This window comes from Arthrospiribacter ruber (assembly GCF_019343195.1).
GTDB lineage: Bacteria > Bacteroidota > Bacteroidia > Cytophagales > Cyclobacteriaceae > Arthrospiribacter > Arthrospiribacter ruber.
Genome location: NZ_RPHB01000006.1, coordinates 288,358 through 346,028 on the forward strand (window position 1 = coordinate 288,358; position 57,671 = coordinate 346,028).

General features: G+C 41.8%; 52 protein-coding genes and 1 tRNA gene (2 of these 53 only partly in view). 28 read left to right on the forward strand and 25 right to left on the reverse strand.

Annotation, left to right across the window (positions count from 1 at the left end; genetic code table 11):
* Both EGN73_RS14165 and rpsA read right to left on the reverse strand, forming a co-directional pair.
* On the reverse strand, positions 1–235 hold the beginning of the coding sequence (locus EGN73_RS14165) for a hypothetical protein (RefSeq protein ID WP_219291080.1). The gene continues 899 nt to the left of window position 1, outside the view; 235 of the gene's 1,134 nt are visible here — the first part of the coding sequence; it begins with the start codon at positions 233–235; the stop codon falls past the left edge of the window.
* Positions 236–459: 224 nt separating this feature from the next.
* Positions 460–2,223 (reverse strand): 30S ribosomal protein S1, encoded by a 1,764-nt coding sequence (gene rpsA / locus EGN73_RS14170; RefSeq protein WP_219291083.1) that lies wholly within the window; start codon positions 2,221–2,223, stop codon positions 460–462.
* A gap of 243 nt (positions 2,224–2,466) precedes the next feature.
* Between rpsA and EGN73_RS14175 the strand changes: the two genes are divergently transcribed.
* The 3 genes from EGN73_RS14175 (at position 2,467) to EGN73_RS14185 (ending at position 7,248) form a co-directional block, all read left to right on the forward strand.
* Complete coding sequence (locus EGN73_RS14175) at positions 2,467–3,177, forward strand: hypothetical protein (protein ID WP_219291086.1); 711 nt, start codon at positions 2,467–2,469, stop codon at positions 3,175–3,177.
* 176 nt (positions 3,178–3,353) lie between these two features.
* Positions 3,354–4,886 (forward strand): serine hydrolase, encoded by a 1,533-nt coding sequence (locus EGN73_RS14180; protein WP_219291089.1) that lies wholly within the window; start codon positions 3,354–3,356, stop codon positions 4,884–4,886.
* A 367-nt stretch (positions 4,887–5,253) separates the two neighbouring features.
* Positions 5,254–7,248 (forward strand): transglutaminase-like domain-containing protein, encoded by a 1,995-nt coding sequence (locus EGN73_RS14185; RefSeq protein ID WP_219291092.1) that lies wholly within the window; start codon positions 5,254–5,256, stop codon positions 7,246–7,248.
* A 146-nt stretch (positions 7,249–7,394) separates the two neighbouring features.
* Here EGN73_RS14185 and EGN73_RS14190 read toward each other — a convergent pair whose 3' ends face one another.
* The gene (locus EGN73_RS14190) at positions 7,395–8,522 is read right to left on the reverse strand and encodes a sugar phosphate isomerase/epimerase family protein (RefSeq protein ID WP_219291095.1); all 1,128 of its coding nucleotides are present in this window, start codon (positions 8,520–8,522) and stop codon (positions 7,395–7,397) included.
* A gap of 146 nt (positions 8,523–8,668) precedes the next feature.
* On the opposite strand from EGN73_RS14190, the gene EGN73_RS14195 reads away from it, so the two are divergent.
* Positions 8,669–9,832 carry a PQQ-dependent sugar dehydrogenase gene (locus tag EGN73_RS14195; RefSeq protein ID WP_219291098.1) on the forward strand — a complete coding sequence of 388 codons (1,164 nt, stop codon included), beginning with the start codon at positions 8,669–8,671 and terminating at the stop codon, positions 9,830–9,832.
* 173 nt (positions 9,833–10,005) lie between these two features.
* On the opposite strand, the gene porT is transcribed toward EGN73_RS14195, so the two are convergent.
* A complete protein-coding gene (gene porT, locus EGN73_RS14200) occupies positions 10,006–10,827 on the reverse strand; it encodes a type IX secretion/gliding motility protein PorT/SprT (protein WP_219291101.1) in 822 nt (273 codons plus the stop codon).
* Positions 10,776–11,498, reverse strand: a complete 723-nt coding sequence (gene ubiE / locus EGN73_RS14205) for a bifunctional demethylmenaquinone methyltransferase/2-methoxy-6-polyprenyl-1,4-benzoquinol methylase UbiE (protein WP_219291104.1) — start codon at positions 11,496–11,498, stop codon at positions 10,776–10,778. The genes porT and ubiE overlap by 52 nt, the downstream gene beginning before the upstream one ends.
* A 159-nt stretch (positions 11,499–11,657) precedes the next feature.
* On the opposite strand from ubiE, the gene yihA reads away from it, so the two are divergent.
* From yihA to EGN73_RS14220, 3 genes are all read left to right on the forward strand, one after another.
* Positions 11,658–12,266 (forward strand): ribosome biogenesis GTP-binding protein YihA/YsxC, encoded by a 609-nt coding sequence (yihA, locus tag EGN73_RS14210; protein ID WP_219291107.1) that lies wholly within the window; start codon positions 11,658–11,660, stop codon positions 12,264–12,266.
* Between the two features lie 55 nt (positions 12,267–12,321).
* On the forward strand, positions 12,322–12,765 hold the full coding sequence (locus EGN73_RS14215) for a DUF5606 family protein (RefSeq protein ID WP_219291110.1): 444 nt from the start codon (positions 12,322–12,324) through the stop codon (positions 12,763–12,765).
* A gap of 67 nt (positions 12,766–12,832) precedes the next feature.
* Complete coding sequence (locus EGN73_RS14220) at positions 12,833–13,126, forward strand: hypothetical protein (RefSeq protein ID WP_219291113.1); 294 nt, start codon at positions 12,833–12,835, stop codon at positions 13,124–13,126.
* Positions 13,127–13,176: 50 nt separating this feature from the next.
* Here EGN73_RS14220 and fbp read toward each other — a convergent pair whose 3' ends face one another.
* Positions 13,177–14,214 carry a class 1 fructose-bisphosphatase gene (gene fbp / locus EGN73_RS14225; RefSeq protein ID WP_219291116.1) on the reverse strand — a complete coding sequence of 346 codons (1,038 nt, stop codon included), beginning with the start codon at positions 14,212–14,214 and terminating at the stop codon, positions 13,177–13,179.
* A gap of 59 nt (positions 14,215–14,273) precedes the next feature.
* Between fbp and EGN73_RS14230 the strand changes: the two genes are divergently transcribed.
* Positions 14,274–15,548 carry an aspartate kinase gene (locus EGN73_RS14230; protein ID WP_219291119.1) on the forward strand — a complete coding sequence of 425 codons (1,275 nt, stop codon included), beginning with the start codon at positions 14,274–14,276 and terminating at the stop codon, positions 15,546–15,548.
* Here the strand turns inward: EGN73_RS14230 and EGN73_RS14235 are convergent.
* Both EGN73_RS14235 and EGN73_RS14240 read right to left on the reverse strand, forming a co-directional pair.
* A complete protein-coding gene (locus EGN73_RS14235) occupies positions 15,537–16,412 on the reverse strand; it encodes a fructosamine kinase family protein (RefSeq protein ID WP_219291123.1) in 876 nt (291 codons plus the stop codon). The two genes, EGN73_RS14230 and EGN73_RS14235, sit on opposite strands and share 12 nt — an antisense overlap.
* A complete protein-coding gene (locus EGN73_RS14240; RefSeq protein ID WP_219291126.1) occupies positions 16,405–16,890 on the reverse strand; it encodes a low molecular weight protein-tyrosine-phosphatase in 486 nt (161 codons plus the stop codon). The genes EGN73_RS14235 and EGN73_RS14240 overlap by 8 nt, the downstream gene beginning before the upstream one ends.
* Positions 16,891–17,198: 308 nt before the next feature.
* Here EGN73_RS14240 and EGN73_RS14245 point away from each other — a divergent pair, with 308 nt between their 5' ends.
* Positions 17,199–17,612: a Fur family transcriptional regulator gene (locus EGN73_RS14245; RefSeq protein ID WP_219291129.1), complete on the forward strand. Its 414-nt coding sequence runs from the start codon at positions 17,199–17,201 to the stop codon at positions 17,610–17,612.
* Between the two features lie 32 nt (positions 17,613–17,644).
* The gene (locus EGN73_RS14250) at positions 17,645–18,274 is read left to right on the forward strand and encodes a peroxiredoxin (RefSeq protein ID WP_219291132.1); all 630 of its coding nucleotides are present in this window, start codon (positions 17,645–17,647) and stop codon (positions 18,272–18,274) included.
* Positions 18,275–18,417: 143 nt separating this feature from the next.
* Here EGN73_RS14250 and EGN73_RS14255 read toward each other — a convergent pair whose 3' ends face one another.
* Positions 18,418–19,266, reverse strand: coding sequence for a glycosyltransferase family 2 protein (locus EGN73_RS14255; RefSeq protein WP_219291135.1), 849 nt, complete (start codon positions 19,264–19,266; stop codon positions 18,418–18,420).
* Positions 19,267–19,399: 133 nt separating this feature from the next.
* On the opposite strand from EGN73_RS14255, the gene EGN73_RS14260 reads away from it, so the two are divergent.
* The 6 genes from EGN73_RS14260 to EGN73_RS14285 all read left to right on the forward strand — a co-directional run bounded on the left by EGN73_RS14260 (position 19,400) and on the right by EGN73_RS14285 (position 25,447).
* Positions 19,400–20,422: a Stealth CR1 domain-containing protein gene (locus tag EGN73_RS14260; RefSeq protein WP_219291137.1), complete on the forward strand. Its 1,023-nt coding sequence runs from the start codon at positions 19,400–19,402 to the stop codon at positions 20,420–20,422.
* Positions 20,412–21,335, forward strand: coding sequence for a ribosome small subunit-dependent GTPase A (rsgA, locus tag EGN73_RS14265; protein ID WP_219291365.1), 924 nt, complete (start codon positions 20,412–20,414; stop codon positions 21,333–21,335). The genes EGN73_RS14260 and rsgA overlap by 11 nt, the downstream gene beginning before the upstream one ends.
* An 86-nt stretch (positions 21,336–21,421) precedes the next feature.
* Positions 21,422–21,925 carry a phosphoribosyltransferase family protein gene (locus EGN73_RS14270; RefSeq protein ID WP_219291140.1) on the forward strand — a complete coding sequence of 168 codons (504 nt, stop codon included), beginning with the start codon at positions 21,422–21,424 and terminating at the stop codon, positions 21,923–21,925.
* A 6-nt stretch (positions 21,926–21,931) separates the two neighbouring features.
* Positions 21,932–22,753: a 3-methyl-2-oxobutanoate hydroxymethyltransferase gene (gene panB, locus EGN73_RS14275; RefSeq protein WP_009032845.1), complete on the forward strand. Its 822-nt coding sequence runs from the start codon at positions 21,932–21,934 to the stop codon at positions 22,751–22,753.
* A 107-nt stretch (positions 22,754–22,860) separates the two neighbouring features.
* Positions 22,861–24,750: a sensor histidine kinase gene (locus tag EGN73_RS14280; protein WP_219291143.1), complete on the forward strand. Its 1,890-nt coding sequence runs from the start codon at positions 22,861–22,863 to the stop codon at positions 24,748–24,750.
* Between the two features lie 79 nt (positions 24,751–24,829).
* Entirely contained in the window at positions 24,830–25,447 is a 618-nt protein-coding gene (locus EGN73_RS14285) for a response regulator (RefSeq protein ID WP_219291146.1), read from the forward strand.
* Between the two features lie 137 nt (positions 25,448–25,584).
* Here EGN73_RS14285 and EGN73_RS14290 read toward each other — a convergent pair whose 3' ends face one another.
* Positions 25,585–26,619, reverse strand: coding sequence for a hypothetical protein (locus tag EGN73_RS14290; protein WP_219291149.1), 1,035 nt, complete (start codon positions 26,617–26,619; stop codon positions 25,585–25,587).
* Between the two features lie 120 nt (positions 26,620–26,739).
* On the reverse strand, positions 26,740–28,845 hold the full coding sequence (locus tag EGN73_RS14295) for a T9SS type A sorting domain-containing protein (protein WP_219291152.1): 2,106 nt from the start codon (positions 28,843–28,845) through the stop codon (positions 26,740–26,742).
* A 92-nt stretch (positions 28,846–28,937) separates the two neighbouring features.
* On the opposite strand from EGN73_RS14295, the gene EGN73_RS14300 reads away from it, so the two are divergent.
* The 4 genes from EGN73_RS14300 (at position 28,938) to EGN73_RS14315 (ending at position 33,141) form a co-directional block, all read left to right on the forward strand.
* Positions 28,938–30,236: a UDP-N-acetylmuramoyl-tripeptide--D-alanyl-D-alanine ligase gene (locus EGN73_RS14300; RefSeq protein ID WP_219291155.1), complete on the forward strand. Its 1,299-nt coding sequence runs from the start codon at positions 28,938–28,940 to the stop codon at positions 30,234–30,236.
* Between the two features lie 137 nt (positions 30,237–30,373).
* Positions 30,374–31,633, forward strand: coding sequence for a putative DNA modification/repair radical SAM protein (locus EGN73_RS14305; protein ID WP_219291158.1), 1,260 nt, complete (start codon positions 30,374–30,376; stop codon positions 31,631–31,633).
* Complete coding sequence (locus EGN73_RS14310) at positions 31,630–32,397, forward strand: TIGR03915 family putative DNA repair protein (protein ID WP_219291161.1); 768 nt, start codon at positions 31,630–31,632, stop codon at positions 32,395–32,397. Before EGN73_RS14305 ends, EGN73_RS14310 begins: the two co-directional genes overlap by 4 nt.
* 63 nt (positions 32,398–32,460) lie before the next feature.
* Positions 32,461–33,141, forward strand: coding sequence for a DUF2461 domain-containing protein (locus EGN73_RS14315; RefSeq protein ID WP_219291164.1), 681 nt, complete (start codon positions 32,461–32,463; stop codon positions 33,139–33,141).
* A 5-nt stretch (positions 33,142–33,146) separates the two neighbouring features.
* On the opposite strand, the gene EGN73_RS14320 is transcribed toward EGN73_RS14315, so the two are convergent.
* From EGN73_RS14320 to EGN73_RS14365, 10 genes are all read right to left on the reverse strand, one after another.
* On the reverse strand, positions 33,147–33,962 hold the full coding sequence (locus EGN73_RS14320; RefSeq protein WP_219291167.1) for a Cof-type HAD-IIB family hydrolase: 816 nt from the start codon (positions 33,960–33,962) through the stop codon (positions 33,147–33,149).
* A gap of 11 nt (positions 33,963–33,973) precedes the next feature.
* Positions 33,974–34,240 (reverse strand): hypothetical protein, encoded by a 267-nt coding sequence (locus EGN73_RS14325; protein WP_219291170.1) that lies wholly within the window; start codon positions 34,238–34,240, stop codon positions 33,974–33,976.
* Positions 34,237–34,686 carry a hypothetical protein gene (locus tag EGN73_RS14330; RefSeq protein ID WP_219291173.1) on the reverse strand — a complete coding sequence of 150 codons (450 nt, stop codon included), beginning with the start codon at positions 34,684–34,686 and terminating at the stop codon, positions 34,237–34,239. The genes EGN73_RS14325 and EGN73_RS14330 overlap by 4 nt, the downstream gene beginning before the upstream one ends.
* Complete coding sequence (locus EGN73_RS14335; protein WP_219291176.1) at positions 34,683–35,189, reverse strand: RidA family protein; 507 nt, start codon at positions 35,187–35,189, stop codon at positions 34,683–34,685. The genes EGN73_RS14330 and EGN73_RS14335 overlap by 4 nt, the downstream gene beginning before the upstream one ends.
* Positions 35,190–35,286: 97 nt before the next feature.
* The gene (locus EGN73_RS14340; RefSeq protein WP_219291179.1) at positions 35,287–36,495 is read right to left on the reverse strand and encodes a glycoside hydrolase family 57 protein; all 1,209 of its coding nucleotides are present in this window, start codon (positions 36,493–36,495) and stop codon (positions 35,287–35,289) included.
* Entirely contained in the window at positions 36,492–37,781 is a 1,290-nt protein-coding gene (locus EGN73_RS14345; protein ID WP_219291183.1) for a glycosyltransferase family 4 protein, read from the reverse strand. Before EGN73_RS14345 ends, EGN73_RS14340 begins: the two co-directional genes overlap by 4 nt.
* A gap of 17 nt (positions 37,782–37,798) precedes the next feature.
* Entirely contained in the window at positions 37,799–39,715 is a 1,917-nt protein-coding gene (locus EGN73_RS14350) for an amylo-alpha-1,6-glucosidase (RefSeq protein ID WP_219291186.1), read from the reverse strand.
* A 109-nt stretch (positions 39,716–39,824) separates the two neighbouring features.
* On the reverse strand, positions 39,825–39,968 hold the full coding sequence (locus tag EGN73_RS14355; protein ID WP_219291189.1) for a hypothetical protein: 144 nt from the start codon (positions 39,966–39,968) through the stop codon (positions 39,825–39,827).
* A 100-nt stretch (positions 39,969–40,068) separates the two neighbouring features.
* Positions 40,069–40,144 (reverse strand) — tRNA-His (locus EGN73_RS14360).
* A 74-nt stretch (positions 40,145–40,218) separates the two neighbouring features.
* The gene (locus tag EGN73_RS14365) at positions 40,219–41,565 is read right to left on the reverse strand and encodes a dihydroorotase (protein ID WP_219291192.1); all 1,347 of its coding nucleotides are present in this window, start codon (positions 41,563–41,565) and stop codon (positions 40,219–40,221) included.
* 134 nt (positions 41,566–41,699) lie between these two features.
* On the opposite strand from EGN73_RS14365, the gene EGN73_RS14370 reads away from it, so the two are divergent.
* Positions 41,700–43,058, forward strand: coding sequence for a DEAD/DEAH box helicase (locus EGN73_RS14370; RefSeq protein WP_219291195.1), 1,359 nt, complete (start codon positions 41,700–41,702; stop codon positions 43,056–43,058).
* 295 nt (positions 43,059–43,353) lie between these two features.
* Here EGN73_RS14370 and EGN73_RS14375 read toward each other — a convergent pair whose 3' ends face one another.
* Together EGN73_RS14375 and EGN73_RS14380 are read right to left on the reverse strand one after the other, a co-directional pair.
* Entirely contained in the window at positions 43,354–43,935 is a 582-nt protein-coding gene (locus EGN73_RS14375; protein ID WP_219291198.1) for a hypothetical protein, read from the reverse strand.
* Positions 43,936–44,051: 116 nt separating this feature from the next.
* The gene (locus tag EGN73_RS14380) at positions 44,052–45,548 is read right to left on the reverse strand and encodes a M28 family peptidase (protein WP_219291202.1); all 1,497 of its coding nucleotides are present in this window, start codon (positions 45,546–45,548) and stop codon (positions 44,052–44,054) included.
* Positions 45,549–45,750: 202 nt separating this feature from the next.
* Here EGN73_RS14380 and gcvP point away from each other — a divergent pair, with 202 nt between their 5' ends.
* The 7 genes from gcvP to EGN73_RS14410 all read left to right on the forward strand — a co-directional run bounded on the left by gcvP (position 45,751) and on the right by EGN73_RS14410 (position 55,674).
* Complete coding sequence (gene gcvP, locus EGN73_RS14385; protein ID WP_219291205.1) at positions 45,751–48,648, forward strand: aminomethyl-transferring glycine dehydrogenase; 2,898 nt, start codon at positions 45,751–45,753, stop codon at positions 48,646–48,648.
* A gap of 554 nt (positions 48,649–49,202) precedes the next feature.
* Positions 49,203–49,751: a gluzincin family metallopeptidase gene (locus EGN73_RS22535; protein WP_246611586.1), complete on the forward strand. Its 549-nt coding sequence runs from the start codon at positions 49,203–49,205 to the stop codon at positions 49,749–49,751.
* Positions 49,752–49,919: 168 nt separating this feature from the next.
* Positions 49,920–50,789 carry a M1 family aminopeptidase gene (locus tag EGN73_RS22540; RefSeq protein WP_246611587.1) on the forward strand — a complete coding sequence of 290 codons (870 nt, stop codon included), beginning with the start codon at positions 49,920–49,922 and terminating at the stop codon, positions 50,787–50,789.
* A gap of 1 nt (position 50,790) precedes the next feature.
* Positions 50,791–51,600 (forward strand): glycerophosphodiester phosphodiesterase family protein, encoded by an 810-nt coding sequence (locus tag EGN73_RS14395; protein WP_219291208.1) that lies wholly within the window; start codon positions 50,791–50,793, stop codon positions 51,598–51,600.
* 81 nt (positions 51,601–51,681) lie between these two features.
* Positions 51,682–52,923, forward strand: coding sequence for an MFS transporter (locus EGN73_RS14400; protein ID WP_219291211.1), 1,242 nt, complete (start codon positions 51,682–51,684; stop codon positions 52,921–52,923).
* Positions 52,910–54,427, forward strand: a complete 1,518-nt coding sequence (gene treF / locus EGN73_RS14405; RefSeq protein WP_246611588.1) for an alpha,alpha-trehalase TreF — start codon at positions 52,910–52,912, stop codon at positions 54,425–54,427. The genes EGN73_RS14400 and treF overlap by 14 nt, the downstream gene beginning before the upstream one ends.
* An 11-nt stretch (positions 54,428–54,438) precedes the next feature.
* Positions 54,439–55,674 (forward strand): purple acid phosphatase family protein, encoded by a 1,236-nt coding sequence (locus EGN73_RS14410; protein ID WP_219291214.1) that lies wholly within the window; start codon positions 54,439–54,441, stop codon positions 55,672–55,674.
* Here EGN73_RS14410 and EGN73_RS14415 read toward each other — a convergent pair.
* Complete coding sequence (locus EGN73_RS14415; RefSeq protein WP_219291216.1) at positions 55,631–57,103, reverse strand: sodium:solute symporter family protein; 1,473 nt, start codon at positions 57,101–57,103, stop codon at positions 55,631–55,633. The two genes, EGN73_RS14410 and EGN73_RS14415, sit on opposite strands and share 44 nt — an antisense overlap.
* 8 nt (positions 57,104–57,111) lie before the next feature.
* On the reverse strand, positions 57,112–57,671 hold the 3' portion of the coding sequence (locus EGN73_RS14420) for a dihydrodipicolinate synthase family protein (protein WP_219291219.1). 391 nt of this gene lie beyond the right edge of the window; the window shows 560 of its 951 coding nt (coding positions 392–951); its start codon lies beyond the right edge, outside the window — the gene reads right to left on this strand; it ends in the stop codon at positions 57,112–57,114.

Sequence of the window (57,671 nt, forward strand, 5' to 3'; positions counted from 1 at the left end):
GTACCCTTCCACTTGAATCAAACTTGATTAATTTATTTTCCTTAAAATTGAAAAAAACACCTACACCATTTTTAAAATCTCCCCCATCCACATTCCCCAAATAATCCACTTGGATAGAATCCAAGATAACAAGTTCCCAATCGCTTGAGTCAGTTGTGGTTTGAGAATCATTATCTCTTTCACTACAGGCAAAAAATACATTCAAAAGTAAAATCAGGGGGAAGTAATATCTCATTCTGGAAATTACATAATTTCACCCAAAACCGCTATACTTAGTTGTCTTATCCTTTGTTGCCCCCCTCTTTAGAGTGAAATCAATTAAGAAAAAAAAATCCATTGAGGCCTCTAAAACATCGAAGGATACATCAAAGACACAAAAAAAGTGGCCGCCTCTCAGCAGCCACTTTTATCTATATTGAACCGTCTTGGTTCTTGAATCTTGTCTCTTGTTTCTAGAGATTATTTCTTTCCACCTTCCATTTTCTCCTTCAACTCAGCAAGAGCGTCAAGATCTCCAAGGGTAGATTTCTCTTCCGGAGCACTTTCTGCTTTTTTCTTAGGGGCTGATTTCTTAGGAGCTGGAGCCACTTTTGCTTCTTCCTTGAACATTGCTGTATGGGAAAGAACAATTCTCTTGTCTTCTTTTGAGAATTCAGTTACTCTGAAGTCCAAAGATTCGCCTACTTCTACAGAAGATCCGTCTTCTTTCTCTAAGTTTTTGTTGGTTGCGAAACCTTCCAAACCATAAGGAAGCTCAAGAACTGCTCCTTTGTCATTTTTAGAAACTACAGTACACTTATGCACAGATCCTACAGGGAATACAGATTCGAAAGTATCCCAAGGATTTTCTTCCAACTGCTTATGTCCTAGAGCTAGTCTTCTGTTGTCAACATCAAGTTCCAACACAGCTACTTCCAATTCGTCTCCTACTTTGACAAATTCAGACGGGTGTTTGATTTTCTTAGTCCAAGAAAGATCAGATACGTGAACCAAACCGTCGATACCTTCCTCAAGCTCGAGGAACAATCCGAAGTTGGTAAGGTTTCTTACCACACCTTTGTGCTTAGAACCTACCGCATACTTGGTCACCATGTCACCTTTGGTCCATGGATCTTCAGTAAGCTGCTTGATGCCCAAAGACATTTTTCTTTCGTCCTTGTCCAAAGTCAATACTACTGCTTCGATTTCATCACCTACCTGTACAAAGTCAGCAGGATTTCTCAAGTGCTGTGACCAGCTCATTTCAGAAACGTGAATCAATCCCTCTACACCAGGAGCAAGCTCTAGGAATGCACCGTAATCGGCTACATTGACGATCTTACCTTGTACTTTGGAACCGACTTCAAGATCAGCAGACAAAGCATCCCATGGATGGGCAGTCAATTGCTTCATACCCAAAGAAATTCTCTTCTTGTCATCATCAAAGTCAAGAACAACGATCTGAACTTTGTCATCAAGGTTGAGTACTTCTTCAGGATGGTTGATTCTACCCCAAGAGATATCAGTAATGTGTAGCAAACCATCAACACCACCCAAATCGATGAATACACCGAAGTTGGTCATGTTTTTGATCACACCTTCAAGTACCTGTCCTTTTTCAAGGTTGTTCAGGATCTCAGCTTTTTGCTTCTCAAGATCTTTTTCGATCAAGACTTTGTGTGATACGACTACGTTATCATTGGTGTGGTTGATTTTCACCACTTTGACTTCCATTTTCTTACCTACATAGATATCGAAATCTCTGATAGGCTTCACGTCGATCTGAGAACCTGGCAAAAACGCTTCTACACCGTAGATATCTACGATAAGACCACCTTTGGTTCTTCTTTTAACAAGACCTTCGATCACAGAATCATTGGCCAGGGCATCTTCGATATCCTGCCATGCACGTACCATTCTGGCTTTCTTTCTGGAAAGTACCAACTGGCCCAATGCATTCTCCTGCTCTTCGATAAACAATTCCACTTCGTCTCCGATCTTAAGATCAGGAAGGTCACGGAATTCCGAAACAGGAACCAATCCGTCAGATTTGAAGCCGATGTTGATGATCACGTCTTTGTCATTGATACCAACTACAGTACCTTTGATGACTTCTTTTTCGGTGATTTCATTAAGAGTACCTTCGTAAAGGGCCTCCATTTCAGCTCTTTTTTCTTTGGAATAGCCTTCACCAAATCCTTTGGTGTCGAAATCGTCCCAGTTAAAATCTTTTTGATTTGACATAATATTTTGTAACTCTGACTTTCAACAATCCTAGAGTCATCGGATTGAGGTTTTTGTTTTTAGATAAAGCCCCTGATTTTCAACCGCAAGGACCCCGTTCACCCGAACGGACTGCAAAGGTAGAAAATTTTATCAAAACCAGCATTCCATAGCCTGAAAATAGCCAATCGACTTCCAAAGTTTTTTTGGGATATTTGAAACTAAAGCAAAATATTGGAGTCTTTTTCATTAAAACCCCGGACCATGTTCAAAACAACTAGCACTTTATGCCTTTCATTTTTATTGTTTTTCCCTGTTTTCTTAAATGCCCAAAACTGGGGACTGGGATTTGAGGCAGGAGTAGGTTTGCCCACAGGAAACCTAAAAGAGGCCAGTTCAGGAACGGTCTTTCCGGAACTCAGCACTTCTTTGATCTATGAATTCTGGAACCTACCGATCGACCTTGGGCTTAGCGTAGGGTATGGCATGTATGGAACAAAGCTTGAAAAAAGAACAGACCTTTATCGGGGCTTTTCGGACGAGCTACGCCTGAGGAGAAACAACAACTTGCTTAGCATCATGGGAATGTTCCGCTACCTTCCTGAGGTTGACTGGAAACTCAAGCCCTTTATCGAATTGCAGGGAGGAACTAACTACCTCTACACGCGATACAAAATCAGGGAAAGCCGCTTTGAAGAACCCATCGAGGAGGACAGGGATTTAGCCAATTGGATAGGAGCTTTCAGACTGGGAGGTGGCTTGAAAATACCTTTCAAAACACCCGATGATGGCTTTTTCCAACTCAAAATAATGTATCAGGATACCCGAAGAGTGGAATTTCTTCTCAAAGAGGGAACAAAATTCGACCCCGAACCACAAGGAGGCGGTTCTTTTTCCTATCAACCTGTTCGCTCAGTGCTGACCTGGATACAGCCTTCAATAGGTGTAGTGCTCTACATGGATGTATATGAATAACAAACAAGCCCCCTATTGGCACAGTACTTGTTTAATTTCTGTCACGACACTAAACCAACTATTAATTCCAACCAAAATGGCCTTGCAGATTGTAAGGCCATTTTTCATTAAAAAACTTTTGATTTTGCCGGATAAACAGGATTTGATAACTTCAAGTCGCCTGAAAAAACTTTAACATGAAAAAAACTCTACTCGCTTTATTCCTGAGCTTCCAATTTATCCATACAGCTATTTCCCAACAATCCCCGGAGCTGGACAAGCTGGATCAATATTTTGAAAAAATGGTAAAAGACTGGGATGTCCCCAGTGCAAGTATAGGAATTGTAAAAGACGGTGAACTGATCTTCACCGGCAATTACGGAACAAAAGAAACAGGCAAATCTGACAAACCGGATGAAAACACACTCTATGCCATTGCCTCCAACTCCAAAGCTTTCACGGCAAGTCTACTGGGAATACTGGTACAGGAGGACAAATTGAACTGGAACGACCGGGTCAAAGATCACTTGCCGTACTTCTCCCTCTTCGACGATCCTTGGATCAGCAGTCAGGTCACCATCAGAGATCTGCTCAGCCACAGAGTAGGTTTGGGTACATTCAGCGGTGATGTCATCTGGTATAAAAACGAGGGCTCTGCTGAAGATTTCATCAGAAGAGCAGGCAAATTGCCCCAAGCCTATGATTTCAGATCAGGATATGGCTACTCCAACCTCATGTACATCACTGCTGGGGAAATCATTCAAAAAGTCACTGGAAAAAGCTGGGGAGAAAATGTAAAAGAGCGGATTCTCCAGCCATTGGGCATGGACCGCACCCTGACTACTGCTAAAGCTTTGGAAAACACAGACAATGTAGCAACCCCACACGGAAGAGAAGATGAAAAAAATTTCCCCATAGCTTTTGAAGACTGGGAAACCATCGCTGCCACAGGTGGACTGATATCTTCTGTAAAGGATATTTCAAAGTGGATGATTTTTAACATGGACCACGGCATATTAGGTCAAGACACCTTGCTGACCAAGCAAACCAGAAACATGGTCTGGACCTTACACAATGTATTCCCTGTGGATCATACCGTCAAAAATGACCTGGGAAGACACTTCAGTGGATATGGTTTGGGCTGGACTATAGGTGACTTCCACGGAAAAATGATGGTGGGACATACCGGCGGATACGATGGGATGATCACTGCAGTCACCATGATTCCGGACGAGAAACTTGGAGTAGTAGTACTGACCAATGGACACCAAAGCCCCATCATGGCGGCCACTTACTATGCACTTGACAGGTTTTTGGGAACCGGAGATAAAGATTGGTCCTCCGACATGCTGAAGAGAAGGTCTGAGAATGAAAAAGAAGACAAAAGGGTTGCTGACATCAAAAAAACCAGAATCAGCGGGACCAAAGCCAGTGTTGCTAAAGATAAACTTGTAGGAAAATACCAGTCGGACATTTATGGACTTATCGAAGTAAAGTATGAAAATGAAAAGCTAAGACTGTATTTTGAGGATGCTCCTAGACTTTCTGCTTCACTAGAACATTGGCATTTTGACACCTACGAAATAAAGTGGGACGAAAAACACGCCTGGTTTGATTTTGGGACTTTACAGTTTTTGATCAACAACAAATTGGAAGTACATGGAATGGAATTCAACGTTCCCAATGATGATATTTTCTTTGAGGAGCTGAAGCCTAAAAAAATCAAATAATAATATAAACATGATTATACGCTTCTTTACCAGTAGCATCAATTTCCGACATAATTGGAGGGGGGCAAAACAATATCTACCAGTAATTGGTCCACCGTGGCGGATCAAAATCAATAAATATCGATTTAACCTGAAAATAAACGCTTAATTTCATTACTGGCAAAGTTCCGTGTATACATAATGTAAATGATTAAATCCAACATCAGAGTCAGATGAAATTTGAAATGAACCCATGAAGTATGGCCATATCTTCTTCTTATAGAAAAAGACCTTTCACTCACCCATAAAGCGGGTTTGTTCATCCCGCTCGGAGGTTTTGTCCGATTTTGTGTATTTTGGATTTTGTCCAGAACAAAAATCCAAAAATATGACTTTATCCAAAGCACGATTAATTTTATTTTTTTGTATTTGCTTGGTGCTACAGGCACCAATAGTGGGCTTATCTCAGGACACCCAAGTAGAAATGGAAGACATGCTGGAAAAAAACAGCATTGAAGGCATTTCAAAGATTTTTGTCATCGTAAGCCCTTTGACCAGTATACCCGAGATACAAGCTTACCAAAGTTTGAACTTTGCTACCGAAGTCAGGAAAATAGAAGCAGACCGAGTAGAAATTGTCAATACGCTTGCCAGCGAAATGCCCCAACCTATTGATCCCTTTCCTTTAAGCGGAATACCTGCTTCTTTGGATTCCCGATACCTAAAGCCAAGCCCTAAAATAGAAAGCCAAGATCCTAGAATAGCCTCTTTGGCCCAAGAGATCACCTCCAAACTCAATCAGCCCAGCACAAAAGATGTAGTAGTAGAAGTGCTCCGCTGGAACAGAGGACACCTGGCTTGGGGCAATCCAAATGAAGTACCTTCGGCATTAGAATCTTTGGCCAACCAAACTGTCAACTGTATTGGTTTTACCCACCTACCTGCAGCTATATTGAGGCATTTGGGAATTCCTGCCAGAACGGTCAGGACATTTATCGCCAGGCCCGATCAAAACCGGCTTATTCCCCATTACCTCCTAGAGGTATTTTACCCATCTCTAGGTGGATGGATTACCTACGAACCTCAGGGACCGGGCATGCCCTTCGTGGAAAACATCGTCCTCTATACCCATCATGACTGGGATACGGAGGGGCAGAGAACTTTTAGGCCCCTTGCACGGGACATGAACATCACCGTATCCGGTGGATTGGATGCCAGCATCCCCAATCCAGACCTCAGCCCACCTGAATTGATATCTCTTGATTTTTCTCCTTCTCATTTTGACAGGGATCAGGGACATGAAAGTGTAATAGTCACTCTAAAAGCCAGAGATCTGGAATCGGGAGTAGATGAGATCAGGATTGATATGCAAGCACCGGATTTTTCGGGGCCAGGTAAATCACTCTTTTTCCACCTGAAGGATGGAGATGAATTTGAAGGCACCTTTACAGCACAGTTGGGCTGGAACATGCAGACAGCCAATCACGCCAGGGAATACCGGGTTACCAGGATGAGAATGTCCGACAAGCTTGGAAATGTAAGAGAGTACCAAGCCAGACATTTGGAGGAAAAAGGCCTTCCTACAGGAATAAGCATGGAAACATGGAAAGCATTGGACGATGGACCTCCCGAACCGGTGTACATTTCTCCCTTTTTCCCTGAAAGAATCCCTTCAGCTCCAAATGGCATTCATCACACTTTTTTCTATACCGTATCCAAGACTTCTAGCCAAGCTCAGGGAAGAATCAACACAACTTGCGATTTTGTACATAAAGACGGAATGCGTGTGAGGGCCATTTCTACCAGTAATCTTAAATCAGGAGAGTATCATATAGAATTTCATTTCCTCCAATATGTTCCCCCGCATCATCCATTGGGTAGATACCACATGAATGCTTTGTATTTACGTGGACCCAATGACAGACAATTCAATATTTTGCCCCAAAATTTTGACCGGGAAATGATGGATTACAGCTTCGAGCTCGTAAAAGATAAACCCATGTACTCAGGGGAGGTCGGCATAGTATCCATCATCATCTTTTCTCAGCAGGAAGGTCAACTCAATACCAACCAGGACATGATCCTGATAGAATCCTCAGGAGCAATTGAACCTTTGAATGATAAACCTCAGGAAAACAACCCCTCATTCCGGATATTCTACGAAACCTTGGACGGAAAAAAAATAAGCAACAGAAGGTCTGTCTGCTCAAGAAGATTTGGTTCACACCATTTATTTTTCAGATCAAACGGACCTAGGGACACTCCTGTCCAAATCGAACGGATTGAGCTGGATGATAAAGATGGAAGGACGCATACCTTTTTCCGGAAGGACTTCGAAGGAAAAATCCTCAAAACTATTCCTGAATACATGGTCATCAATTGAGCAGCTTTAAATACTAATGATGCACAATTGTTAGCTCTAAAACCCAAATATAAACCCGACAATAGCTAAAAACTGATTATCATTCACTTATTAATTTAAAGTGATCAGCTGTCGAAGTCAGGAAAACAAATTCAGGTCCCCTCACTTTACAGACCTAGATCAGCCATTGTGGCAACCTTAATATCTTTTCTGGAGAAATCTTTCAGAGGCAAGACATCCTGCCTTGGGTAGACAAAGCCTTCATCCGTCAGTGGGTAGAGCAAAGGCGCGAGATTTTGTACAGCTGCCTTACACCCTTGAACGATAGCTCCCATTTTGCCAGTTTGCTTGGACAATTTGGCCTCATTTTCTATTTCAAAAGGGCCAGAGAAACCCTTTTCTTTCAGGATATCCACAAATTTTCTCCAATCCATACTGTCTCCCAATCCAAATCCAGGTAGCGTCGCCTCATAATGATGCCTGTCCCATTCATTGGTGCTGAAAGGAATACCTACTTTCTCTGCCCATTCGGCTTTGACCTTTTGCATGGGATACATATTCCCCCAATAAGGGCAAGGATTATTTCTGGTAGACTTTACGTGGATCCGCTTCAACCGCTTCATATCTGTATGGCTTATCACAGAAATGGGATCGGTCTGCTGCCAGATGTCATGGGATGGGTCGTATATTTCACCATGATTGGAGCTTGGAATAAGTTCATACATGATTTTCCTTGCGGCCAAGACTCCCGGCAGGTTATTGTAGGTGGTCGTATAGCCCGAAGATCTCCATCCTTCCATGGGACAGTTTTCGTAGAGAACAGTTACCCCAAGATCTTCTGCGTAATTTATGATAGGTGTAAAAACCCTCTGGTATTCTTCAAGGTTCTTTTCAAATCCGTTTTCCTGAATACCCAACTCATGGTTGTATCCCACAAAAGTCCCTACTTTCACATCATTGTCATCCCCACCCAATAGGTAAGCCATCCTTATCAATTTGAGCAGGTGGTTTTGATTTTTGATCCTGGCATCCGGATCGCCTCCTATGAGATTGTCAAAAGCCCCAATGGAAATCCTTAGCTGCGCTGAGTTGAATTTTTCCAGAATCATTTTGGCTTGATCAGGCCCAAACCCATCATAGTCCATGTGGGTAGCCACAAAATCATCCCTTGTTCCATCTTTTCTAAAAACACAAACATCCAGTCCCTGCACGCCAATTTCTTTGGCTTTATCTATGGTCTGATCCAGATTAAGCTGATCAAAAGCAGATGTCATGATCCATATTTGATTGGTCATAGGTCTTTTCGGTTAGATTGTATTCATAATGTTACTCGACATGCTAATTTAATGGGATTTTGATCCAAAAAACCACCACTGGTAAAACAGCCAAAACATTTGAGCTATAAATTGATTAACTTTGAAGAAAAACCGACTTAAATTATATGAAAAACCTAAAGAATCTATCTTTTATTCTGACAGGAGCAGCATTGTTAGCTTTCACTTCTTGCGAGGAGGGCAACAGCACCGTGGATGAGCCAAGTTCTGAGCCCTCCCCTTATGCCATTTCTACAGATAAAATGAATATCAAAGTAGATACACTCCACACGGATTTTATCAATCCTTGGGGGATGACCTGGCTTCCAGACGGAAGGATGCTTGTGACCGAAAGGAAAGGTGAAATCCTCATTTTTGAAAATGATGCCTACACCGGGGAAAAAATAAGCAGTATGCCAGCCGTGAAAGAAGTCAATCAGGCAGGCCTATTGGACATTACTCTTCACCCCAATTACGAAAGCAATGGATGGCTTTATCTCTCATATTCCAGAGAAGAAGGTGATGGAGAAGTTTTGGTGATATCCAGAGCCAAATTGAACGGAAATACACTTACCGACTTAGAAGAAATATTTGTAAACGGCCCTACTTGGAAAGGTGGACGTCACTTTGGAAACAGAATGGTATTTGACAATGCCGGCTATCTATACTTTACCAATGGCGACAAGGGTTCAAGGCCTGAAAATGCTCAGGAGCTTGACAACGACCATGGCAAAATCCACAGAATCAAAGACGATGGAAGCATTCCTGAAGACAATCCCTTTGTAGGAAAAGACGGAGCCAATCCTTCTATCTGGACTTATGGCAACCGTAACCCTCAGGGTATGATCTATGACTCAGAAAATGACAGAATCTGGTCTGTAGAGCACGGACCTAAAGGCGGTGATGAGCTTAACCTGATCCAAAAAGGCAAGAACTATGGCTGGCCTAAAGTAACTTATGGAATTGATTATGATGGATCAATCATCTCTGAAGAAACCCAAAAAGAAGGAATAGAAGACCCGGTGACCTATTGGGTTCCTTCTATCGCTACCTGTGGTATGGCTATGGTCACTTCTGACAAGTACCCTGCTTGGAAAGGCAACCTCTTGGTGGCCGCGCTAGCTGGTCAGCACATTGCACGAGTAGAATTAGACGGAACAGAATACGTCACTGAAGAGAAGCTCCTTGATGGAATCGGAAGGGTAAGACAAGTATCCCAAAGCCCAGATGGTTACATTTATGCCGTTACAGAAGCTACAGGCCTTTTGATCAAGCTGATCCCTCAGGAATAAAAAGACCCTATTTAAAAATCAGACCTGCCATGGATTGATAACATGGCAGGTCTTTTTTTATGTGTATCCGGATCTTTGCACGTTTAACTTTAAGAACCAGACCCACAACTTAACTTCTGACTGTAAATTGAAACTTTGGAGGGTGGGATGAATTTCGACCATGCCAGCGCAGGCTACTGAAAATGAAGGTAAAGGGTTATGGATTTCCTTCTCAGGTCGGAAATGACATCCCTGAATGCGGGATCTGTTTCCTCCGGTCGGTACAGGTTGACCAAGCCATGGGAAAACCTTAGCTCTGGTGAAAATTTGAAATACTTGAAATACATGTCAAAACCGATACCCAGGTCAATGGTAAAATCCCTACCTGTGGTCACCAAAGCTTCCAGATCTGCTTCTTCCTGATCTTTTGTCCTCCACATGGCACTTCCTCCACCTGTAAAAAACATCCTGCTGTTATTAAAGCGCTGCGCTTTGTATTTAAAGATCAAAGGCAGCTCGATCATGGTTGATTCTGTCACTACGCTTCGTGTCCCGGTTTGTTGTATGAAATCATTGCCTGTATTAGCTCCATTCGAAGGATCTGGAATAGTGGTGACGAAATCACTCTCATGTCCATAAAAATTGATATCCGTACGGAATTCATAGAAACCAATTTTGGGTGTCAGCATGATATTGAATTGATCATGCACCCTGAATACCGCCAAGAAGCCAAGGGAGAATCCAGGTGTCATAACAGGAACCACACTTCTGACCCTGGAGGTTGTTGCATTGTTGGGGTTCAAAAACTCCTCAGAATACCTCATTTGGTAGTAATTGGTATGCCCTGCCAAGAAAAAGCCATATGAAAGCAGCTTGTCATCCTGACCCGCTCTGCTAATTGCATTGAATCTTGCCTGAGCCATGATACCATGGCTGAAAAAAACAAAACCTAAAGCAAGTAGGCTTATTTTTCTCCAATGTAAATGGAGCTGATTCCAAATGTGAGTGGTTTGCATTTTGTGTTTTTAAAGCCAACTTTCTCCAAAATAGCCAGAAAATCATTTCCATCAGGAAAAACCTGTACAGATTCAGGCAAATAGGTATAGGCAGAATTGTCTTTGGAGACAAGTTTTCCTATTTGAGGCAAAATATATTTGAAATAAAAATTATATCCTTGCTTCATCGGAAATTTATTCGGCTTGGAAAACTCCACAATTACTGTTTTGCCTCCAGGCTTCAACACCCTGTACATATCTGACAGTCCTTTTTCGAGATTTTCGAAGTTTCTGACTCCAAAAGAAACGATGACAGCATCAAACTTATTATCCTCAAAAAGCAACTTCTCCGAATCGCCCAGCTGCATATCTATGATGTGATCCAGCTTTCGCTTTTTCATTTTTTTGCGGCCTTCATTGAGCATACCTTCCGAAATGTCCACACCGATCACCTTTTCAGGATTGAGTTCAAGTGCTTCTATGGCAAAATCACCAGTGCCGGTAGCAATATCCAGAATGATTTTCGGTTGATCCTTTTTAAGCAGCTTGATGGCCTTTTTTCTCCAGATAATATCTATCCCCAGGCTGAGTAAATGATTCAAAAAATCATACTTCTTGCTGATGTTGTTGAACATTTCAGCTACCTGCTCCTTCTTTCCTTCCTGCTTATCTTTATATGGTACTACTGACATCGGTATACATTTAATGGTGCAATATTACTAAGTAAACCTGAGCATATGAAAAATGTTGAGAAGTAATGGCAGGTTGTCGGCCAAAGTTTCTTTCGAAGTGGTTGGCAGCAAGGGCCTGAATTGGAACAAAAAACTTACCTTTGCAAAAAACCGAATGAAATGATCAAGAACGCAAAATTTGTCATCAGCAATACAGATTATAAGAAATGCCCCCCTCCCAACATGCCTGAATTTGCCTTTATCGGCAGATCCAACGTGGGGAAAAGCTCTCTTATCAACATGCTGACCAACAATAAAAACCTGGCAAAAACCTCCGGAAAACCAGGAAAAACCCAATTGATCAATCATTTTGAAATCAATGGAAACTGGTACATGGTCGATCTCCCGGGCTATGGTTTTGCCAAAGTAAGCAAGTCCATCAAATCCACTTGGGAAAAGATGATTTCCGATTACCTCACCAACAGGGAGAACCTCGTCGCGGTCTGTGTTTTGATCGACAGCCGTCTTGATCCACAGCAAATCGACCTTGAATTCATCACTTGGTGTGGACAGCAAGAAATCCCTTTTGTGATCATTTTTACCAAATCTGACAAGCAGGGTAAATCCAAAACTCAGGGAACTGTGAAGAAATTTTTGGATGAATGCATCAAAATTTTCGGTGATGCTCCTGACTACTTTGTCACTTCCGCCCAAAATGCTGAAGGAAAGGAAGATGTAATTTCCTTCATAGATAATGAAGTAAATGAATATTATGATAGCCTGAAGTAAACCTTGGGCATTCGACGGTATATCCTATATTTGTAGCCTCAAAACAGATTAGTTTATGAATTTTAATGAAATAGCAACGGTATCCGGTAAGCCCGGGCTTTACAAAATATTGAAACCTACTAAAGGTGGCGTCATCCTGGAAAGTCTGGATGAAAAAAAATCCAAATTGGTAGTAGGAGCAAATCACAGAGTCAGCATCCTTGCAGAAATCTCCATTTACACCATGAATGAAGACGGTGCTACTCCACTCCAAAATGTGATGGCCAAAATCGAAGAGGAATTTGAAGGAGACTTGGGACTGGAAAGCGGTGCCGATGCAGACGAGCTTAGGGCTTTTCTAAAGCACGTATTGCCCGATTATGATGAGGCAAAAGTTTACCCATCTGACATCAAAAAACTAGTGGCCTGGTATCAGATCATCAGAAACAATGCTCCTGAAGCTTTGCAAGCCTCAGATGATGCTGAGGAAAACACCGCCGAAGAGGACAAAGGAGAATAAAAACACTTTAATACTGCCGGGATCCTCTGGCAGTTTTTCTTTTGACACTTTTCTAATCCCCGACCAGATGGATACACTCCAACAGGCTTACATTTCTCTCACCCGGGACTTTGAGCTGCCTCCTTATTCGCAGCAATCCAAGAAAGAAGAATTGGTACAGCTACTCACCCCTGTATTGAAACATCTTCTCGATCGGGACTTTGAGCGGCTTTTGCAGATTTGCTACAAAATAGATCTCGGGGAAGCCAAACTGAAAAGTATCCTGTACGAGTCCCTACCTGAGCAAATGGCTACAGACTTGGCCCAAGCCTTGGTGGACAGACAAGTCCAGAAAATAGAGATCAGAAAAAGATATAGCTAAAAAGCAAAACGGCTACCGATTTTCGGTAGCCGCTTATTTTTCCGGATGGCTTAGGTTGAGGCCGGAGCCATTGATTTACTTTGGAATTTTTCCACTTCATCCACCATTACCGTAGATCCAATATACAAAGGAGTTCGCTGGTGTAAAGAGCTAGGCATAATTTCCATGATTCTTTGTTGCCCGTCTGTAGCCTTTGCTCCGGCTTGTTCTGCAATGAATGCCAAAGCATTGGCTTCATATAACAGGCGCAACTTGCCATTCGGTGCTTTGGAGGTTGCAGGATAAATGTAAATCCCCCCCTTGAGCAGATTCCTGTGAAAATCTGCCACCAAGCTGCCAATATACCTTGCACTGTATTCCTTCCTCTTACAGTCTTCTATATAAGCCTTTAGCCCATCATCGAAGTGATTGTAGGTACCTTCGTTGATACTGTAAATTTTTCCATCCTGAGGAGCTTTCATATCAGGATGTGAAAGAAAAAATTCGCCTAAGCTGGGCTCATAAGTAAACCCGTTCACCCCGTGACCGGTAGTGTATACCATCATGGTTGAAGAGCCATACAGGACATAGCCTGAAGCAACCTGATTGGCCCCGGGTTGCATCACATCTTCCAATTGGACAGGACTGCCAACAGGCGTCACCCTCCTAAAGATCGAAAAAATCGTCCCAATTGAGATATTGACATCTATATTGGAAGATCCATCCAAAGGATCTATGGCTACTACGTATTTTCCGGATTTGTTTTGAAGGTCTATGACCTCATCATCCTCTTCAGACACTATGGCGCACACTTCTCCTCCTTTGGAAAGCGCCCTCATAAACCTGATATTGGCAATGACATCGAGCTTCTGCTGTTCTTCACCTTGGACATTGGTATGACCAAATGCCCCACCAATATTGGCCAAACCTGCTCTGTTGGTTTCCCGATTTACTATCTTTGCCGCAAGGGCGATATCCCTCAGCAGCTGGGACAGTTCACCTGAAGCAAACGGGAAGTCTTCTTGCTTGATCTTGATAAACCTGTCCAGGGTCACACCTACCGAATAGGCCAATCCAGACTTGTCAGGAGCGTATTTTTTGATTTGCATAAATATTAGAAAAGTTATATTTAGGGTTTATTTCTTTCGAAAATTACAAATAAATTTCAATGGCAAAAACTTTTGTTTTCAAATTTGGAGGTGCTTCCATTAAAGATGCGGATTCAATCAAAAACTTATTCAATATTTTGCACAATCGATTGCGAAATCACACCATTATAGTGGTTTCCGCTATGGGAAAAACCACAAACGCACTTGAGAAAATCTTGAGCAAAAAACTTACAGATGAGGATTATTCTTTGAATATTACAATTTTAAAAGATTTTCACCTTGACATTTGCAAACAACTTTTCCCAAGCTCCCACCCCATTTTCTCCCAGCTTGAAAATGATTTTTTAAGGCTTCAAAGAGCCATTAACAAAACCGTCGATAAGCAAAACTATGATGAAGTGTATGACAGCATCATTTGTTTCGGGGAGTTGATTGCCTCCAGAATTGTCTACCAATTCCTCTGCACACAAGGTCTGATTTGTCTGTGGCAGGATGCCAGAGAAATCATCAAAACAAATGAGGACTTCCGGTTTGCTCTGGTTGATTGGCAAACGACCCGCCAAAACTGCCACAATTATTTGATGCCAAAGCTCCTTCAATTCCCTGTAGTCACACAAGGGTTTATTGCCATGTCAAACTCAGGCAAAACCACCACCTTGGGGCGAGAAGGCTCGGATTTTTCAGCCGCTATTCTGGCTTCCTGTCTTCAATCCCAGTCTGTCACCATCTGGAAAGACGTACCGGGCGTACTTAATGCAGACCCCAAGAGGTTTGCGCAAACTATTAAATTTGACGAGCTGGATTACAGAGAAGCAGCAGAACTGACCTATTACGGTGCTTCAGTAATTCACCCCAAGACGATCAAACCCCTTGCGAATCACCACATCCCTTTATTTGTGAAATCCTTCCTAACACCTGATGACCCAGGCACAAAAATCCATGAGGTGGAACAGTCTCAAAAAATTCCATGCTTCGTTGTCAAGGACGATCAGGTTTTAGTAAGCTTTAAAGTTACCGACTTTACTTTTATCGATGAAGGACACATCCATCAAATCTACGCAGAGCTTCAAAAACTCAAGTTAAGAGTAAACCTGCTTCAGATATCCGCTATCAGCATATCCCTTGTCATTGAGAAGCAGGTGTTTAAGCTAGAACAGTTAATTGAAGGACTTGAAGCCGATTTTGAAATCAGGTACAATGAAGGACTACAATTAGTCACCATCAAAAACCATCATCCGAAGCTGATTCAAGAAGTTACCGAAAAAAGAGAAGTATTGTTGGAACAGGTGACAAGAGCTACATTTCAAGCGGTCATGACGCCACTAGCGCAATAAGCGTTCGACTGTTTTCTGTATTCCTGAGAGATAACTTTTTCCAAAAAGCAAAAGATGGACTAGTAGCGGATAAAGGTTATATACCGGTTCTCTTTCGTCAAAACCGGGCTCTAAGGGGAACAAAGTGTGATACGCGTGATAAAACTCATCATCAAATCCTCCAAAAAGCTTGGAAAATGCAAGGTCCATTTCCCTGCTCCCGTAATACACTGCAGGGTCTACAAGAACGGGACCTCCATTTTGACCCTGCATGATATTGCCCGACCAAAGATCGCCATGCAGCAAAGAAGGTTTCTCATTAGGAAAGAAGTCTTCCAAGATGGGATAAATTTTCTGGAACTTCTTATAAAAATCCAGATCAACAAGACCTTCATAATAGGCTTTGCCCATTAGTGGCTCCAACCTTTTTTCCCTGTAAAACTCTGACCATGAATCGTGATGACCATTTGGCTGTACCAGAGATGCGATATAGTTGTCAGTGTGATAGCCAAATTTGCTTTGGGTAGCCATGTGGAGCTGTGCCAACCCTAGGCCTAACTCTTTCCAATAGCTCATACTTGGTTTCTCGGCCTGAATCCAATCCATCAAAAGATAGTTCTGATCACCTATTCTTCCATAACCATAAACTTCAGGAATTTCTAAAGGGGTGTTTTTCTGAAGTGATTTGAGGCCATCAGCCTCTTTTTCAAAAATATCCTCATTATGCTCAAAGTTAACTTTGAAAAAATATCGGCCCTCCTTTGTTTCCAAGAATACTCCTTGATTAATGTTGCCTGCTGCTATCAGCTTTGCTTGGAGTATAGGAATACTTTGACCAAGACTTAGAAATAATGCTTCTTCAAAAAAAGAGGTATTATCAAACATATTCCTGATGTTCCACCTTAAGGTATTCCAGAAAATGATCTATGGATTCATCTAGAATTTTGTATACATTTTCGAAACCCTCTTCCCCTCCGTAGTATGGATCCGGCACATCAAGATTGTCTGAATTGGGCTGAAATTCCCTGATCAAATAGATATGATCGTGTGAAAGCCTGTATTTTTGCAGATCTATTTCTATGTTCTTTTTGTTAGAGTGATCCATGGCCAAAATGTAATCAAACTCTCTGGCATCTACCCTATTAAGTTGCCTAGCCCTATGATGAATAGGTATCTGATGTCTCTTGGCACAGGCTATGGTTCTTTCATCCGGCAATTCGCCGATATGATAATCAGATGTGCCACAACTGTCACATTTGAAATTCTGGGATAATCCAAATGCCTTGACCTTTTGGTTAAATATGGCTTCTGCTAAAGGTGATCTGCAGATATTGCCAAGGCAAACAAATAACACTTTAATCATGAGGACTTTAATGGGTTTGGGAGATTGACAATAAGGATACAATTTAAATAAATTTTTTGCAGAATACTTTCCCCTCCATAAAACTTATCTTTCTTTTTTTCCGATTTCATACCCTTAAATCATTGACAACCAAATTTTTAACAAAATCAAAATGGCAAAAATATGCATTAAGCAAAATTATTTATCGATTTAATTATTGTTCGCAATCGATTACGAAATAATATTCTTATTTTACTTTGCTTCCCAAAAAAGCAATTATTACTTTTGTGGAGTAATTACCAAGTAAGAATTATTCTTATCAAATAGTAATGAACTCTGAAATAGTCAAAAATAAAATCACAGACAGCGGATTGAAATTTACTCACCAAAGGTGGGTAATTTATGCTGCTTTGGAAGAAGCAGAAAGCCATCCTACTGCCGATCAGGTTTTTGAACAGATCAGAGAAGCCAACCCAAGCATTTCATTGGGGACGGTCTACAAGACTTTGGACAGCTTTGTACAAGCTGGGCTCATTCAGAAGTTTATGGACCAAAATGGCGTGATGAGATTTGATTCTATCGTAGATGCCCATAGTCACTTCTATTGCAAGGAATCTCACGAGATCAAAGATTACAGAAACGAGGAACTGGAAAAAATCATCCGCAACTTCATTGCCGCACAAAACATCAATGATTTTGAGGTAGAAGAAGTTTCCATCGTCTTCAAAGGCAGAAAAAAATAAATAAAATTATAAACCAATAACGATTTAAAATTATGTCACTAGTAGGAAAAAAAGCACCTTTATTTTCAGCACCGGCAGTAATCAACGGTGAGGAGATCGTAGAAGGATTCTCTCTTGAGCAATATATCGGCAACAAAGAAGTGGTATTCTTCTTTTACCCGAAAGATTTCACTTTTGTATGTCCGACTGAAATCCTTGCATTTCAAGAGAAGCTTGCTGAGTTCGAAAAAAGAGGCGTAGCAGTAGTAGGTGCTTCCACCGATACTGAAGAAACACACCTTGCTTGGTTGATGACTCCAAAAGCAAACGGAGGCATCGAGGGCGTTACTTATCCTCTTGTAGCTGATCCGGCCAAAACTATCGCCCACAACTTCGGCGTATTGGCAGGCGAGTGGAACTACGACGAAGAAGGTAACTTGACTTATGAAGGCGCTCCTGTTGCTTTCAGAGGTTCATTCTTGATCGATAAAGCTGGTGTAGTAAGACACGAGACCATCAATGACCTTCCATTGGGAAGAAACATTGACGAAATGATCAGATTGGTAGATGCACTTCAGCATGTTGAAAAATTCGGTGAAGTTTGTCCGGCCAACTGGGAGGAAGGTAAAGAAGCCATGTCTGCTACCAGAGAAGGTGTTGCTGAATATTTGAGCAAAAATTAATTTTAATCAAGTATAAAAAAAGCTCTGGGCCTACAGGTCCAGAGCTTTTTTTTTGACTAGCGGGCTATATCAATTAAGTTTAGAATCATTCCTCATCAATATTATTTTGCAAAGAGTAATGGATAATAAAGCTTCCATATTTTCTATACAGATTGCTTAAACCTTTCCGGTATTTTGATTACTGGTTTTTCTGACAAAGTCCCTGGCTTATTCCAGGCAAAAAACGGTCTGAATAAATTCTGCCGTCTCCTGGCCTCAGGGAAAAATCTATCCCCATCTAGTACCTGAGCCGTTTTGATCAGGTCAAACAATTGATTTCGTCTGTCCAAGTGCCCCTCCCAGCCTTGGGCTAAACGAGAATGGTCCTTGGTTTTGGAACTGGACTTTTCAAAATCCACCATTCCAAAATGAAACAAAAATAGGTTAGGGTCAATATGGAAATTCTTGCCCTTCACCCGATGAAATCCAGATCCCCAGGTCAAGGGACAATGGGCCACCACAGGCTTGGTATATCTTGCCGAAACATGGGCATAGCTTCTTTGACTCAAAAAGGGTTTGGCAATGTCTATCGGTTTCTCTTCATCCAAATGCTGACCTACATCAAGCCCCAAAGCGGAAAGAGAACTTCCTGAAAAACTCTTTTCCAAGTATTTACAAAGTCTCATTCCTAACTTAGGGTCAATGACCAAAAACTCATCTATATCCAGAGCAATAACCTTATCAAACCTGTAAAACAGTGTTTTTGCAAGGCTGGAAATCATTCTTGCCCGATTTTTATCCCCTGCAGCCCTTCCAAGAGGCAAATGAGGAACACGCATCACATTCACTGAAGCATTTATCTCAGGAATAAATTGATCATGGCCGTCCAGTACCAAGAACAGGTTTTCATAACCAAATTCATTGCCGTAATATGACACCCATTTGGGAATAAAAAAGTCATCATTCCTGGCCATGGATATAACTCCTATTTTTTTTTTACCTTTATCGGACATGAAATCCTTTTATTTATCCTGATTTGATTTTGAGGCAAGTTATCAATTTCTCATCAAACATTCTGCGACCTTCTTCCTACCATTTGGGACAGGAACATTTTCACACCTTTAGATCAAAACTTTACCTTACTCAATGAACGATTTTTCCAATGCACAAAAACCTATCGATGTAGTAATTGCATGGGTAGATGGCAATGACCCCGTTCACCAAAAAAAAATTGATGGTCAATTACCCGAAGGCAAAAAGAAAAATATCCCGGGAGCTCAAAAAACCAGATTTGGAAATGTGAATGAACTAAAATACTGCGTGCTGTCAGTCTTCACTTTTGCTCCTTTTGTAAGAAATATATTTATTGTGACCGACAGACAGACTCCTCCGATTTTGGAAGATATAAAGTCTGTTTTCCCTGATAGGGTTGGAAATATCCGATTGGTAGATCATCAAGAAATTTTTGAGGGATTTGAAAATCATTTACCTGTTTTCAACAGTAGATCAATTGAATCTATGATCTGGAGGATCAAAGACTTATCGGAAAATTTCGTTTATTTCAATGACGACTCATTTTTGATCAGACCCGTTCGGCCAGAGGATTGGTTCATAGATGGAAGGCCGGTAATCAGAGGCCAATGGATGCCTTCTGCGGCAATCCGGGTCTTTTGGGACAAAATAAGAAGCAAATTCCAAAGGCATGTGATGGGCAAAAAGGAATTTGAACCCAGGGCTTCCTACCATACAGGTCAATGGAACGCCGCAAAACTTCTCGGGTTCAAATGGAGGTACTTTGTTCTTGACCACACTCCACATGCAGTAAATAAACAAACATGCAAACAGTTTTTTGATCAAAACATAGACAGGATCAAGAAAAACATCTCATTTAAATTTCGACATTTCAGCCAATTCAACTTTTTATCTTTGACTTATCATTTGGAAATTCTGGCCGGAAAAACGCAAATCCGGCCCCCACAATTGGCGTACCTACAACCTTTGGGAAGGAAAGCCGATTATATTGACAAAAAAATCAAACTTTGTGAATCCAATTCAAAAATCATATACATGTGTGTTCAAAGCCTGGATCTTTGTGCAAAAGCTGATGTAGATAAAATTTTTGGGTGGTTGGAAAAAATAATGGACTTGGAAACAAATGATAAAAGGTAGAGTAATAAAATCCACAGGCAGTTGGTATGTTGTCAAAACCGATGAAGGCATAAAAAATGCCCGACTAAGGGGGAAATTTAAACAAAACGACCTAAAGCTCACCAACCCAATCGCAGTCGGAGACTGGGTAACATTGGAAAATGAAGGAGATCAGGAATCCACAGTAATCGCCGACATACTTCCCCGAGAAAACTACATCATCCGAAAATCAACACGAAAAGCGCATCATTCGCATATCATCGCTTCCAATATAGATCAGGCTTTTTTGATCATTACCCTAAGAAACCCCAGGACTTCATTGGGTTTTATTGACAGGTTTTTGGTGAGTACAGAAAGTTTCCGGATACCTGCCAGCATTATTGTGAACAAGATGGATTTGGAGTACAAAGATAAAGACCTTGATTTCCTTCAGGACATCCACGAAATATATGAACCGCTGGGATACCCCGTTATTGAAATTTCAGCATTGGATCAAAACAGTTTTGAAAAACAATTTTCAAAGCTTCTCGAAGGCAAAACAACCCTGCTATCCGGTCATTCTGGAGTTGGAAAATCTACTTTGCTCAATAGACTCGTTCCTTCAGCCCAACAGACCACCAAAGAAATCTCAAAGTTCAGCTCCAAAGGAGTACATACCACCACCTTTGCAGAATTGTTTGAGCTTCCCACTGGCGGCTACTTGATTGATACTCCGGGCATCAAGGAATTTGGGATCTTGGACATTGATGACTTTGAGCTGTCCCATTATTTTGTCGAAATGAGACAATATTTGGGTCAATGCAAATACAATAACTGCAAGCACCTCAATGAACCGGGCTGCATGGTCTTACAAAAGCTCGAGGAAGGATACATCCACCCATACAGGTATGACAGCTACGTAAATATTCTCCACGAAGAAGACGACCACAGGTGAGTATCAACTTTGGGACCATACACTTTGAATCCACTTGCAATTGACTTAATTTTCCCTTCTCAAAAAATGGCTTTTAATATCAGCACATGAGCAGCACCAAGACTTTGGTCATGGACCAAAAAAAGATCAGGCAGAAAATCACCAGAATGGCCTTCGAGATTTTTGAAAGAAATGCCAGCGAATCCTCAGTGATTTTTGCAGGAATCACCGGCATGGGCCATTATCTGGCAAAATTGCTGGCAGAAAACCTACAGGAAATTTCCCCGATCCAAACCACCGTTTTGGAAATCCATCTTGACAAAAATGATATATACAGAGGAGATGTCAACCTCTCAGAAGACATTAACCTGACGGACCGCTGCGTGATCATTGTCGATGATGTTCTCAATACCGGCAAAACTCTGGTATATGCCCTTAAGCCATTTTTGGACATGCCTATCAAAAAAATGGAAGTAGCTGTTCTGGTCAATAGAAGCCATAAGCTTTTTCCTGTCACTCCGGATTATACGGGGCTGGAATTAGCCACCACGCTCAATGAGCATATTACCGTAGATCTTACGCCCGAAAACCAAACTGTACACCTTCACTGATCACCCATGTCTATCCATCAATCCTCCAATATCAAAAGAATCACGACACACATTCTTCAGGAAATGAAAAACCGTGGGGAAAAGATCTCCATGCTCACCGCTTATGACTTTTCCATGGCAGGCATCGTAGATGCTGCGGGGACTGACATCATCTTGGTAGGTGATTCCGCCTCCAATGTGATGGCCGGACATGAAACTACCCTACCCATTACCTTGGACCAGATGATCTATCATGCCACCTCCGTGGTACGTGCTGTAAAAAGGGCCTTCGTGGTAGTGGATATTCCTTTTGGTTCTTACCAAGGCAACTCCTCAGAAGCACTCCGCTCAGCCATTCGTATCATGAAGGAGTCCGGAGCGCATGCTGTGAAGGTAGAGGGCGGCTCGGAGATCAAAGAATCGGTGGTCAGAATACTCAGTGCAGGTGTCCCGGTGATGGGACATCTAGGACTTACTCCCCAGTCCATATACAAATTCGGGACTTATACGGTGAGGGCAAAAGAAGAGGCCGAAGCCCAAAAATTGCTGGAAGATGCCAAGCTATTGGAAGCCTGCGGTTGCTTTGCCATTATCCTCGAAAAAATCCCAGCCACTCTTGCCAAGAAAGTAGCTGAATCAGTAACTATCCCAGTAATCGGTATCGGAGCCGGAGGGGATGTGGACGGACAGGTTTTGGTAGTCCACGACATGCTGGGCATTAATCAGGAATTCAAGCCGAGATTTTTGAGACAATACGCCAACCTTCAGGAAGTCATGACCGGAGCAGTCCAAAATTATATCTCAGATGTAAAAAGCAGGTCCTTTCCAAATGAAAATGAGAGCTATTGATAGCTTAGGCTCCATTTTTCCAGATCAGCGAAAACCTTCTATTTTTTATTTTAATTTTTTAACCAATAAATATCATATTTAGCTATTTTAATGGCAAATATGGTCAAATGAAAAATTTTCTGTCGTTTTTCATCCTAGTCTTTTTATTTATTCTTGAAGCGAAGCCTCAAAGTTTGGCCTCATTACTGGACTCTGCCCTAAGTTCAGAAAATGAGGCTGAATCAATTTTTGAATTCGTAAAATCAAAGATTTCCAGTGAGGAAGAGCTTAAAGATTTTTGGATTGCCAAACACAAACACTATAGCAGGACAAACGACCGCGAAAAAATGATGCAGGTAGAAAAAGAATTGCTACCCATCTTAACCGAATTAAATGACCATAAAGAGCTTACAGATTTTCACTACAGAATCTCTTATTATTATGAAGTGGCAGGTTTGTATGACCAAGCCATTGCTTTTTCATTCAAAGCACTTGATCATGCCAAAAAAGCAGGGAACCCCGGCCTCATCAGCTCTATGTATAAATCCCTTTCCCAAAACCATAGGCTTTTCCATGACTTTGATAAAGCAATAGAGTACGGAAAACTTACATTTATTAGCGCCGAAGAAGCAGGAGAAAAATATATAAATGAGCAGGTTCTGGGCCTAAATATTACCGGGGCCGCTTTCAGTGAAATTAATGAACCCGACAGCGCTATTTACTACTACGATAAAGTTTTGACCTTATTGCCATTACTGGACTCCATGTCTGTAGCTCCTACCATTGGCAATATAGCCTACGCTTATTTACTTGCTGGAGACATTGAAAAATCAAGAAAATACAACCTGGCAGCTCTTGATCTTTTTCTCAAGACTGATAATTACTACGCCATAGCGGTGGTGTATATCAATGCTGCCATGACCGAAAATCAAGATAAAAAATATGATCAGGCACTCATCTATTTGGATTCCGGAATTGTATACACCCAAAAATCGCAATATGCCGAAATGTATAAATGGATCTATGATGAACAGCATAAAATCCATAAAGCTATGGGGAATTACCCTGAAGCGTTAAACAGTCTGAGCAACTTACTCACCATCAAAGATTCTCTCTTTAATACCGAAAGGGCTGAAATAGCCAAAGACCTGGAAATTCAGTACCAAACCTCACTTAAAGATCAAGAAATTGCAGCGCAAAGGCTTAGTCTCCTGGAAAGGGATAAATCCTTCCAACGCAGCATATTTGCCTTGCTGATCCTAGTATTGGCAATAGCTGCCCTATTGGTCATTTATTTTTTAGCAAAAAGCCGCCAGGCCAAAGAAAAACAACTCTTACTTCAGCAGAAAGCTTTAGAGGTCAAGGAAGCATATATTAATGCTGCTTTGGAATCACAGGAAAACGAAAGGAAGAGATTTGCACAGGATCTTCACGATGGCTTTGGGCAATTGATCTCTGCTCTTAGATTGAACATTTCCCGACTGAATGAAACTGAAAATATCCAGAATAAAATTGGGGTAGTGGAAAAAAGCGAATCCATTCTCAAGGAGATGCATACTGAAATCCGGAATATCGCATTTAATCTCATGCCGGCTACCTTGATCCAATACGGGCTGAAAGAAGCTATCCGCGAATTTGCCCAAAGAATCAACAGCAGTGGTAAAGTCCAAATCGACATTGACATCCATGGCCTGGAAGAGCGCCTGGATGAACTTCAGGAAATTTCGCTTTACAGAGTCATTCAGGAATGGATAAACAATATCCTCAAATATGCAGAAGCTCAAAAAATCCAAATTCAACTTGTAAAACACGAAAATGAAATCAGTGTGATGATAGAAGATGATGGAATGGGCTTCGATCAAAAGCTATTAAAAAATAGCAAAGGAAACGGATGGAGAAATATTCAATCCCGTTTGAACCGCATCAATGCAAGTCTGGATTTGGATACTTCCCCTAATAGAAAGGGAAATAGCTTAATTATAGAAATGCCTCTAAGCTATAAAAATCAAAATGTATAAGCCCATGCGCATAGCTATCAAAACACACAAATCTTACATTTAACCTAAGGTATTAACAATCAGATATAAAAAAAACTTTATGAAAGTCTTCCTAGTCGACGACCATGCTATTCTACTGGATGGGATCAAAAGCCTGCTTTCCAAAGAGGCATCACTTGAAGTTTGCGGTGAAGCCCACTCCGCTGAAGATGCTTTGGATTTTTTGAAAAAAAACGTAGTTGACCTTCTGATTACAGACTTCAACCTCCCAAACATGGATGGACTAAGCCTGGTAAGGCTGGTCAAAAAAATCAGCCCTGACACTAAGATTCTTATGCTCAGTATGCATGATGAAACCCACCTCGTAAAAGAAATCCTCAAAGAAGGTGTCTCCGGATATGTGCTGAAAAATGATTCCCACCGGGAGCTCTTACAAGCCATTGAAACAATCAAGAACGGGAAAATCTACCTCTCCAATGACATCAACAGAATCATCATCAACAGTCTTCAGTTTCCCGATGAAGAACGTCTCCTGACAGATAGGGAAAGAGAAATCCTGAAATTGATCGCCAAGGAATTTTCCAACAAAGACATTGCAGAGCAACTATTCATTTCGGAAAGGACGGTGGAAACCCATAGAAAAAACATTTTCAGGAAAACCAAAACCAACACCTTGGTCGGTCTGATAAAATTTGCCTATGCCAATAATCTGATCTGATTTTTAATGACTTGAATAAAAACTGAATGATATACCACGCAAAACCCAAGAGCTGCGACTGGTATATTAATTAGAGAAAATCATTAACTTATAAAAAAAACCGGAGCTTTCACCCCGGCTTGGTCAAGTAAGTTACCTTACTTTCCCCCGGCCCCAACGACCAATGTGTTGGCAAATGATTGGCTGTACTGGGTAAAAAGATCTCTTGCTGCTGTCATATAGTCCTCCCTAGTTATTTCTACAATTCTCGGATCAAAATCCACACTGGGTTTTGATTTCAATGAAAACCACTGGCTAAAAAGGCTTTCTGCCTTCTTTTTATCAGAATATATCCTGGCATTGTATTCTTTATCAGAAACAAACTCTCCATTCAATGAAGCAGGAGCTGAACTTGGACCACCCTTTGGCCCAATGAAATCAAAAGAATTCGAACTGATCCTCATTTTCGGTAAAACCTTCATCTCCGCTGTGGTGGTTTTCCCCTTTCGTCCTGCATCCAACTGCACATCCAATTCTACAGTAGAAAAATCAACATTCAGATTCTGAAGTATCATTGTTGCATTGGTTTCAGCATGCGTCTTTTTCAACATGGTATAAAAAGCAGGCCCTCCCCCTTTCATTACAGACTTTTCATCAAACATAAAAATCGTGAGATCCGGCATCACCTTCACCGTTCCGGTTCCTATGTCATCAGAAGAGGCTTTACCCTGTTTTTTGTCAGTCTTGTTATCGAATTTTTCCTTGATCTTCCCAAAGCTTTCCATCCCATCTACTTCCGACATCCTGAGAACTTTGAATCCTGATTTTTCAATCTCATTTTCCAGAATGCTTTGGAAGTCATTGGCCAAAGTCTGGAAATCCTCCAAGCTCAAACCTGCATCCAAAATAGTGGTCACTTTGGCAGACCCTTTTTGCCCTCCGGCATATTGCCCACCTTTGCTATGCGCTTCAAATGTATTCTGAAGCTTGCTGAGCTTTCCTTCCTGTACAACCTGTGCCGTTTCCGAATAGGTTTCGAAACCGATCTGAAACTGGGGGATATAAAAAGCATCCTGTCCTTTGAGGACCTTGTTGTAGTAGCCTTTGGCACCTACTCCTGTAAACAACTCCTGTGCTGCCAGATTCCCTGAGATCAGGATAGCAGCGGCTAATGTCAAAATTGGCTTTTTCATCATTGTATTGGTTTTGTTGGGACTTTATTTGATAGGATAAAATTGAATGATCCTTTAGTCAGATAAAATCCCCTCAAAACGGTAATTCCCTATCCGTGCCAGTACGGATAGCTACAAAAATCAAGGACGTACGATCAGTTTTCGGACTATTTTCCTGTTAGACGATGTCCGGAAATCCAAAATATAAATCCCTGGCTGCAAAAATGAAAAGTCATAGGAATTGACTCTATTGGCATCCACAGTCAAATCCTCGGCAATGACCTGCCCTAAGGTATTGACAATCCTTAGGCTCAGGGCGGAGGAGCTCAAAACAGAAAATACACCCTGGGAAGGGTTTGGAAAAACATTCACTTGAACTCCTTCCGCAGGAGGAGCCACTGTACTTTCATTGCGCAGCACTTCAATACCTCCTCCCGATGCACCTAGGATCAAATCCTTTCTGTTTTCAAAAGGCAGGCCCATACTGGAAAGAGGCGTGATTCTACCAAATCTCCCTTGGACGAAATCTCCTTCGGCCCTGACTTGTACTTGCTCTCTTTCTGCCTCATTCATAAAATCAGGAATAAAATTCAAAATCCCCCTTTGGTCAATGGCATAAAGTGAAGGCTGCGAGCCAGCTATTACATGAACCTGCAAGTTTCTGTTGGCAGGATTATCGGCAAAGCCCAAAAACTGCCTTTCCTTTATTTCAAAAGCATCCAGTTCATCATTTGCAGATAACAGGATCAACTCCCCAAGCTGCCTTGATAGCAAGAGGTAATTTTTTCCTTCATAAGCAAAAAACTCTATTTGATCCAAAGGCATCAGTTGAAGGGAAGAGATGCGAACCTCTGTTCTTTGCTCCAAGTCCGCAGAATTACTTTTGAAAACCCTTCTTGACAAAGAAAGGTCTACAGTATCCGTTCCAATCAGCCAATAGCTTCGACTGCCTCCCTGACTCTGATATTCCAGGTATTGCAGATCAAGCAAACCCAATTCCGACAAGCCTTGATAATCAGAATCTTTCAACTGCCAGTTGTCTCCTTCTACCCCGATCAAACTGGCTTTGCCTACCACTTTTCCTTCGACAAAAGCATTGGAGGTGACAATAAGCTCCCCTTCGTTGGCAAAGCCCCGAAAGAAAGGCCTGCTATTTTCTCCCAAATCCAACAACTGATCCTGAATAAAAGGCTTGAAACCAGTGCTTTCTGAAGAAGATTGAAAAATATTGCTGCTATAATCTGCCTGAAAAGCAGCTGATGAACCAGAGGCGAGAGAACTGACTATAAGCCGCTCTTTCCAAAGTGCTGCCACATGGAAGACCGGGAATTCAGGAAGCGTTCCAAAGCCGGGCACACTCAATTGGAATTCATCGAAAATGGGATTGCTGTTGCTTCCCTTATTGGGCAGGTAGTATAAAGTATTGCATTCATCCTGCCCCATCAAAAGGTCCTTGACCCCATCTCCATCAAAGTCGGCATAAAGCAGAGAATGCCCTCCTGCATGAAGTATCCGGCCTACAGGTAGTTCCTCATCCACGGACCCTATGGGCATCCCTGAACAGGTAACCCCAAAACTGAAGCTTCCGCAATCACAAAATTCAAAACCTCCCCACCTGGCTTCGGGAAAAGCAAAGCCATCAATATCCGGGCTGCCTTTTCGCTCCATGCTGGTGTTTCTGTAGAATTCTATATAGTCCCCAATGGCAAAATTGAAGGTCAGAATATCCAAATCTCCATCCCCATCAATGTCCGCGATCAAAGGAGTGTCCAGATTGTTGGCTGTGACATTGGATCCATTGTCCAGGCGGAGAAAATTCTGGGCAACTTCCCATTGGGGAAAAGCGCTGCCAGGAGAACTCACATTCCTGTATGCCTTGATTCCAAAAGGACTTGAGGTAAAAAGATCCTTTTTCCCATCCGCATCAAAATCTGCCAAAACCAAAAACCCATTGACATCAGAAGGAAAGTAAAGGCACATCTCAGGAAGATAATTCCATCCACCGTCTTCGTCCACGGCAAAGACCAATATCCTCCTGGAATTGATATCCCAAATGACCATTTCCTCCACTCCATCACCATTGGTATCCATTTCATTGATCTGTGCAGCATTGATCCCGGGAGAAAAAGGCACATTGACCAAGCCTTCAGGGCCTGAAATGGAAATCGACCGGTCAAAAGTGAAATTTTGTTGTCCCAATGACAAAAAGCTCGAAAACATAAACAAAATTGCGGTGAAATACTTCATCAGGACACTTTACTGTAGAAACCTAAAATTAAACGATTCCAAATGATATAGGATATCAGTATTACGTTAATTTTAAGGATTTAATTACAATTATGGATATTCAGCTACTTTATAAACATTTCAGAAATAGCAGCGGCGTAAGCACCGACACCCGACACGTCTCAAAGGGCAATATCTTTTTTGCCCTCAAAGGCCCCAACTTCAACGCCAATGAATTTGCCCCAAAAGCCTTGGAAGCTGGCGCAAGCCTTGTCGTCATCGATGAGGAAAAGTTTGCCGTTTCCGGAGACGAACGCTATTTTTTGGTGGATGATGCCCTGACAGCTTTGCAGCAATTGGCTAACTATAGAAGAAAGCAGCTCTCCATCCCAATCATAGGATTGACAGGAAGTAACGGAAAAACCACTTCCAAGGAACTGCTACACGCTGCACTGAAAACCAAATTTAAAACTGCTGCCACAGTGGGCAACCTGAATAACCACATCGGAGTACCCCTGACTTTATTGGCCATTCCTGATGATACTGAGATTGCCATAATTGAAATGGGGGCCAACAAACAGGGGGACATCAAAGAGCTTTGCGACATTGCAGATCCCACGCATGGATTTATCACCAATATCGGCAAGGCCCATTTGGAAGGAATGGGCGGACCGGAAGGAGTATTGAAAACAAAGACTGAACTTTTTCAGCATCTTCGGGAAAACAAGGGTACTGTATTCATCAATTCCCAAGACCCTATCCTATCCAATATGGCGAAGCGTTTTGAAAATCCGGTCTTGTATCCCGCCAAGGGCGATTTCTGTGAAGTGGTTTTTGAAAATGCCAATCCCTTTGTGCAATTCAGGGTGGAAGGCGATGCCACGATCCATACCACGCATTTGATCGGGGCATACAATTTTGGCAATATTGCCAATGCCCTGACAATAGGTAAATTTTTCGATGTGCCTATGCAAGAAGCAGTAGAGGCCGTCAAAGCGTACAATCCTGCCAACATGCGCTCCCAATTGGTAGAAAAGCGCAGCAACCTGATCATCCTAGATGCCTACAATGCCAATCCTTCCAGCATGGAAGTGGCCATAGATACTTTCGGGAAAATGACCGGAAAAAAACACAAAATGATCATCTTGGGTGACATGTATGAACTGGGAGACAGCACTGAGGAAGAACATGCCAAGCTGGGAGAACTGGTCTCCAAATATGAATTCGATAAAATCTGTTTTACCGGGATATATGTACAGGCAGCATTATCCAAGGCACCTATGAGGTCTCTCTATTTTCCTGATCCCTTTTCATTTCGCAACTGGCTTCAGGATTCTAAATTCGAAGGTCACCTGATCCTGATCAAAGGAAGCAGGGGCATGAAGCTGGAGGGCCTGGTGGATTTTATCTGATAAATAATACACATACCGATATTTGTTAAAATCATTGACATTTTTAAGCTATACCTCTAATAAATTTTGAAATAATCTGGAATAACCGTATCCTAAAAGAACTAGAATTGTCAATAAAATTAACAATTCAACAGATAATGAATTGGGATAGGGTAAAGGAAAAATTAGAAATATTAGCAGATGCTGCCAAGTATGATGTCTCTTGTTCATCTAGCGGTAGCAAGAGAAAGAATCCGGACAAAATGTTGGGAGACAGCAGTGGAATGGGTATATGTCATACTTACACTGAAGATGGGCGTTGTGTTTCGCTTTTGAAAATACTACTTACCAACCATTGCATTTATGATTGTCTTTATTGCGTATCAAGAAAATCCAATGACATCAAAAGGGCTGCTTTCACGGTAGATGAAGTGATAGACCTCACCATAGGCTTTTATAGGAGAAACTATATTGAGGGACTGTTTTTGTCATCAGGGATTTTCAAAAATGCCGATTATACCATGGAAAGGCTGGTAAGGATAGCCAAAAAACTCAGAGAAGAACATCGGTTTAATGGCTACATCCATCTAAAAACTATCCCAGGGGCAAGTAATGAACTTATGCGTCAAGCAGGAGCCTATGCAGATAGACTTAGTGTCAATATGGAACTTCCCACCGTATCCGGCCTAAAACTTCTAGCTCCGGAAAAAGATCACAAAGAAATGATCAAACCAATGGAGTCCATTAAAAACGATATTATCCAGTTTAGGTCCGAAAGAAAACTGATCAAATCCACCCCCAAGTTTGCTCCAGCAGGACAGTCTAGCCAGCTTATCATAGGCGCAACCAATGAATCAGACCTTGAAGTAATTCAAACGAGCACTTCTCTTTACAAAAACTTTAATCTTAAGCGGGTTTATTACTCTGGATATGTCCCCGTATTGGCTCATCAAAATCTCCCACAGTTGGGGACCCCAGTTCCATTGGTCCGCGAAAACAGACTTTATCAGACCGATTGGCTGATGCGTTTTTATCAATTCGATGCCTCAGAGATCGTCAATGAAAAGCATCCCAATCTTGATTTAGAGATTGATCCAAAACTTTCATGGGCCTTGCGAAACAGGGAATTTTTCCCGGTTGATATACAGACAGCAGACCTTCATGCCATTCTTAGAATTCCGGGAGTCGGAGTCAAATCAGCCAAAAAAATCATAGCAGCAAGGCGCTTTGGCAGACTTGATATGAAAACCCTCAAAAAATTTGGGATAGCCATCAACCGTGCCAAGTATTTTATGGTAGCAGGCAAAAATAAACCTTTGGTAGAATGGGAGAGTGATAACCTGAGGCGATTGATTTTACAGCATAGCAGCAGTAAGTACCGGGGAAACTTCTCCAATCAATTATCCTTGTTCTCATGAATCAGGTAGTATTTGAAAATACATTTGACGGCTTACTGACCTCTGTTTTCGAAATCTATGCTCAGAAACTGGTCGATGTTGACCTTATACCTGAAGGAAATGATTGCGAGCTTTTTTTTAGAAAAAAAGTAAGGGTAGCAACTGATTTAGAAAAAAGCAGGCGCGTCCAGGATCAAATTATCAAGTACTTGGGTAAAAATGGGCTTAAATCACTATGGAAAGCAACATTAACTGAAACGCCCACCATAGGACAGACCATTTTTGAGGTCATCCGGTACATGCTCCAAAGGAAAACAAATGTATTGGCAGATTTTGGAAATCCCTCTGTCCTGACCCTGCATGAGGCCCTGAAAAAATTGAGCAGAGAAAGACATCGAATGACTGCATTTGTCAGATTCCAAAGGGCTTCAGATGGTACCTATTGTGCAATCATTTCTCCTGACTTTGATGTATTGCCAATCATAGCCGATCATTTCAAAAGCCGGTACGCAGATCAAAAATGGATGATTTTTGACACTAAAAGGAAATACGGGATTTATTACGACTTAAAAGAGGTATACCCTGTGGAACTTAATCAACCTTCCGCGGACCTGACTCCAAGTGGAAGCTGTATCACTTTAGATGAATCAGAAGAGGGTTTTCAAAATTTATGGAAGAGTTACTTTAAGGCCACAAATATTGCTTCGAGGAGAAATATCAAACTCCATCTACAGCATGTCCCGAAGCGCTACTGGAAATACCTCACTGAAAAAGCCAAAGACTAAAAATTATTAAAACTATTTTTTTTATTATTTAAACTAATTTGAAAAAATATTACTTATTCAAGCATGAGCAAAAACTACCTGTCATTTTTATCCCAACTCGCCAAAAACAACCACAAAGAATGGATGGACGAAAACAGGGACTGGTACCAGGAGGTAAGGGCCGAATTCCTGCAAGATGTGGCTGAACTCCTATCCGAAATCAGCAAATGGGAACCTGCACTCAGTGCATTCAAACCCAAAGACTGTGTCTTTAGACAAAATAGGGACATCCGTTTTTCTCCAAATAAGGCCCCATACAAAACCAATTTGGCGGCTTACTTTTCTGTCGGTGGCAAAAAATCAAACGGCCCTGGTTACTATCTCCATATACAGCCCGGTGAAAGTTTTATAGCTGGAGGTATTTGGATGCCTCCAAGTGAGGTGCTGAAAAATATCCGACAGGAAATTGACTATTCCGGCAAAGAACTTGAAAATATTTTGACTGAACCAAAGTTCCAGGAAGCCTTTGGAGGAATGGAAGGTGAAAAACTCAAGACCAGTCCCCGGGATTATGATGCAGGACATCCCTACATCGAATTGTTGAGGCACAAAAGCTTCATTGTTTCTACATCATTCAGCGATGAAGAAATCAAATCGGGAAATTATAAAGAAAAGGCCATCCATCATTTTCAATTGATGAAGCCTTTCCATGAATTTTTATCCAGGGCAATAGAGGATGCTGAAGGTGGAGAAGGTTTGCTATAAGAGGTTCAACCCAACAATACTTCTTCAATCATCGCAGCTACGCCATCCTCTTTGTGACTCAAAGTCACACGATCTGCTATGGCCTTGACTTCCTCCCGTGCATTTCCTACCGCCACTCCCAGCCCTACTGCCTTGAGCATTTCGATATCATTATAATTATCACCAAAAGCCATTACTTCATCCATCGATATTTGATATTTCCGTTCTAGAAGCAAGGAAAGTGCCGAGGCTTTTGAGATCTTCTTTGGAGCGATTTCTATATAAGTATCCTTGGATCTATAAAGGTGTAAGTCATCTCCCAGATGTCGTAGGGCATTGTTGAAATATGCATCTATCTCTTCGGCAGGCCCCATGCACATGACCTTATGGGCACCTTTTTCCCGGGATTTCCACAAGGCCAATACCTTATCTAAGGGCCGAACGGTAGGGTCAACACGCGTATTCCTAGCCTCTCTTTCTGCCCAGTAATCAAACTGTGGCTCAAACCAGTCTTCACCTTGGTACAAACTTACATGCACTTGGGTTCCATTGGCAATCCCTAGCAAAGCTTCACATTGTTCCAGGGAAATGGATACATCGTCAATGATTTCCTTTTTTGCGTCATGAATGACAAAACCTCCATTGTAACAAATCAAGGGCTCTCCAAGCCTGTCCATATCCTTTTGCAAATGGCGCATAGCATCCGGCATGCGGGATGAAGCAAGTATGACCGGAAAGTCGTGAGGTAAGTTAGCTATTGCCTGAAGTAATCTTTCGGACAGTACCCTGTCCCCGTTTAGTAGTGTACCGTCTATATCAGTACAAATCGCTTTAATCTGCATTAAATCTTATTTTATCCATTTAGAATCAAATCCTCAAAAATCCCGGAAATAGCTCCAAACCCTACAATCATCAAAATCAATATTACAAGTCCCCATCCGAGCAAATACCAGATCAATTTGGCTTTAGCCCAATTGGATTTGTTGGGGTTGCCTTCAGAATCAAAGGCCCAAACTATCAACATCACCAGCCCTATTAAAGGAATATTGGTAATCAATATGGTGATAAACCAATCTCCTGTATTGACAGGAGGATGCTTAAACTCTTGTTGGTGAATCATGGTTCTGGATTTTGGTTGTTCAACAATTCCGCTATTTCAAAGCTGTACTCATTTATGGCATAATTTTCCGGATTGACAGGGTCGCTGAAAATAAAATACACGATTACCTGATCATAATTTTTTATCTTGGAATAATCTCTTGCATACAACTCAGCACACCTGAAGGCTATGTTCTCCTGCTGATATTGAAGAGCGGGATTCTTGCCATTGTAAAAGCGCAATTCTATAAAACTTTTATCTTCCCCATCAATACGCTGCTGGTTCATATTTACTTCCACCCTTTCAAAATCCCCAAATTCAAGTATTTCGTCCGATGGAAAATATCCTTCCCCCACCATTTTGTTGAAGCCCCACATCATCCCTCTGACCATTCGTTCGGGATCACATGCACAGGAGCTGATGACAGTGCTGAGAAAGCACAGCAGGGCAAATTGTTTCCAGGTCATTTGGCAGCAACGGCTTCTATTTCTATAAGCAAGTCAGGGTTGGCAAGTGCGTACACAGCTATAGTGGATCGGGCTACTTTGTTTGGGTTCGCATCATTGTTGAAGTATTCCCCATAAGCATTGAACCAGGCATTCCAGTCGATATTTCCATCCTTGTCCGGAGCAAGATATACCCGCAGAAAAAATACATCCTCCATAGAGAAGCCTCCCTCGTCAAGGGTTTCTTCAATTCTTTTCAAGATCCCGATGCTCTGTTCGTACATATCCCCATACCGTTCATAAGTACCGGGTTCTGCATCGGGATTTTTGGCGGGAGCTACCAGTCCTGAAGTATAAAAATACTCCTTTCCTTCAGGGATGTACACTCCTTTCAAAATACTGGCATCAGGTCTGTCATACCGGACGATTTCTTTTTCAGTCTGCTTGTCTTCCCCATCCGTCTGCGGCCCACAGGACACCATTATCAATGAGAGCAGACATAATAATGCAAATGAGTGTTTCATGATTATTTTATTTTAAAGAAAAAGGGCCTGCAATAATTCACAAGCCCCTCTTTTCTACGCGTTTGATACAAATTGCAAGATTAAATTCAATAAAAGATCAGCTTGCCTGCAGTTCTTTTACCTTGTTTTCTACCCTTAAGATAAAATCACTTAATACATTCATATAATTGATAAATGCATCGTAAGGTGTTTCGTAGTGGCTGAAATAGGAGTGCACTGCCCCGTCAGAAAAGAACTTGGTACACATGTAGTAAAAATGATCTGAAGTCTGAAGGTAAGTCCAGTCTTTCCATATTTCCGGATCGTCTATTTTCCTGATTTTTTCCTCCATTTCATAAAGCTTCGAAAAGGCTTCGTTCTGTAAGTCATTTCCTAGCCAGGCCGTTAGGTCCCTTTCTTCATCCGCCCATGATATCGGCACAGGCACATTGATCTTGGCTATTGGTTTGCCTCCCTTGACCACCTCAGAAGGGGTGCTAAAGGAAAAGTCTGTTTGATTGAAAACCATATTGGGCAAAGCCTTCATGAACTCAAATATTCCGGTTTCAGCCCATTGATGCTCTCCAAAGGTCTCATAATCCATAAACAGGTTCACCGTTTCCTGTTCTTTTGGAATTGCATTTAGCCATTTGCCAAATTTCTCTGTAGTCAAAGGATAATCAGACCAGGTTTTGTTGCTGAATCTAAAAGCAATATCATCACTGAGCTGGAAGTTTTTAAGCAAAATTTTGAGCTTGGGATTGATATTGTTTTCATAAACAAAATTCGGACTCTTCCAGCCTAATATGTGCTTGGCTCCTTCTGTAAGCATGCCTTCAAATCCCATATCAGCTACCATTTCACCGATTTTGTCAGAATATATCAACTCTGTATTCCTGAAAACCTTGGGTTCATACCCATTGAAAAGCCTTTTGATTTTAGCTTTGTGGGCATCTACCATCCTTTTGAATTCCGTCTTACTGGCAAGTGCGCTAAGGGCGTGAGCATCTGTTTCACTGAGCAATTCTACATGACCCGTAGCTACCAGCTTCTGAAAGCTTTCCAATACATCAGGAGCGTAAGACTCAAATTGATCCAGGCAAACTCCGGAAATGGAAAAACTCACTTTAAACTTCCCATTATATTGCTTGATCATATCCAACAACAGGGCATTCATCGGAAGGTAGCACTTTTGCGCTACTTTTCTGATGATGCTTTTATTGCTATAATCATCCCAATAATAGTGGTCGTCACCTATATCGAAAAAACGGTAAGGTTTGATCCTCAATGGCTGGTGTACCTGAAAGTAAAAACAGATGGTTCTCATGGCTTTTGATTATGTAGTTTTTCGTAAACAGTTACTAGTTTGGCAGCTACATGCTCCCACTTCAGATTTTTTAATTCCTCGCTGCCCAATTCCTTAAACATCTTGGCTATACTTGGGTAATGTAGAAGACCGAAAATGGCATCCGCCATGGCATCCACATCCCAAAAATCAATCTTGATGGCATTTCTCAAGACCTCAGCTACACCCGATTGTTTGGAAATTATCACAGGTGTATTGTGTCTTACTGCCTCCAAAGGTGCAATTCCGAACGGCTCAGACACAGAAGGCATCACGTAGACATCGGAAATGGCATACATGTCATCCACATCTTTGCCTTTGAGGAACCCGGTGAAGTGGAACTTGGTCCCCATTTTCAGTTCTGCTACCCGCTCCACCATTTTGTTGAGAAGATCACCATTTCCTGCCATCACAAATCTTACATTTGGATCTCTCTCTATGACTTTTTTGGCAGCTTCCACAAAATACTCCGGTCCTTTCTGATAGGTAATTCTACCTAAAAAGGTGACGATTTTTTCAGGAACATGTTTTTGGATATCCGACTTGATGATACTGGCATCCAAAACGGCATTGTGCAATACACTCACCTTATCGGGATGTATACCATATTTTTCAACGACAATTTTTTTGGTCAGATGGCTCACTGCCAAAACATGATCTGCTGCCTGTAGGCCTGCTTTTTCTATTTCGTACACAGGACCTGAAGCACCGCCTTGTCCGGCTCTGTCAAATTGGGTAGCATGTATATGGGCTATAAATGGCTTTCCGCTGATTTCCTTTGCTGCTATCCCGGCCGGATACGCCAGCCAATCATGGGCATGGATCAGGTCATGGTCTTTTGATTTGGCAATCTGCGTGGCGACCAGGGCATAACGGGCCACTTCTTCCATCAGGTTTTTTCCGTATTTTCCGGAAAATTGAAATTTATTGGAAAAAACGGTTTCATCTATATCGCTGCTGTGGTGTAAGGTGTAGTCTGTGTACTTCTCAAATTCTTCAGGGCCCAAGTATGGCACCAAATAACTGTTAATTTCTAGATATGTAAGGTTTTCCCACGTTTCCTGGAATTTCTTTTCCCTATAATCCACCTCCACCTCACTGGCGTTGACAAAATCAGCCAAAGGCTCTTCATCTCCGTATAGCTTTGGAACAACAAAAATCACCTCTTGGTTATGGACATTCAGACCCTTGATCAATCCATAACATGCCGTACCCAAACCACCTGATATATGCGGGGGGAATTCCCATCCAAACATTAAAACCTTCATAGATAAAAATTAGTGTTTTATATTTTATTGATTAAATACATCATCCGAAGGAGTTCGCCTACACTCCAGGCCTGGGAAATGGAACCCTTGGGCCTGTGTGGTGCATCACCATCGTAAATTTCTGCTATTGTGCCTATTCCGTATTGGGTCATCACCCCATCAAAACCCTGGATTATTTTATTGACAAAGTGCTTACCCGACTTTCCATGCAATTTGAGATAGCCTTCCACAAAATGTCCCAGGAGCCATGCCCATACCGTTCCATTGTGATAGGCGATATCCCTGAAATATTGATTGCCCTGATAGTAGCCTTTGTAGCCCGGATCATCCGGCGCCAATGACCTCAAACCCCTACTGGTTAGCAATTTTGACTTAACGATTTCCAAAATCGATTCCATTTGATTTTCTTCCAATGGAGAATAGGGCAGTGAGGTGGCGAAGAGCATATTGGGCCTTATGGACCAATCTTTATAAAAGCCATCTACATAATCAGCCAAATATCCTTTTTCCTCATCCCAAAAATACTCGATAAAGGAAGCTTTGACCTTTTCTGCAAGGGAAGGAAGCTCTTTATCTCCTGACAGTTCCGAATAAAAAAGGAGGGCATTGTACCACAGAGCGTTGACCTCTACCGGACAACCTATTCTAGGAGTGACAGGTCCGTCAGAATTGACCGCATCCATCCATGTCAGGGCCAGTCCTTCTTCTCCACCATAAATTAGCCCATTTTCCAGCATGTGGATATTATAATCAGTACCCTTGATAAAGCCATCAATGATACCTTTCATTTTGCCCATATACTTTTTCTTGACCGTATTTTTATCCCCTGTGAATGCTATATATTGCTGTAAAGACCAAAAAAACCAGAGTGGGGCATCCATGGAAGCCAAATTGCGCATTACCCCGCTTCCTACATTTGGGAAAAGCGGTCCGTGCAAATCTGCCACCATGGTATCCATGATTTCCAAAAATGTATCTTTATCGCCCTGAGTAAGGGTAAGTCCTGGAGATGCCACAAAGGTATCTCTGCCCCACCAGCCAAACCAAGGGTATCCCGCAATGACATGTGTCTTGCCATCTCTTCTTTGAATAAACTGACCGGCTGAATTTTTCAGGCAATTTTCAAAATTATTTCTCGGAATCCTCCTGGCTATTTCTTTTTCAAAAGCCCTTTGTCTGGTGCTGGGATCTGCTTCGAGCAGGCCGGCAGAAAATATAACAGATTCTCCTTTTTCTATATCAAACTCGAAATATCCTGGCACAAACAGGTCTTCCTGATATTCATACCCTCTTTCCCGCTCGACGATGTATTCAATATTATGGTACCAATTCGGTGAGGTGACATACTTATTTTTCTTGGACAGCTGAAGATACAGAGGAGAATACTGTGGGTACAGTTGGAATTTTGCTCCATTTGGAATCTTCTCATATTCCTCTTTGATCTGATTATTTGCTTTGGAAAGGTTATGATAGCCTCTGAATGCCAAAAAAGGACTAATGCGGATTTTGGTAGGGGAATGTGCATCAAGCAGCGTGTAGCGGATCATTACTCTGTCTCTATTGGTGTCCAGAATCAATTCTTTCTGTAATAGCACCCCTCCAACCCTGTAAGTCAGTTTGGGTATTGGTTCAGAACTAAAGTCCTCTAAATATTTATGACCCCTAGGTGAATAGTTTCCCGGATATTTATTGATGCCCAGGTTGAAGCTAGCTCCCCTTTGGATCACTGTCTCATGAACAGTACTGAGCATGACATGCAGCTGTTCGTCTATCTGAGGTTGGGGCGCTACCAGCAAACCATGGTATTTTCTGGTATTGCACCCTATAATGGTAGTACTGGTATAGCATCCACCACGGTTGGTACGGATAATTTCCCTATCCAGCGAATAATTCAGGTTAATAAGTTGGGTCTTGTCAAAATGGATATAACTCATAAGGATAAAAGTTATTTAGATTTGCATAAAAATACCCTTTTGAGCCTGAAAGAAAAATATTTATGAACAAAAATAAAGACCATATTGCTATGGCCTTTGGAATTTTGGATTAATGTGAAGCGATTCTTTCTTTCTGTATTTCCTCAAAGTTCCTGATGGATTCTTCGAATTTGGTCAAGTAAAGATGCACAGCTTTAAGATCTACTCTTTTGATTTGAGGAAACCTTGGCGAAGGTTTAAATAAAGTAAACATACCTCTTAGTTTTTATTACAGTTTAGACAAAATTTGTGCCATTTGGGTTCCATTGTCTAAGGTACTAAAATAAGAAAACCCCTTCCTAGGAAGGGGCTATGGGTGAAAGACCGGATTCGAACCGGCGACCTCTGGTGCCACAAACCAGCGCTCTAACCTGCTGAGCTACAATCACCATTTTTGAACTTCATTCGGAACTCTATCCGAATGGAGTGCAAATGTAATATTACGCTTTTGACTTCACAAACATCTACTCAAATTTTCTGGAAAATTTTATCCTTTCCCCTTTCTTTTCTTCATGAAATGTCCCTTTCTCATACACCAAGTGCCCGGAAACGATCGTATGGGTCACCTTGGACTTGAACTCATGTCCTTCAAATGGAGACCACCCACATTTGGCAAGAATATTTTCCTTGGACACTTTCCATGGAGAGTTCAGATCAACTATAGCAAGGTCGGCGTGGTATCCCGGACGGATATAGCCCCTTTTTTCTACTTCAAATAAAATGGCCGGATTATGGCACATTTTATCTGCCACCTGCTCCAGTCTGATTTTACCTTGGTGATACAAATCAAGCACTGCGACTAGACTGTGTTGGATCAAAGGACCTCCAGATGGCGCCTTGGTGTAAGGGTTATCTTTTTCTTCAAGTGTATGCGGAGCGTGGTCTGTCGCAATGATATCAATATTGCCGTCAATCACTCCTTTTAATATAGCATCTCTGTCTGCTGCAGTTTTGACAGCGGGATTCCACTTGATCAGCGTACCTTTTTCCTCATAATCTTCTTCAGAAAACCACAAGTGGTGAACGCACGCTTCAGCTGTAATCCTTTTTTCCTCCAGAGGAATCCTGTCATCAAAAAGCTTAACTTCCTTAGCAGTGCTGATGTGAAGCACATGCAGTTTTGTTCCATATTTCCTGGCCATGTCCACCACTCTTTTGGAAGCATCAAAACAGGCCTCTTCAGACCTGATCTTGGGATGGTATTTCATGGGAATGTCGTCACCGTATTCTTCCTTGTATTTGGCCAGGTTTTCCTTGATGATATCGTCATTCTCACTATGAGTAGCAATCAATAGTTTGCATTCCCGGAAAATCCTCTCCAAACTCTCCTGATTGTCCACCAGCATATTTCCGGTAGAAGAGCCCTGAAAGACCTTGATTCCGCAGACGTTTTCCGGATCTACTTTGAGTATTTCTTCAATATTGTCATTGGTAGCTCCGAAGAAAAAAGAATAATTGGCCAGGGATTTCTCCTTGGCAATGGCAAATTTTTCTTCCAAAAGCTCAATGGTAACCGTCTGTGGATCTGTATTGGGCATTTCCATATAAGTAGTCACACCGCCAGCGACCGCAGCTTTGCTTTCTGAATAAATATCTGCCTTGTGGGTCAGTCCTGGCTCCCGGAAATGCACCTGATCGTCAATTACTCCTGGAAAAATGTGTTTTCCAGAAGCATCAATTGTCATATCCGCCTCAAATTCAGAAAGATCATTTCCCACATTGAAAATAATACCCTCCTTGATAAGAACATCAGAACGGGTTATCTTACCTTCATTCACTATATTTGCACCTGTAATCAATATGCTTTTCATAAAAAAACTGTTTTTGGTTGGTTAAAATTACACTAAAACTACCTCTATGAAAGGTTACTTACAGGAATTTAACCCATTTGTACCCATTTGGGTTTCCTTCATTTTCATTTTCATTTATCCAATAAATCAATACCATGTCCGAGGCTATTCAAACTTTTGAAAATTTCAAACTCAACAAGCAACTTTTGAATGCAGTGGAAGAGGCGGGGTTTTCCAAACCTACTCCTATTCAGGAAAAGGCCATCCCTTTGGCGCTTTCCGGACATGATGTATTAGGTATAGCCCAGACAGGTACAGGAAAAACAGCCGCCTATGTACTTCCCATATTGATGAAAGCCAAATATGCCCAAGGAATGCACCCTAGGGCACTCATACTTGCTCCCACTAGGGAGTTGGTCATGCAGATCGAAGAGGCAGTGATTTTATTCGGTAAGTATACAGATCTTAGGTATGTATGCCTTTATGGAGGACTGGGCCCAAAGACTCAGATCGAAAAATTACAGACAGGGGTCGATATCATCATCTCTACACCTGGAAGGTTTATGGACCTGTACAAAAAAGGTGAAATCTTCACCCGGGAAATCAAAACCATGGTTCTCGATGAAGCAGATAAAATGCTGGACATGGGTTTTATGCCTCAGATCAGATCAATCTTGGAAATCATCCCTACCAAGAGGCAGAACTTGCTCTTTTCAGCAACTTTTGGCCCTAAAGTGGAAAAGTTCTCTCAGGAGTTTTTGGAATTTCCTGAGAGGGTCGAAGTGGCACCCCAAGCCACCACTGCTGAGACCATCCACCAGGTCAAATATGAGGTACCTAATATCAAAGCCAAGATCAACCTCTTGGAACACCTCCTGATAGATGAAACTTTGAATAGGATTATTGTATTTACCAAGTCCCGAAAGAATGCAGAATCTGTCTACAGTTATCTGGAAAGAAAAAAATTAGGTGAAATACGTGTAATCCATGCCAACAAGGGGCAAAATACCCGAATCAATTCCATGGATGACTTCAAAGCTGGCACTGTCCGGATCCTTGTAGCCACAGATGTAGCAGCCAGAGGGCTGGATATCAGTATGGTTTCACATGTGATCAATTTTGACGTCCCCCTGATCTATGAAGATTACGTTCATAGAATAGGAAGAACTGGACGAGCGGAAAAAGAAGGAATAGCCATTACTTTTGTGAATCCTGCTGAAGTATATCACTTTGAAAAAATCGAGGAAATTATCCGCATGCAGGTACCTGTAGTGCAAATCCCGGAAGCTGTCACCATCCCCAATACTCCTTTTGAAGAAAGTCAACTTTACGCAAGGGAGATAGACAATCAAAAGAAAAAAGAGAATCCTGATTTTAAAGGGGGCTTTCACGAGAAGAGGGCAAGACCCAAGCCCAACCCTTTCCAGAAGGAAAAGAAAAGAGGCAATAAGAACTCAAAAGCCAAAAAGAACAGAAATCAAATGAAGACCAAGGGCAAGTGGAAGAATAAGTAATAACTTTTAAATTCCAGGATTTGTATAAGGCTCTCCCTAAAAAAATATTATTGAACCACTACTTGTCCCGTAACCGGGAAATTTTCAAAAGCAAACAAAAATAACATCCCTCCACTTAGCCATTGAACTTCCAGCTACACTATTTGTTTCTCGCATCTATTTTCCCTCTTCACGTCTCTAATCTCTCTTATTCAATACCTTAGAGGCCAAAAAAGACCTCTCTTGTTTCTTTTTTTTCTCACATCTCGTGTCTTACTTCTCGTATCTCATGTCTCTCGCTTCTCAAATCTCAAATCTAATCTCTTGGCGGATTGATCATGATATGCGCCCTATGGGTTCCCGGATCCATGATCCACGGCATCGCTGGTCCTGATGGCCGCAAAGGTAAACCAGTACTTTCGGAGGTGGCCCATGGAATATAGACCACATACCTTAGATAGCTATTATTTACTTCACCGCTTTCTTTATTGTAATCTTCCTCATCAGCAGTAAGAACGAAAAGTGTTGCTCCATCCTTGATTTTGAGTTTACCGCTTTTGACTTCTTCCTCTCTTATATCAAAAATCTCCTTGGAATTTTTCCCTTCTTTCCTAAGCAGCCTGCCCCTTTCCATAAATTCATCCAATTCTTTGTGATAGCAAGAAGCATTAAACCCGGGAGTGTTTGGATCATCCGCAAGGCAGATCAGGTCATTGCTTCCTTTTCTAAGCACTATAAAATCACCTTTATCATTGTAACCATATACCATTGCACCGCTTTTCAACTCTTCAGGTGCGGCCATAAGGGCTGTTTTGATCTGAATTTCTTTAGAAGGTACCTGCTGCGCAAACAGCTGTGTACTTATTAAAATCAGGAATAGAGAAATTTGAAGTTTCATAGTTATTTGACTTTGGGTTGTGATGAATTTAGTATTTTTATCCCAAAGCAAAAAAAGACCTGCCAAGCAATTTGCCTGGCAGGTCTGAATTCTTAAAATATAGCTATTTATAGCTTTTATCTTTCTCCTCTGGTATTGGAACCGTCTACAGGTGTGCGGTGCTCCCTGTTTGCAAGGTCCCAAGTAGTATGAAAGATAAGCTTGGTCCTTTTTGTCATCAATGGAAATTCAATTTTATCCACTGTATCTGTATGCTGGTGGTAATCATCATGCACTCCATTGAAGAAGAAAATTACCGGGATATTGTGCTTGGCAAAATTATAATGATCTGACCTGTAATAAAACCTGTTTGGGTCATCTTCAGCATCATACCTATAATCAAGCTTCAGGTTGGTATAAGTAATATTATTGTATTCATTGATCACTTTCAGGTGGGAAGAAAGCATTTCCGACCCGATCACATAGATATATTCCTGATCTTCGGCATCCTGATATTCATAATCTATCCTACCGATCATATCTATGTTCAGATTATTTACTGTGTTTTCCAGTGGAAATATCGGGTTATCAGAATAATACTCTGAGCCCAAAAGCCCTTTTTCCTCTCCAGTGACATTTAGAAAAAGGATACTTCTTCTAGGTTTGTGACCGTCCTTTGCAGCTTGGGCAAAAGCTTGGGCGATTTCCATCACGGCTACCGTACCAGAACCGTCATCATCTGCTCCGTTATTCACTCTTCCTTGACTGTCTATTCCCGTATGGTCATAGTGCGAAGAAATCACGATTACTTCCTCTTTTTTGTCTGTTCCTTCTAAAAATGCCAATACGTTCTCAGTAGGAACTACTTTGGTGTTTTTCTTAACCTGATAGTTTACCTTTTGGGATTTGATAGACTCCGGGTTGTTCTTGGCGGCTTCCTTCAGAATCTCTACAGGAGTGTCAAACAGCTTTGACATCATATCGCTACTGACCAGAAAAATCGGCTCCTGCTTGGTCGGCTGCTCAAAACCCAATCTTCCCCTGCCACTTAGCGACTTGTACCAATTGGCCATTCTATCAAAATTAGCCTGACCTTCCATAGTAACAATCACAATGCCCGCAGCACCGGCTTCCATTACTTCTGGCACTACTGTCTGGGCCCTTGACCCAATAGCCCAAAGTCCAACGAGCTTACCTTTGATGTCCACCTTTGCAAGATTTTCTTCATTGGCCAAGCCAAGAAATACCAAGTCTGTCTTGGCAGCTTTGGACATATCGGCATCTCCTATAAATATAAAGTCTTCGTTGTTATTTAGCTTTTGCTTCCCTACATTCAAACTCACTTGAGGGTAAGAAACGGAGGAAAGATTAAATTTCTGAAAATAACTGCCATCTACCGGGCCCTTAAGGCCAAGGCCTTCATAGAAATTGGCAAGATATTCAGCAGCCATTTTCTGCCCTTTTTCTCCGGTATCCCTTCCTTCCATTTCATCAGAAGCCAAAAAAGTCAGGTATTCTTCCAGATCTTCTGCCGTAATGGTAGAAGCGTACTTTACAGCAGTGGCATCCTGTGCACTGACCTGCCAGGTCATTGCCAGACCAAATAGCCCCGCTATCCAAGATCTCTTTCTCATAAATTATTTATTAGGTTTTATAAACAGGATTCAAACTTAAAAAATTATTCCAAACCAATTTGAACCGTTTATAAATTTGAATGTTAGAATGGTATATTTCTTTGGGTTATAAAAACGATATCATCCAATAATTTATACATTTGCACAACCGTATAAAAAGGTAAGAATAAAACCCAAATCAGGCTTTTATCCACATCAAGAAATGAAGATTAATCTGACCCCCTCTACCAAATTTGAACAAAGACACAACGGTCCCGATCCTCAGGAAATCAAGGAAATGCTGGACCAGATCAAAGCTTCATCTTTAGAAGAATTAATTGACCAGACTATTCCAAAAGCCATACAACTGGAAAAACCTCTGGACCTTCCAAGCTCCAAAACTGAAGCTTCTTTTTTAAAGGAATTCAAGAAACTGGCTTCGAAAAATAAGATTTTCAAATCTTTTATCGGGCTGGGATATTATGATACAATAGTTCCCGGTGTAATCCTTAGAAACATCCTCGAGAATCCAGGATGGTACACTGCCTACACACCATATCAGGCCGAAATCGCCCAAGGCAGACTTGAAGCGCTGATCAACTTCCAAACCATGGTGATGGACCTGACAGGGATGGAAATGGCGAATGCTTCTCTATTGGATGAGGCTACTGCCGCAGCTGAAGCCATGACCATGCTTTTCGCCTCCAAACCAAGGGAGAAAAAAAATGCGGCCAAGTTCTTTGTGGATGAAAAAATCTTCCCTCAAACCAAAGACTTGCTGATCACAAGAGCTGAACCAATAGGTATTGAACTGGTAATAGCTCCCCTTTCCGAACTTGACCTTACAGATGCTGACCTGTTTGGAATTTTACTTCAGTATCCAAACTTGGACGGAGAGGTCATTGACCATAAGCAACTGGTAGCCTCTGCTAAAGAAAATAATGTATTGACAGCCTTCGCATCAGACCTTCTTAGTTTGACATTACTGACTTCTCCAGGTGAAATGGGAGCGGATGTAGTCGTAGGTACCAGTCAGAGATTTGGAGTGCCAATGGGATATGGTGGTCCGCATGCTGCATTTTTTGCGACCAAAGAAGCGTACAAAAGACAAATCCCAGGAAGAATCATAGGAGTTTCAGTCGATAAGGAAGGCAACAAAGCCTATAGAATGGCCCTTCAGACAAGGGAACAACATATCAAAAGGGAAAAAGCCACTTCCAATATCTGTACTGCACAAGTACTTCTTGCTGTGATGGCAGGTATGTATGCAGTATATCACGGACCTAAAAGCCTCAAGGAAATAGCTGCCAGGACCCATGGCTTGGCTCAGCTGACTGCCAAGGCATTGAAAATGTTGGGTTATGAGCAGGTGAACAAAGTGTTTTTTGATACCATCAAAATCAAAACTGATCCAGTCCAGCAATCCAAAATCAAAGCCTTTGCATTGTCAGCTGAGATGAATTTCAGGTACGAGGAAGATGCAGTTGTCTTGGCATTTGATCAGGCCAAGACTATCAGTGATGTCAAAGCAGTGGCTGAAGTTTTCTCCAAATCTGTTAATCACAGGGTGCAATTTGATTGGAACCAGATGATTGCCGAACTCGAGCTGGAATTTCCGGAAGGTTTGGCGCGTACTTCAGAATTCCTCACCCACCCCGTTTTCAACCAATACCATTCTGAGCATGAGATGCTCAGATACATCAAGCGACTGGAAAACAAAGATCTCTCTTTAGTTCACTCTATGATTTCATTGGGATCCTGCACCATGAAGCTGAATGCCACTACCGAGATGATTCCGGTTACCTGGCCTGAATTTGGCCAACTTCATCCATTTGCACCGCAGGAACAGGCCGCTGGATATTATGAGCTGTTCCAAAATCTTAGAAACTGGCTGAGTGAAATCACTGGTTTTGCAGACACATCTTTACAGCCCAACTCAGGTGCTCAGGGAGAATATGCAGGTTTGATGGTCATCCGTGCCTACCATCAGAGCAGAGGTGATCACCATAGAAACATAGCTCTTATCCCAACTTCAGCTCACGGTACAAATCCGGCATCTGCAGTGATGGCAGGAATGAAAGTCGTATTGGTAAAATGTGATGAAAGCGGTAACATTGACGTAGAAGACCTCAAAGAAAAAGCAGAAGCTCATAAAGACAACCTGGCTTCATTGATGGTAACTTATCCATCTACCCATGGGGTATTTGAGGAAGCCATTCAGGAAATCTGCCAGATCATCCATGACAATGGAGGTCAGGTATATATGGACGGTGCCAATATGAATGCTCAGGTGGGATTAACAAGCCCTGGAAGAATCGGTGCTGATGTTTGCCACCTCAACTTACACAAAACATTCTGTATCCCTCACGGAGGGGGAGGTCCTGGAATGGGCCCAATCTGCGTAGCTGAACACCTGGTGCCATTTTTACCAGGTAACCCACTTGTGCAAACCGGCGGAACATCTGCCATTACTTCTATTTCTGCTGCTCCTTACGGAAGTGCTAGTATTTTGCCAATTTCCTATGCCTACATCGCCATGATGGGAGGTGAAGGACTAACAAATGCTACCAAGATCGCCATCCTAAATGCCAATTATATCAAATCCAGACTGGAAACGCACTACCCGATCCTCTACACAGGCAAAGGAGGTAGAGCTGCACATGAAATGATTTTGGATTGCAGGGCTTTCAAAGAAATCGGTATCGAGGTAGAAGATATCGCCAAGCGTTTGATGGATTATGGTTTCCATGCTCCAACAGTCTCTTTCCCAGTGGCAGGCACCTTGATGATAGAGCCTACTGAATCAGAGACCAAAGCTGAACTGGATAGGTTCTGTGATGCTATGATCGCCATCAGGGCCGAAATCCAGGAAATCCAGGATGGTGAAGCAGATAAGGAAAATAATGTGCTGAAAAATGCTCCTCATACTGCTCAGCTTGCACTTGCTGACAACTGGGACTTCCCTTACAGCAGAGAAAAAGCAGTTTATCCTTTACCATTTGTAAAAGGAAATAAGTTCTGGCCTTCGGTAAGAAGAGTAGATTCCGCTTATGGGGACAGAAACTTAATGTGTAGCTGTATTCCGGTAGCAGAATACGAGGATGCGGAAGCTGAGGCTTGATCGCAGATTTCAGATTTCAGATCTTAGATTGTAGATTTTAGATTGTAGATTTTAGATTGTAGATTTTAGATTTAGATTGGCCTTTCGGGAAACCGGAAGGCTTTTTTATTTCGTTCATGAGCAGGCGAATTGATCAATATGCATATCCACATACCAAATTAAATGAGGGCCTTGATTAACCCGATACTAATTGATATTGGATATTCATTGATAACTTGTCCCGGTTTATCGGGTTTAGCTTGAAATCATGAATTTATGCCACTCTATAGGTTCTACTGGTAAGAAAGCGGATAATCATGTTGATCCATTTCCCTTTGTCATTATTCCGGATTTTTAGCAAGAATTTAAAAAAATAAATATGTTGAGAAAACTATGTGAAAATTCAATTTTTCTGGTTGTGATGGCTCTTCTCGTTTCCTTGCACCTCAACTGGCTTTTGACTAATTTGGTCAAAACTATTAGTCAGAATTATCAATAACTTCAGGAAATAAATCAGAATGCTCCGACTGAAAAAGGAATTTCCAGACAACAAATAACCTGCTACATTCAAAGCAATGAAAAAAACTACCTTTCTCCTATCATTCCTCCTGATTTCTATCAGCTCTTTTTCCCAGATCCAAAAAAACTGGGCCTGGGGAGGCCCTTTGGACCCATTGCAGGAAAAATATCAGGTCATTCACTATCAGCTCGAGTTAGAAATATTTCCTGAAAGTCAGGAAATCATGGGGAAAAACAAAGTGACTTTTGACAGCAAAGAAAAGTTGGACACCTTGAGGCTAAACCTGATCGAGGAATACACCGTCAGCAAAGTCATCATGGACGGCAAAGAAATAACTTTTCGGCACTTTGGTGATACCTTGGATATTTACCCTATAGACTGCACCTGTGAAGATGTGGAAATCTATTACGGAGGACAGACCCCCATCGCTATCAATCCGCCTTGGACCGGTGGCTTTACTTGGGAAATTGATGAGCTGGACAATCACTGGATGGGACTCTCTTCCCAAAATGAGGGTGCAAAAATCTTTATGCCTTGTTTGGATCATCCCTCCAGCGAACCTTTGAATGGTGTAGATCTTATTTTCACTGCCCCAAAGCCTTAATTCGTCGCATCCAATGGCCGCCTGATCGATACTGTTGAAAAGAATGGTAAAATCACTTACCACTGGACTACCCAATATCCTATCAACAATTATAACATCAATTTCACATTGGGTGTATTTCATGAAGAAAGTACAGAATTTATGAGCATTGACGGGAAAACAATTCCTATGAAAGTCTATGTACTGCAACAAAACAGGAGCAAAGCAAAAGAACTACTTCAGGTTTTGAAAACTTCGGCCCAGACGCATGAAAAGTACTTTGGCCCATATCCATTTCCGGATGATAAAATCGCCGTGGTGGAAACTCCTTATTTGGGAATGGAGCATCAGACCATCAATGCGTATGGCAACAATTTTCAATTTGAAAAAATTGGCGATGCCACTGCGGATTGGCTATTACACCATGAACTGGGTCATGAATGGTTTGGAAACAAAGTTTCTGTAGGAGATTGGGCGGACTTTTGGATTCATGAAGGACTGACTGCGTATGGCGACTGGTTGTTTTACTTGGAGCATGGAGGAGAAGAAGCCTATCACGAAAAAGTCAACTCAGTAAGAAAATCCATCGCACATGCACGCCCAGTGGTCAGCCCGAGAAACTCCACCTCTGACTTTGCCTACCATCCCGAAATCTACACCAAAGGAGCATTTATCATCCATTCATTGAGGTATTTTCTGGGTGATGAGATCTTTTTCCCGATGTTAAAAGCCTTTGCCACGGACGAAAAATACACCTACGAAAACCTGGTAGAGACCGCCGATTTCACACAGTTTGTCCAGAAATACTCCGGTGCGGATCTTCAAGGCTTCTTTGACATGTACCTCAAAACCATCCACGTGCCCAAGGTCAAGGTGAGAAAAAAGGGCAATAAAGGCTATCAGGTCAGCCTTCCGAACATAGACTTCAAAATGCCTGTTGAAATCAAAACCTCCAACGGCTATGAAAGACATATGCTCTCAAATAAGCCCGTTTTGGTGAAAAGTGAGTCCTCTATTGAAGTAGACCCAAAAGGTTGGTATTTATTGAAAAAAGACTGATATGTCCAGGTTACTGCTTGTTTTGATTTTTCTGTCTCTTTTTGGACACATTAAGGCTCAGAGTTTACGGAAGCTACTTGATGAGTCCGAAACTTTGGTATTCAGCCACAGGGCTGCCCTATCTCCAGACATTCCCGAAAACAGTCTTTATTCCATGCAGAAATCATTGTCAGCAGGCATTACTATGCATGAAATTGACTTGGCAGAAAGTAAGGACGGGGAGCTTTTTCTTCTCCATGATCAGACGCTGGACAGGACTACAGAAGAAAGCGGAGCATTGAAAGAAAAAACCAGCGCTCAACTAAAAGAAGTCAAGCTGCTGGGCCTCTCTGAAAATATTCCGACTTTCGAATCAGCCCTCCAATTTGCTAAAGAACATGGAATTTACCTGATGCTTGATGTAAAAGAAGCGCCCCTCCAAAAGGTGATTGATTTGGTGGAAAAATACGAAATGCTGGATCATATATTGGTATTGACCTTTCAAGAAGACAGGGCACAAGAAGCACTGAACCTAAAAAAGCCATTTCTCCTTTCTGTACTGATCAGAGAAGAAGATGATCTGGATTTTTACCTCTGCAAGACAGACAAACCATATCTATTGGCGGCCTACCTGAACAAAGGTGCCACCGTAGATCTATACGCTAAAACCAAAGACTTAGGACTGCCTATCATCACGGATGTGATGGGCGAAATAGACGATTCAGCCAGAGACACAAATCCGCAAGTTTATCTCGATTTTATAGAACCAAGAAAACCAGACATCCTTGTGACAGATTACCCATTGATCCTGCGATCTGTACTTCAAAACTGATTTTTTCAAAAAAGGGTAGCGAATTGAATATTATTTGACCAAATTAGGTAATTGTAGCAAAGTCAGATTTGTCAAGGATACATGAGCCCAAAAGTATTGATCCGGCTATCTCTGATAGTCAATTATATGGTTTTTGCGGTACTCCTCAACTCGGTAGGAGCAGTCATACTGCAGGTACAGCGTACTTTCGATGTCAGTAAAGCTGACGCCTCTGTACTGGAAGGTTTCAAAGACCTGCCTATTGCCATTTTCTCTTTTATTGTTGCCTCCTTTTTACCAAAAGTAGGGCTTAAGAAAGGCATGTTGGCAGCTCTTTTCCTGGTAGCTGCCATTTGTTTTATCATGCCGGTCATGGCAGATGAATTCTGGTATTTCAAAATGCTTTTTGCCGCAGTGGGCATCTCCTTTGCCGTGATCAAAGTGTCTGTATTTGCCATGATAGGACTTGTGACAGACAACACCAAAGAACACTCCAGTCTGATGAGCACCATAGAAGGCTTTTTCATGGTTGGTGTATTGGCAGGGAATCTCTTTTTCAGCCTTTTTGTCAACGATGCAGATCCCAGTTCCCGAAGCTGGCTCAACCTCTATTGGTATTTGGGAGCCATGACCCTTGCAGCAGCTGTACTGCTCTTTTGGGCCAAAATCAATGAGTCGGAGTCCAAGAGAGAGGGCACAAAAGCTTGGGATGAGTTTTTGGAAATGCTGAAACTGGTGATCAAACCTTTGGTATTAGTTTTTGCTGCTTCGGCATTTCTTTTTGTACTAATAGAGCAAAGCTTTATGACATGGACACCTACTTTTTATCAGGAAGTACTTAGAGTACCTGCAAGCATGGGCATTCAGGCTGGAGCAGTATTGGCGGGGGCATTGGCTATAGGCCGATTATTAGCGGGATTTATTTTGAAAAAAATCCACTGGCTGACATTTACCCTTTGCTGCACTATTTTGGTAGGAGTCTGCGTACTCCTTACCCTTCCACTTACTACCAACTTACCGGAGACCACTACGGCCATCACTTGGTTCAATGCGCCATTTGTAGTGTACCTTTTCCCGATCATAGGAATATTTTTAGCTCCCATCTACCCGGCCATCAACTCCGTAGTCCTCAGTGCCCTGCCAAAATACATGCAGAGTTCCATGTCCGGATTAATTGTTGTATTTTCAGCTTTAGGAGGGACCACTGGGTCCATTATTACAGGACATATCTTTGAGGTCTATGGAGGCACCAATGCCTTCTATTTCTCCTTGATACCGATCCTTGCACTTTGTTTGGTTTTGATCATACTTCACAGACATGTAAAAAGAAATGATGAATCTTAAATATTTACCACCGGATGAAATCTACGAAGAGCTCTTTGATGCTGTACAGCTCAATGGCGTATTTCCCGATTCGAAAACCTTTGTAGATTGCATCCCTAAATTTCATCCCGATGAAATCATGCATTTTTTTTATAGAGAAATAGATAAGGAAGGGTTTGATATCAAGGCCTTTGTAGAAAAATATTTCGAAACCCCTGAAACTGATCAGACAAAGACACTTCCTGAAGGAAAAACCTTGGAGGAAAAGTTACACAAACATTGGGACAACCTGACAAGAAAACCTGACGAGCCCAATCCGCATAGCAGTCTTCTGGAGCTGCCACACCCGTATATTGTACCTGGAGGAAGGTTCAGGGAAATATACTATTGGGATTCTTATTTCACCATGTTGGGTCTTAAAGCTTCCGGCAGAAAAGACCTGATACAATCCATAGTTGATAATTTTGCCTATCTTATCAATACAGTGGGTCACATACCTAACGGTAATCGTACATATTTCATCTCTAGGTCACAGCCACCCTTTTTTCCAAAAATGGTAGAATTGCTTGCCGAGATGGAAGGTGACCCGAAAGTATATGAGCAATACCATTCGGAATTATTTATGGAATATATCTTTTGGATGGAGGGGGAAGCAAGAATCAATCTCCCCGGTAAAAGATACAAAAGAGTGGTAATGTTGGATGAAGACTCCTTCCTGTCCCGATACTGGGACGATGAAGATACCCCTAGACAGGAATCTTTTGTAGAGGATGTAGAGCTTTCGGACCAAACCAGGCGCTTTCCGGATAAACTGTTCAGAAACCTTAGGGCAGCTTGCGAATCAGGCTGGGATTTTAGCTCCAGGTGGCTTTATCACCCGGATGATCTTAAGAGTGTTCAGACGATTGCCTTGATACCTGTGGATCTTAACGTACTCCTTTCCGAAATGGAAAGAATACTGATTAAAAGCAGTGAGATAGTGGGGGAAAATAAGCTGGCTTTAAAATTAACGAGGACCAGACAAAACAGGCTAGACGCCATTAACAGATACTGCTGGAATGAAGACCAAGGAATATTTCTGGATTTTCATGTCAAATTCAAAGAGCAGATGGACCGCCCTTCCTTGGCCATGCTTTTTCCACTTTGGGCGAAGCTTGCAAGTGAAGAACAAGCAAAAAAAGTCATCTCTTTTGTTGAAAAAAACCTTTTTAAAGCAGGAGGCTTGGTGACTACTACGATCAACAGTGGTCAGCAATGGGATTCACCCAATGGTTGGGCTCCTCTGCAATGGATCGGCTTTGAAGCCTTTTTGAACTATGGCAGAGAGGATTTGGCACTGGAACTGGCTAAGCGATGGACTTCCCTCAACGAAAAAGTATATGCCGAAACAGGAAAGATGATGGAAAAATACAACGTAGTAGATTTAAGCCTGAAAGCAGGCGGAGGAGAATATCCTGTTCAGGATGGCTTCGACTGGACAAATGGCGTATACTTAGCTATAAAAAACTGGATGAAAAAACAATAAAGCCGAAAATTATGAAGACCATTTTGATAAGACTTACCATTCTACTTGCCGTTTTTGCATTCCATGCAGAATTGTTTGGACAAGACAAACCTTATGCTTTTTATCTCACTTGGACAGAAGATCCCACCACAACGATCGATATCGATTGGCATCTTGATGGGAAAGATCCTGTGCAGCTTAATATAAGAAGAATGGGAAACCAAGATTGGAGGACTTTGGAGAGCAAATCTCTCCCCTACCCTTTTTCTGAAAGATGGGTTCATAGGGTCGCCGTCAGAGGCCTTCAGCCTAATACGACATATGAAATCAGTTTCGATGGGGGAGGAACGGTCTATAACTTCCGTACAATGCCCACCAACTTGAATACCGGAAGCTTGAAAATAGCCATTGGTGGAGATACCATGCACCGTAAGGAGTGGTTTGAAAAAACCAACAAAGTGGTAGCTTCCTACGATCCTGATTTTGTCATCATAGGTGGAGACATGGCTTATGAAAATGGTATCGCAGACAACATTCAGAGGATTTATGATTGGTTTGATGCCTACTCTACTACTTTAGTGACTGAAGAAAACAGGATTTTACCTTGCATAGTTGCGATAGGTAACCATGAAGTGGTGGAGGGATACCACAGCAATCACCCAGGATATGAGCCGACCAATGACTTTAGACGAAGAATTGCCCCCTACTTTTATGGACTGTTTGGATTTCCGGGACAGCCTGGATACAATATCCTTGACTTTGGAAAGTACTTAAGTCTGGTGATTTTGGATACAGAACACAGTAACCCCATTCAAGGCACTCAAACAGAATGGCTGGAAAAAACCCTCAACGAAAGACAGGATTTTCTGCACCGCATTCCTATTTATCATGTGCCTGGATATCCATCAGTACGCAAGTATGATGACAGGGTACAAACACTGGTAAGGGAAGAATGGACTCCAATTTTTGAAAAATATGGCGTTCGCTTGGCGTTTGAAAACCACGACCATGCCTACAAAAGGACCTATCCTATCAAAGAAATTGAGTTAGATCAATCGGGGATCATTTATGTGGGTGATGGATCATGGGGTGTAGGTCCCAGAGAAGTCCACGAGGTAGAAGAAACTTGGTACCTAAAGAAAGCACAATCTGTAAAAGCTTTCACCTTGCTGACACTTGAGGGAAACCATTTTAGCTTTGTGTCTATTGATGATGAAGGCAATATCATCGATAGTTTCCCTGAGGCTCCTTTTGCCCCTTTACAATAAGCCCCAATAAGAACCCAACAAGCAAAATAGCCATGGTACCCAGTACTATGGCTAAATTTTTATGGACAGGAAGACAACCCCAACTGACTAAACCTATAAGCAATACACCTGCTATGACTCCCAGAAGGGCAGAAATCTTAGTTAGGGTAGGTCTGAAAAGACCCAAAAGAAATAATCCCAAAATCCCCCCGCTGAAGATAGAAGCCAATGCCCACCATGTCTCCAATGCGCTCAACACTCCATTGAATGCCAACCCAACCCCAATGCTTATGGAACCCATTAAAAAAGATGAAATATAAAGTATTCGCAAAGAGGTTCTCTCATTAGGATTTTTCAAAATGTATTTTTTAAAATGGTCTTCCAAAATCACCGTTGCCGAACTGTTGACACTGGTGGAAATTGTGCTCATCCCGGCTGCAAAAATAGCTGCTACCATCAGCCCGGTGAGGCCACTTGGCAGAGTTGAGACTATAAAATAAGGGAAGACCTTATCCGCACTTTCAAAGGCTCCTAATTCTGCGGGAAGCAACTCATCATAAACCTGAAAATACACGAACAGAGCTGTCCCAATCATAAAGAACAATAATGATACTGGAATATAGAGGAGGCTCCCAAACCAAATGGATTTACTGGCTTCCTTATCAGATTTGGCCCCAAGATAGCGTTGGATATAACTCTGATCCACACCAAAATTTTGGAGGTTGATAAATAAACCGTAAACCAAGATTACCCAAAATGTGCTTTCGCTCAGACTTAAGCCAAAACTACCCAAAGAAAACTTCCCCTGTTCCAATGCAACGCTTTGCGCTTGTAACCATCCGCCAGGCAACTGGTTAAGGATTGTGATCAAGCAGCCTAGAGCGCCAATTATCAAAATCACACCTTGAATGGCATCGGTCCAGACTACTGCTTTGATTCCTCCCAGCATGGAGTAGCATATTACTGCCAAACCTGTAAAAAGAATTATCCATGGAATACTCCATCCAAAAAAAGCTTCCATAGGCAAAGCCAATAAATACATAATCGCCCCCATTCTCGCCAATTGAGTGAGCAAATAGCAAGTGGAGGCATATATTCTTGCCCAGAGCCCAAACTTTTGTTCCAAAAAAGCATAGGCAGAAGGGCTGTTTATTTTTCTATAAAGCGGCATAAAAAAACGTACTGCAATCCAGGCCGCTATAGGAATGGAGAGACTAAAAACAAAGCCATTCCAATTGGATTGATAAGAAGCTCCGGGTAATGCCAAAAAACTGATACTGCTGACATAGGTCGCAAAAATAGACATCCCTAAAACCCATGAAGGTATTTTTCCAGAGCCTGTGATATAATCAGAAGTACTTTGCTTTCGGAAATAAAAAGACACACCAAAACCAACTGTGCCAATAACATAAATCAAGAACACAATCAGGTCAAGGTTTGAAAAATCCATAAGCCTTATTATCCCAGGGTCTTGATCTTAAATATGATCTTCTCCAGATTATGCCTTATCTGTTCCTTGGTGGCATTATCCACCGAAAGCATAGGGAGACAGATATTGGATTCGCAGATTCCTAAATAGTAAAGGCTTTCTTTGATGCCTGACAGGTAACTGGAACTTTTACCGCTACAGGCATAAATTTTCCGGGAAATTTCCATAATGATCGGCTGGATGCGATTGATCTTTTCCTTATCTCCTGCAATCACTGCTTCATACAGCTTCACATACAAACTGGGGAAAATATTGGCTCCTCCGGCCACAGCCCCATCAGCACCTGAATATACAGACTGTACCAACAGCTCCTCAGGACCCACAAACACCTTAAATTCAGGATTCGCTCTTTTTATCGAAAGTAAGTTTTGAAAATAAACTCCATTTCCTGAGCTGTCTTTGATTCCCACTATATTGTCATGCTTGCTCAGCTCCTCCACAGTATCAGGCTCAATGCTGCATTTGGTCATTGCCGGAAAATTGTACAAAAACAGGGGCAAAGGGCTAAGGTCCGCCAGTCTCTTGTAAT

Bases quoted from the DNA above. Each gene is read 5' to 3' on its own strand.
- rpsA (WP_219291083.1), bottom strand. From the start codon at position 2,223: ATGTCAAATCAAAAAGATTTTAACTGGGACGATTTCGACACCAAAGGA.
- EGN73_RS14175 (WP_219291086.1), top strand. From the start codon at position 2,467: ATGTTCAAAACAACTAGCACTTTATGCCTTTCATTTTTATTGTTTTTC.
- EGN73_RS14180 (WP_219291089.1), top strand. From the start codon at position 3,354: ATGAAAAAAACTCTACTCGCTTTATTCCTGAGCTTCCAATTTATCCAT.
- EGN73_RS14185 (WP_219291092.1), top strand. From the start codon at position 5,254: ATGACTTTATCCAAAGCACGATTAATTTTATTTTTTTGTATTTGCTTG.
- EGN73_RS14190 (WP_219291095.1), bottom strand. From the start codon at position 8,522: ATGACCAATCAAATATGGATCATGACATCTGCTTTTGATCAGCTTAAT.
- EGN73_RS14195 (WP_219291098.1), top strand. From the start codon at position 8,669: ATGAAAAACCTAAAGAATCTATCTTTTATTCTGACAGGAGCAGCATTG.
- porT (WP_219291101.1), bottom strand. From the start codon at position 10,827: ATGCAAACCACTCACATTTGGAATCAGCTCCATTTACATTGGAGAAAA.
- ubiE (WP_219291104.1), bottom strand. From the start codon at position 11,498: ATGTCAGTAGTACCATATAAAGATAAGCAGGAAGGAAAGAAGGAGCAG.
- yihA (WP_219291107.1), top strand. From the start codon at position 11,658: ATGATCAAGAACGCAAAATTTGTCATCAGCAATACAGATTATAAGAAA.
- EGN73_RS14215 (WP_219291110.1), top strand. From the start codon at position 12,322: ATGAATTTTAATGAAATAGCAACGGTATCCGGTAAGCCCGGGCTTTAC.
- EGN73_RS14220 (WP_219291113.1), top strand. From the start codon at position 12,833: ATGGATACACTCCAACAGGCTTACATTTCTCTCACCCGGGACTTTGAG.
- fbp (WP_219291116.1), bottom strand. From the start codon at position 14,214: ATGCAAATCAAAAAATACGCTCCTGACAAGTCTGGATTGGCCTATTCG.
- EGN73_RS14230 (WP_219291119.1), top strand. From the start codon at position 14,274: ATGGCAAAAACTTTTGTTTTCAAATTTGGAGGTGCTTCCATTAAAGAT.
- EGN73_RS14235 (WP_219291123.1), bottom strand. From the start codon at position 16,412: ATGTTTGATAATACCTCTTTTTTTGAAGAAGCATTATTTCTAAGTCTT.
- EGN73_RS14240 (WP_219291126.1), bottom strand. From the start codon at position 16,890: ATGATTAAAGTGTTATTTGTTTGCCTTGGCAATATCTGCAGATCACCT.
- EGN73_RS14245 (WP_219291129.1), top strand. From the start codon at position 17,199: ATGAACTCTGAAATAGTCAAAAATAAAATCACAGACAGCGGATTGAAA.
- EGN73_RS14250 (WP_219291132.1), top strand. From the start codon at position 17,645: ATGTCACTAGTAGGAAAAAAAGCACCTTTATTTTCAGCACCGGCAGTA.
- EGN73_RS14255 (WP_219291135.1), bottom strand. From the start codon at position 19,266: ATGTCCGATAAAGGTAAAAAAAAAATAGGAGTTATATCCATGGCCAGG.
- EGN73_RS14260 (WP_219291137.1), top strand. From the start codon at position 19,400: ATGAACGATTTTTCCAATGCACAAAAACCTATCGATGTAGTAATTGCA.
- EGN73_RS14270 (WP_219291140.1), top strand. From the start codon at position 21,422: ATGAGCAGCACCAAGACTTTGGTCATGGACCAAAAAAAGATCAGGCAG.
- panB (WP_009032845.1), top strand. From the start codon at position 21,932: ATGTCTATCCATCAATCCTCCAATATCAAAAGAATCACGACACACATT.
- EGN73_RS14280 (WP_219291143.1), top strand. From the start codon at position 22,861: ATGAAAAATTTTCTGTCGTTTTTCATCCTAGTCTTTTTATTTATTCTT.
- EGN73_RS14285 (WP_219291146.1), top strand. From the start codon at position 24,830: ATGAAAGTCTTCCTAGTCGACGACCATGCTATTCTACTGGATGGGATC.
- EGN73_RS14290 (WP_219291149.1), bottom strand. From the start codon at position 26,619: ATGAAAAAGCCAATTTTGACATTAGCCGCTGCTATCCTGATCTCAGGG.
- EGN73_RS14295 (WP_219291152.1), bottom strand. From the start codon at position 28,845: ATGAAGTATTTCACCGCAATTTTGTTTATGTTTTCGAGCTTTTTGTCA.
- EGN73_RS14300 (WP_219291155.1), top strand. From the start codon at position 28,938: ATGGATATTCAGCTACTTTATAAACATTTCAGAAATAGCAGCGGCGTA.
- EGN73_RS14305 (WP_219291158.1), top strand. From the start codon at position 30,374: ATGAATTGGGATAGGGTAAAGGAAAAATTAGAAATATTAGCAGATGCT.
- EGN73_RS14310 (WP_219291161.1), top strand. From the start codon at position 31,630: ATGAATCAGGTAGTATTTGAAAATACATTTGACGGCTTACTGACCTCT.
- EGN73_RS14315 (WP_219291164.1), top strand. From the start codon at position 32,461: ATGAGCAAAAACTACCTGTCATTTTTATCCCAACTCGCCAAAAACAAC.
- EGN73_RS14320 (WP_219291167.1), bottom strand. From the start codon at position 33,962: ATGCAGATTAAAGCGATTTGTACTGATATAGACGGTACACTACTAAAC.
- EGN73_RS14325 (WP_219291170.1), bottom strand. From the start codon at position 34,240: ATGATTCACCAACAAGAGTTTAAGCATCCTCCTGTCAATACAGGAGAT.
- EGN73_RS14330 (WP_219291173.1), bottom strand. From the start codon at position 34,686: ATGACCTGGAAACAATTTGCCCTGCTGTGCTTTCTCAGCACTGTCATC.
- EGN73_RS14335 (WP_219291176.1), bottom strand. From the start codon at position 35,189: ATGAAACACTCATTTGCATTATTATGTCTGCTCTCATTGATAATGGTG.
- EGN73_RS14340 (WP_219291179.1), bottom strand. From the start codon at position 36,495: ATGAGAACCATCTGTTTTTACTTTCAGGTACACCAGCCATTGAGGATC.
- EGN73_RS14345 (WP_219291183.1), bottom strand. From the start codon at position 37,781: ATGAAGGTTTTAATGTTTGGATGGGAATTCCCCCCGCATATATCAGGT.
- EGN73_RS14350 (WP_219291186.1), bottom strand. From the start codon at position 39,715: ATGAGTTATATCCATTTTGACAAGACCCAACTTATTAACCTGAATTAT.
- EGN73_RS14355 (WP_219291189.1), bottom strand. From the start codon at position 39,968: ATGTTTACTTTATTTAAACCTTCGCCAAGGTTTCCTCAAATCAAAAGA.
- EGN73_RS14365 (WP_219291192.1), bottom strand. From the start codon at position 41,565: ATGAAAAGCATATTGATTACAGGTGCAAATATAGTGAATGAAGGTAAG.
- EGN73_RS14370 (WP_219291195.1), top strand. From the start codon at position 41,700: ATGTCCGAGGCTATTCAAACTTTTGAAAATTTCAAACTCAACAAGCAA.
- EGN73_RS14375 (WP_219291198.1), bottom strand. From the start codon at position 43,935: ATGAAACTTCAAATTTCTCTATTCCTGATTTTAATAAGTACACAGCTG.
- EGN73_RS14380 (WP_219291202.1), bottom strand. From the start codon at position 45,548: ATGAGAAAGAGATCTTGGATAGCGGGGCTATTTGGTCTGGCAATGACC.
- gcvP (WP_219291205.1), top strand. From the start codon at position 45,751: ATGAAGATTAATCTGACCCCCTCTACCAAATTTGAACAAAGACACAAC.
- EGN73_RS22535 (WP_246611586.1), top strand. From the start codon at position 49,203: ATGAAAAAAACTACCTTTCTCCTATCATTCCTCCTGATTTCTATCAGC.
- EGN73_RS22540 (WP_246611587.1), top strand. From the start codon at position 49,920: ATGAAAGTCTATGTACTGCAACAAAACAGGAGCAAAGCAAAAGAACTA.
- EGN73_RS14395 (WP_219291208.1), top strand. From the start codon at position 50,791: ATGTCCAGGTTACTGCTTGTTTTGATTTTTCTGTCTCTTTTTGGACAC.
- EGN73_RS14400 (WP_219291211.1), top strand. From the start codon at position 51,682: ATGAGCCCAAAAGTATTGATCCGGCTATCTCTGATAGTCAATTATATG.
- treF (WP_246611588.1), top strand. From the start codon at position 52,910: ATGATGAATCTTAAATATTTACCACCGGATGAAATCTACGAAGAGCTC.
- EGN73_RS14410 (WP_219291214.1), top strand. From the start codon at position 54,439: ATGAAGACCATTTTGATAAGACTTACCATTCTACTTGCCGTTTTTGCA.
- EGN73_RS14415 (WP_219291216.1), bottom strand. From the start codon at position 57,103: ATGGATTTTTCAAACCTTGACCTGATTGTGTTCTTGATTTATGTTATT.